General features: G+C 42.9%; 46 protein-coding genes, 1 other RNA gene and 3 pseudogenes (2 of these 50 cut by a window edge). 21 read left to right on the top strand and 29 right to left on the bottom strand.

From position 1 onward, the window contains the following. Positions 1-247: the 5' portion of an alpha/beta fold hydrolase gene (locus H4W00_RS08680; RefSeq protein WP_209957283.1), read on the bottom strand. 737 nt of this gene lie to the left of the window's left edge; 247 of the gene's 984 nt are visible here — the first part of the coding sequence; the start codon lies at positions 245-247; its stop codon lies off the left edge, out of view. Between the two features lie 176 nt (positions 248-423). Continuing rightward, positions 424-1,845, bottom strand: a complete 1,422-nt coding sequence (locus H4W00_RS08675) for an SLC13 family permease (RefSeq protein ID WP_209957281.1) — start codon at positions 1,843-1,845, stop codon at positions 424-426. A 399-nt stretch (positions 1,846-2,244) separates the two neighbouring features. On the opposite strand from H4W00_RS08675, the gene H4W00_RS08670 reads away from it, so the two are divergent. Further along, positions 2,245-2,406: a hypothetical protein gene (locus H4W00_RS08670; protein WP_209957278.1), complete on the top strand. Its 162-nt coding sequence runs from the start codon at positions 2,245-2,247 to the stop codon at positions 2,404-2,406. 45 nt (positions 2,407-2,451) lie between these two features. On the opposite strand, the pseudogene H4W00_RS08665 reads toward H4W00_RS08670, so the two are convergent. Together H4W00_RS08665 and H4W00_RS08660 are read right to left on the bottom strand one after the other, a co-directional pair. Further along, positions 2,452-2,848: pseudogene (locus tag H4W00_RS08665) on the bottom strand (DUF1275 family protein); the annotation flags it as partial. Between the two features lie 827 nt (positions 2,849-3,675). Beyond that, positions 3,676-4,077, bottom strand: a complete 402-nt coding sequence (locus H4W00_RS08660; RefSeq protein WP_209957276.1) for a hypothetical protein — start codon at positions 4,075-4,077, stop codon at positions 3,676-3,678. A 506-nt stretch (positions 4,078-4,583) separates the two neighbouring features. On the opposite strand from H4W00_RS08660, the gene H4W00_RS08655 reads away from it, so the two are divergent. Beyond that, the gene (locus H4W00_RS08655) at positions 4,584-5,396 is read left to right on the top strand and encodes a ZIP family metal transporter (RefSeq protein WP_209957274.1); all 813 of its coding nucleotides are present in this window, start codon (positions 4,584-4,586) and stop codon (positions 5,394-5,396) included. A gap of 632 nt (positions 5,397-6,028) precedes the next feature. Continuing rightward, positions 6,029-7,726 (top strand): C4-dicarboxylic acid transporter DauA, encoded by a 1,698-nt coding sequence (gene dauA / locus H4W00_RS08650; protein ID WP_327193363.1) that lies wholly within the window; start codon positions 6,029-6,031, stop codon positions 7,724-7,726. Positions 7,727-8,123: 397 nt separating this feature from the next. Here the strand turns inward: dauA and H4W00_RS08645 are convergent. Next, positions 8,124-8,405, bottom strand: a pseudogene (locus H4W00_RS08645) (DUF1275 family protein); the annotation flags it as partial. A 150-nt stretch (positions 8,406-8,555) separates the two neighbouring features. After that, positions 8,556-9,365, bottom strand: a complete 810-nt coding sequence (locus tag H4W00_RS08640) for an enoyl-ACP reductase FabI (RefSeq protein ID WP_209957271.1) — start codon at positions 9,363-9,365, stop codon at positions 8,556-8,558. Positions 9,366-9,679: 314 nt separating this feature from the next. Here H4W00_RS08640 and folE point away from each other — a divergent pair, with 314 nt between their 5' ends. Both folE and H4W00_RS08630 read left to right on the top strand, forming a co-directional pair. Next, entirely contained in the window at positions 9,680-10,276 is a 597-nt protein-coding gene (folE, locus tag H4W00_RS08635) for a GTP cyclohydrolase I FolE (RefSeq protein WP_327193364.1), read from the top strand. A gap of 1,037 nt (positions 10,277-11,313) precedes the next feature. Further along, positions 11,314-12,225 (top strand): haloalkane dehalogenase, encoded by a 912-nt coding sequence (locus H4W00_RS08630; protein ID WP_209957266.1) that lies wholly within the window; start codon positions 11,314-11,316, stop codon positions 12,223-12,225. A 308-nt stretch (positions 12,226-12,533) separates the two neighbouring features. Here the strand turns inward: H4W00_RS08630 and tatA are convergent, their stop codons facing one another. The 11 genes from tatA to H4W00_RS08575 form a co-directional block, all read right to left on the bottom strand. Further along, positions 12,534-12,812 (bottom strand): Sec-independent protein translocase subunit TatA, encoded by a 279-nt coding sequence (gene tatA, locus H4W00_RS08625; RefSeq protein ID WP_209957264.1) that lies wholly within the window; start codon positions 12,810-12,812, stop codon positions 12,534-12,536. Positions 12,813-12,844: 32 nt separating this feature from the next. Continuing rightward, the gene (locus tag H4W00_RS08620; RefSeq protein ID WP_442966465.1) at positions 12,845-15,181 is read right to left on the bottom strand and encodes a copper-transporting P-type ATPase; all 2,337 of its coding nucleotides are present in this window, start codon (positions 15,179-15,181) and stop codon (positions 12,845-12,847) included. A gap of 242 nt (positions 15,182-15,423) precedes the next feature. After that, positions 15,424-15,573: a hypothetical protein gene (locus tag H4W00_RS08615; protein ID WP_209957262.1), complete on the bottom strand. Its 150-nt coding sequence runs from the start codon at positions 15,571-15,573 to the stop codon at positions 15,424-15,426. Between the two features lie 259 nt (positions 15,574-15,832). After that, positions 15,833-16,582: an MBL fold metallo-hydrolase gene (locus H4W00_RS08610; protein WP_209957260.1), complete on the bottom strand. Its 750-nt coding sequence runs from the start codon at positions 16,580-16,582 to the stop codon at positions 15,833-15,835. A 164-nt stretch (positions 16,583-16,746) separates the two neighbouring features. Next, positions 16,747-16,890, bottom strand: a complete 144-nt coding sequence (locus H4W00_RS08605; protein ID WP_209957258.1) for a hypothetical protein — start codon at positions 16,888-16,890, stop codon at positions 16,747-16,749. 238 nt (positions 16,891-17,128) lie between these two features. Next, complete coding sequence (locus H4W00_RS08600) at positions 17,129-18,295, bottom strand: copper resistance protein B (RefSeq protein WP_442966444.1); 1,167 nt, start codon at positions 18,293-18,295, stop codon at positions 17,129-17,131. Positions 18,296-18,322: 27 nt separating this feature from the next. Continuing rightward, positions 18,323-20,017 (bottom strand): copper resistance system multicopper oxidase, encoded by a 1,695-nt coding sequence (locus tag H4W00_RS08595; RefSeq protein WP_209957256.1) that lies wholly within the window; start codon positions 20,015-20,017, stop codon positions 18,323-18,325. Positions 20,018-20,065: 48 nt separating this feature from the next. Then, the gene (locus tag H4W00_RS08590; protein ID WP_209957253.1) at positions 20,066-20,707 is read right to left on the bottom strand and encodes a DUF411 domain-containing protein; all 642 of its coding nucleotides are present in this window, start codon (positions 20,705-20,707) and stop codon (positions 20,066-20,068) included. Between the two features lie 162 nt (positions 20,708-20,869). Beyond that, positions 20,870-21,490, bottom strand: coding sequence for a c-type cytochrome (locus H4W00_RS08585; RefSeq protein ID WP_209957251.1), 621 nt, complete (start codon positions 21,488-21,490; stop codon positions 20,870-20,872). Positions 21,491-21,597: 107 nt separating this feature from the next. After that, positions 21,598-21,861 (bottom strand): hypothetical protein, encoded by a 264-nt coding sequence (locus tag H4W00_RS08580; RefSeq protein WP_209957249.1) that lies wholly within the window; start codon positions 21,859-21,861, stop codon positions 21,598-21,600. A gap of 165 nt (positions 21,862-22,026) precedes the next feature. Then, positions 22,027-22,353 carry a hypothetical protein gene (locus H4W00_RS08575; RefSeq protein WP_209957247.1) on the bottom strand — a complete coding sequence of 109 codons (327 nt, stop codon included), beginning with the start codon at positions 22,351-22,353 and terminating at the stop codon, positions 22,027-22,029. Between the two features lie 348 nt (positions 22,354-22,701). On the opposite strand from H4W00_RS08575, the gene H4W00_RS08570 reads away from it, so the two are divergent. Then, entirely contained in the window at positions 22,702-23,436 is a 735-nt protein-coding gene (locus tag H4W00_RS08570; protein ID WP_209957245.1) for a heavy metal response regulator transcription factor, read from the top strand. Beyond that, positions 23,426-24,913 carry an ATP-binding protein gene (locus tag H4W00_RS08565; RefSeq protein WP_209957243.1) on the top strand — a complete coding sequence of 496 codons (1,488 nt, stop codon included), beginning with the start codon at positions 23,426-23,428 and terminating at the stop codon, positions 24,911-24,913. Before H4W00_RS08570 ends, H4W00_RS08565 begins: the two co-directional genes overlap by 11 nt. Before the next feature lie 466 nt (positions 24,914-25,379). On the opposite strand, the gene msrB is transcribed toward H4W00_RS08565, so the two are convergent. From msrB to ffs, 9 genes are all read right to left on the bottom strand, one after another. Then, positions 25,380-26,606: a peptide-methionine (R)-S-oxide reductase MsrB gene (gene msrB, locus H4W00_RS08560; protein WP_209957241.1), complete on the bottom strand. Its 1,227-nt coding sequence runs from the start codon at positions 26,604-26,606 to the stop codon at positions 25,380-25,382. Between the two features lie 490 nt (positions 26,607-27,096). Then, a complete protein-coding gene (locus H4W00_RS08555) occupies positions 27,097-28,839 on the bottom strand; it encodes an ABC transporter ATP-binding protein (protein ID WP_209957239.1) in 1,743 nt (580 codons plus the stop codon). Position 28,840: 1 nt separating this feature from the next. Beyond that, positions 28,841-29,992 (bottom strand): ABC transporter permease, encoded by a 1,152-nt coding sequence (locus H4W00_RS08550; RefSeq protein WP_334684929.1) that lies wholly within the window; start codon positions 29,990-29,992, stop codon positions 28,841-28,843. After that, positions 29,992-31,062 (bottom strand): microcin C ABC transporter permease YejB, encoded by a 1,071-nt coding sequence (locus tag H4W00_RS08545; protein WP_209957237.1) that lies wholly within the window; start codon positions 31,060-31,062, stop codon positions 29,992-29,994. The genes H4W00_RS08550 and H4W00_RS08545 overlap by 1 nt, the downstream gene beginning before the upstream one ends. A 97-nt stretch (positions 31,063-31,159) precedes the next feature. After that, on the bottom strand, positions 31,160-31,939 hold the full coding sequence (gene gloB / locus H4W00_RS08540) for a hydroxyacylglutathione hydrolase (protein ID WP_209957235.1): 780 nt from the start codon (positions 31,937-31,939) through the stop codon (positions 31,160-31,162). 273 nt (positions 31,940-32,212) lie between these two features. Continuing rightward, positions 32,213-34,006 (bottom strand): extracellular solute-binding protein, encoded by a 1,794-nt coding sequence (locus tag H4W00_RS08535; RefSeq protein ID WP_209959097.1) that lies wholly within the window; start codon positions 34,004-34,006, stop codon positions 32,213-32,215. A 599-nt stretch (positions 34,007-34,605) separates the two neighbouring features. Then, the gene (gene serC, locus H4W00_RS08530) at positions 34,606-35,739 is read right to left on the bottom strand and encodes a 3-phosphoserine/phosphohydroxythreonine transaminase (protein ID WP_209957233.1); all 1,134 of its coding nucleotides are present in this window, start codon (positions 35,737-35,739) and stop codon (positions 34,606-34,608) included. A gap of 142 nt (positions 35,740-35,881) precedes the next feature. Continuing rightward, positions 35,882-36,811 carry a hypothetical protein gene (locus tag H4W00_RS08525; RefSeq protein WP_209957230.1) on the bottom strand — a complete coding sequence of 310 codons (930 nt, stop codon included), beginning with the start codon at positions 36,809-36,811 and terminating at the stop codon, positions 35,882-35,884. Between the two features lie 599 nt (positions 36,812-37,410). Continuing rightward, an RNA gene (gene ffs / locus H4W00_RS08520) (signal recognition particle sRNA small type) lies at positions 37,411-37,507 on the bottom strand. Positions 37,508-37,871: 364 nt separating this feature from the next. Between ffs and H4W00_RS08515 the strand changes: the two genes are divergently transcribed. Continuing rightward, positions 37,872-38,585: an SIMPL domain-containing protein gene (locus H4W00_RS08515; protein ID WP_209957229.1), complete on the top strand. Its 714-nt coding sequence runs from the start codon at positions 37,872-37,874 to the stop codon at positions 38,583-38,585. A 167-nt stretch (positions 38,586-38,752) separates the two neighbouring features. Here H4W00_RS08515 and H4W00_RS08510 read toward each other — a convergent pair whose 3' ends face one another. Together H4W00_RS08510 and glnA are read right to left on the bottom strand one after the other, a co-directional pair. Beyond that, the gene (locus tag H4W00_RS08510) at positions 38,753-39,511 is read right to left on the bottom strand and encodes a DUF4124 domain-containing protein (protein ID WP_209957227.1); all 759 of its coding nucleotides are present in this window, start codon (positions 39,509-39,511) and stop codon (positions 38,753-38,755) included. A 258-nt stretch (positions 39,512-39,769) separates the two neighbouring features. Next, positions 39,770-41,179, bottom strand: coding sequence for a type I glutamate--ammonia ligase (gene glnA, locus H4W00_RS08505; protein WP_209957225.1), 1,410 nt, complete (start codon positions 41,177-41,179; stop codon positions 39,770-39,772). A gap of 785 nt (positions 41,180-41,964) precedes the next feature. On the opposite strand from glnA, the gene H4W00_RS08500 reads away from it, so the two are divergent. From H4W00_RS08500 to H4W00_RS08480, 5 genes are all read left to right on the top strand, one after another. Next, a complete protein-coding gene (locus tag H4W00_RS08500) occupies positions 41,965-42,588 on the top strand; it encodes an anthranilate synthase component II (RefSeq protein WP_209957223.1) in 624 nt (207 codons plus the stop codon). 89 nt (positions 42,589-42,677) lie between these two features. Beyond that, entirely contained in the window at positions 42,678-43,808 is a 1,131-nt protein-coding gene (gene trpD, locus H4W00_RS08495) for an anthranilate phosphoribosyltransferase (RefSeq protein WP_209957221.1), read from the top strand. A gap of 87 nt (positions 43,809-43,895) precedes the next feature. Continuing rightward, positions 43,896-44,780, top strand: a complete 885-nt coding sequence (gene trpC / locus H4W00_RS08490; RefSeq protein ID WP_209957218.1) for an indole-3-glycerol phosphate synthase TrpC — start codon at positions 43,896-43,898, stop codon at positions 44,778-44,780. Positions 44,781-44,932: 152 nt separating this feature from the next. Continuing rightward, on the top strand, positions 44,933-45,664 hold the full coding sequence (locus tag H4W00_RS08485) for a Smr/MutS family protein (protein WP_209957216.1): 732 nt from the start codon (positions 44,933-44,935) through the stop codon (positions 45,662-45,664). A gap of 245 nt (positions 45,665-45,909) precedes the next feature. After that, a complete protein-coding gene (locus tag H4W00_RS08480) occupies positions 45,910-46,542 on the top strand; it encodes a DNA-3-methyladenine glycosylase family protein (RefSeq protein WP_209957214.1) in 633 nt (210 codons plus the stop codon). A 150-nt stretch (positions 46,543-46,692) separates the two neighbouring features. On the opposite strand, the gene H4W00_RS08475 is transcribed toward H4W00_RS08480, so the two are convergent. Beyond that, entirely contained in the window at positions 46,693-48,663 is a 1,971-nt protein-coding gene (locus H4W00_RS08475; protein ID WP_209957212.1) for a mechanosensitive ion channel family protein, read from the bottom strand. 380 nt (positions 48,664-49,043) lie between these two features. Here H4W00_RS08475 and H4W00_RS08470 point away from each other — a divergent pair, with 380 nt between their 5' ends. From H4W00_RS08470 to H4W00_RS08445, 8 genes and pseudogenes are all read left to right on the top strand, one after another. Continuing rightward, a complete protein-coding gene (locus H4W00_RS08470) occupies positions 49,044-50,975 on the top strand; it encodes a TonB-dependent receptor plug domain-containing protein (RefSeq protein WP_209957210.1) in 1,932 nt (643 codons plus the stop codon). A gap of 381 nt (positions 50,976-51,356) precedes the next feature. Continuing rightward, a complete protein-coding gene (gene ahcY, locus H4W00_RS08465; protein ID WP_209957208.1) occupies positions 51,357-52,781 on the top strand; it encodes an adenosylhomocysteinase in 1,425 nt (474 codons plus the stop codon). A 47-nt stretch (positions 52,782-52,828) separates the two neighbouring features. Next, positions 52,829-53,677, top strand: a complete 849-nt coding sequence (locus H4W00_RS08460; protein ID WP_209957206.1) for a methylenetetrahydrofolate reductase — start codon at positions 52,829-52,831, stop codon at positions 53,675-53,677. A 331-nt stretch (positions 53,678-54,008) separates the two neighbouring features. Continuing rightward, the gene (locus tag H4W00_RS08455; RefSeq protein WP_209957204.1) at positions 54,009-55,016 is read left to right on the top strand and encodes a 16S rRNA (uracil(1498)-N(3))-methyltransferase; all 1,008 of its coding nucleotides are present in this window, start codon (positions 54,009-54,011) and stop codon (positions 55,014-55,016) included. Between the two features lie 188 nt (positions 55,017-55,204). Continuing rightward, complete coding sequence (locus tag H4W00_RS12635) at positions 55,205-55,357, top strand: hypothetical protein (protein WP_334684928.1); 153 nt, start codon at positions 55,205-55,207, stop codon at positions 55,355-55,357. A 6-nt stretch (positions 55,358-55,363) separates the two neighbouring features. Continuing rightward, positions 55,364-55,732 (top strand): hypothetical protein, encoded by a 369-nt coding sequence (locus H4W00_RS12630; RefSeq protein WP_334684927.1) that lies wholly within the window; start codon positions 55,364-55,366, stop codon positions 55,730-55,732. A 12-nt stretch (positions 55,733-55,744) separates the two neighbouring features. Next, positions 55,745-56,380: pseudogene (locus tag H4W00_RS12625) on the top strand (EAL domain-containing protein); the annotation flags it as partial. 444 nt (positions 56,381-56,824) lie between these two features. Beyond that, on the top strand, positions 56,825-57,671 hold the 5' portion of the coding sequence (locus H4W00_RS08445) for an acyl-CoA dehydrogenase C-terminal domain-containing protein (RefSeq protein WP_209959094.1). 950 nt of this gene lie beyond the right edge of the window; the window shows 847 of its 1,797 coding nt (coding positions 1-847); the start codon lies at positions 56,825-56,827; its stop codon lies beyond the right edge, outside the window.

Genomic DNA, 57,671 nt, shown 5'->3' with positions numbered 1-57,671 from the left:
CTGACGTGCCGTGGAGTAAAACAACAGGCTCTGACAACGTTTTGCTATTCAGATCTTGACATAGGTTTGACTGCACTACATGTACCTGCATACCTTCGACTTCCACAAACTCACTATCTGGCAACTGCCACTGTTCTAGTTCAGCAACGCTTTTATCAGGTGCCCAAAAAAACACTAATAAGGCGACTAATATGACAAGAACGCTGATACTGGTATATATAATAAATTTAACTAGGCGTGACATCATTTTTAGTGAATCCGTTTCATGGTATGAGATTACTTGTCCTTTTATGATAATGTGATAAGCCATATATCACTATTCGAGACAACCACCATCAAAAGCCATAAAAAAACCCGATGTCTAGCTGTTGCATAGACATCAGGTTCTAAAATTAGCTGTTACAATACTCAATTAGTTAGCAATTAGAGCAGGAAGAAATACGCCCATAATCCGACTACAAAGGTGGCAATGATATTAAGTATCACACCAGTACGTACCATCTCTGACTGTTTAATAAGCCCAGTACCAAAGACAATCGCATTTGGTGGGGTGGCAACGGGTAACATAAAGGCACACGAGGCACCAATACCAATAATCATTACCAATACGGCAGGCGGCAGACCCATTTGCTCGGCAATAGCCGCAAATACGGGTACTAAAAGCGCAGCAGAAGCGGTATTAGAGGCAAACTCTGTTAAGAAGATAATGAATGCTGCTACTGAAATTACCACTAAGATAAGCGGTGCAGATGACAACCCATTGGCGACCGCTTGACCAAGAATCAAAGAGGCCCCTGAGACTTTTAGCACCGTTGATAGCGCGATACCACCACCGAACAACATGAGTACGCCCCAGTCGGTGTTGTCAGAGACTTGTTTCCATGACACCAAACCTAAGCTAACCACTGCTGATGCTGCTAACAATGCGACAATAGAATCCACATCATCAATATTAAGCGCGGCACCGATTTTTTTAGAGAGTATCCAGCTCGATGCGGTTGCGATAAACACAATAATTGTCAGTACACGGGGTTTATTCCATGCAATAGGATCATCTTCGTTGAGTGCTACCTGACGATTAAGATTGGGTTTAAGAAAAAGATACATGGCCCCTAATAATAGTGGCAACAATACCAACATCATGGGAATACCAAACTTCATCCAATCAACAAAAGCGATATCAAGCGCTTTGGCAGCGATGGCATTAGGCGGTGAGCCCACGATAGTACCCAAACCCCCAAGGCTGGCAGAATAAGCAATACCTAATAGCACAAATACGAAAGTGCCGCGGTCGTTTTCACGGTCGACCTGGGTTAAAATACCCAGCGCCAATGGCAACATCATTGCCGCAGTGGCTGTATTCGATATCCACATCGATAAAAATGCAGTCACTCCAAATATCAAAAATACCGCAGTTCTAAGATTGCCACCGGCCATCGACAGAATCTTAAGCGCAATTTTTCTATCCAATTTCTGCACATGTAGCGCCGCTGCTAATGCAAAACCCCCAAAGAACAAATAAATAATCGGGTTGGCAAAACTTTGTAGGCCAATTTCGGCATCAAAGTCTGGTATGCCAATAAGTGCGCCTATTACGACGACCAATATCGCGGTAATAGTCACATGCACCGCTTCAGTCAACCACAACACGCCAATAAAGAACAGTAAAGTGAGACCTTTATTGGCACTGATATCGTACGGCAGGACGTTGTAAATAATCATACTGACAATCGCAGCTATCACTACTACTATCAGCCCTTTACCAGTGCCCTTTGGAAAAGTATCAGTAAATAAATATTCGTTGCCATCATCAGGAAGATGGCTGTCTAATTTCTGCTCTGACATAAAATGTCCTTATTGTGTCCAAAGACAGTGATAAAAATTATAGGAGGTAAAGATAAATTTTAACCATTAGCAATAGCTCTATAACGGCCCTACCAAAATACGCTGTCATCATAACAGGAATATTCTCCACCCGAATACTTTTTATAGTGTTCTAAAAAAACCTTATTAGCAATATGGCTTTATCATTCCCTGACTGTGATAACTCACCTTAGGCGGTCAAATCAGGTTGATATGTCGTTACATACCGTCACTAAATAATCGCACATCATCCCTGTACAACTAGTGACCAATATCACATACTCAATGGGTTAATCTAAAAGTGTCAGTTGACTGACACTTTTAGAATTTAATTAATGGTAAGATCATTGAAGAATTAATAAAAAAAATTGGGAGTACCTCATGGACAATCGTGATAAGCCTGACTCAACCACCAAAATGGCACCAAAAGATATCAATCAAGATAGCCTTGCTAAAGAAGACCAACAGCGTACCGATGACTCGGCGCTCGATATGATGCAAGGTCTCCATGAACATGAAGACCATAAAGAAGACGAAGAGTAGTCTATCTAATTAAGTTAACCTGCGTGACAAGGCTATAACACTAAGCTATAAATTATAAGAAAAGCGCTTATTACTCTGATGAGCGCCTTTTTTTCTACGTTGGCATTTTTCGGGTAGCCGCTCAGATGCATGGTTATAAAAAAATGCTACCGCAAGTACAATCGTAATGGGCACAAATAACGCGCCATAACCCACTCTGGCATATAAAAATGCACCCACTACCCCGCCCCCTCCCCGCAAAAAAATACCAAATAATAGCTTGAAAGCCTAATGTAGATTTGCTGATGCGGCGACCTGTTAGCCAGTTACCAATCGCTGCGCCCATGTCGGATGTCAAACCTGTCAAATGGGTCGTACGTATGACCTCGCTGCTATACGTAGCGACCATAGCATTTTGTAATCCGCAGGCCATTGCCGCCGCTAATTGTCCTAAATAATCATGCTACTGATATAAAAAATAGGGACCGATCAAATCAGGATTATTTAGGGTAACAATCCACACTCTATCGCCAGTTCAACAAATACGGAACCGGTAAGATAATCTAGGTGAAAGTGGGTGTTTTAGTGAGCGGTTTTTGAGGGCGGGAAGCCCAGAAGTGTCAGCCAATCCTTAACACATTTCCTGGTTAATGATTCATACGCAGAGACCCCTTTACGCTGCTCATTACGACGTTCGCGCAGGTCATACCAAGCTTTAAATAATGCTAAGAAATCTTGATTAACTCATTTCCTTGCATAAAGATAATTTCGCAAGGTTACATTAAATCCTTCAATGGCACTTGATGCCATATGCCGAGTGTGGAGGAGTTGCTCTATTTTACGCATGATTTCAGTAACCTCTGTATCAATGAGTTCGCGGCCGAGTAAATAATACGTGCCCGCTATTTTGATTGTCACATCACGGCGCTTTCATAGATTCATTTTTTTTAGTTTCCTTTTACGTTCAATTATACGGCAGGTCAGTGAGATAACCGCATCAGGGTATTGGCATCGGAGCGCTGATAAACGTTGATATAATGCTGATGTTGCAGAAGTTAAGCCAATGAGTCGATTCTCTAGGTAGCGTGCTACAAATTTGCAATCTCTGTGCTCGGTTTTGCGTAAGAGCGTTATTGCTTGAGTAAGCAATCGCTGTGCGGCATCAGGTGTCATTAACTCTCCGCTCCTAAAATTAATACAGCAAATTAATACAGCAAAAAGCCTGGCGAATTTTTTGAACCGCTTGGCCTGCAAAAGTATACCGTTCAATAGCAATACTTTCAATATTGGCTAATGGTACGGTTTTGTTAAATAATGCCGCGTTTTTTGTGCTTCAATGATCACCCCTTGAATATAACCAAAACTAACGGAGCAGCCAGGGTAGATAATGGGAATTTGATCTTGAATGGCGCGAATAGAGTTGGCGGATGTAATGGATAAAGCCACGATAGCCCGACGTAACTGAAATTTATCGACAGCAACACTGATAATGCAGTCTGATTTTTCCTTATCAGAAATTAACGCATTCAATGCTACCTGCAGAGCATCGCGTGCTGCGTAGACTGCTTTTCTGGAGATAGAAAAATAATTGGCTAAAGAAGTAATGTTGCCATGAGCTTGGCAAAAGAGTGTTTTTGCGAGAAGATGCAATTTGTCTGAGGGTTCAAGTTGTGTTCGGTCAAGTATCGGCATATTTTTTACTGTTATATAAACTGCTTTTGGCAGAGCAATTGGTTTAAATAACGTCGCTTGATCCCTCAGACTCTCCTTGTCAAGGAGTTACCCATGTTTGATTGGTTCCAAAGAAATTATTAAGTGATCAGGTTTATTTTTTCTTTTAACTTTTTAATACAGTTAGTTGCTTATTTTTAGAAAACACCTAATCTGATCATCAATTTAATTCATTTGGTATTAATATGACCCGATTGTTTCCATCAGAATGAGCGAGCTGAGATTGTCGCTTGAACGCACAAATTCTTGACCATTTTGGAGATAAATTGCGTGTTTTATTAACATATAATTGTGCTTAAAAGGTTTGGCTGTCCCGCTTTTTCTGTTAGGAGGGTTAAGTCCATCTGGCAGACTCGGACAAAGCGTTATCGTAACCAAGGCGCAAGTTGCACACTTGGAAACGCGGCATCAACAGCGCGCGAATGAGTCTTTGAGTCTGTTTAAATACATTTTAAGGAACAGGTAAAATGGTCGATTGGTTTTTGCAACTTTCTCCCGTGATGCAGGCTTTTCTCGCGACTTGTTTCACTTGGTTTGTAACAGCACTTGGCGCAAGTGTGGTCTTTTTTTTCAAAACCATCAACCGAAAGGTGATGGATGGCATGCTCGGCAGTGCGTCAGGGGTTATGATTGCAGCCAGTTTCTGGTCGCTGCTAGCCCCTGCCATTGAAATGGTGGAAGAAACAGGCGGGACCCCTTGGGTGCCTGCTCTCATAGGTTTCCTCACTGGTGGTGGTTTTCTCTGGTTGATCGATAAGATTCTGCCTCACCTGCACCCTGGTTTTCCGACAAAAGAAGCTGAAGGCATAAAAACCAGTTGGCAACGTTCTGTGCTCTTGGTGCTAGCGATTACCCTCCATAATATTCCTGAAGGTTTGGCGGTGGGTGTTGCCTTTGGTGCCGCTGCAGTAGGACATCCCGCAGCCTCAATCGGCGGGGCCATTGCGCTTGCTATCGGTATTGGTATTCAGAATTTTCCAGAGGGGGCTGCGGTATCCGTGCCTCTCCGGCGAGAAGGGATGTCTAGGAAAAAGAGCTTTATGTATGGTCAGTTTTCCGGCATGGTCGAACCTGTTGCCGGTGTGGTTGGCGCTTTGGCAGTTGTCTATATGCAGCCTCTATTGCCTTATGCTCTGTCTTTTGCAGCAGGGGCGATGATCTATGTTGTGGCAGAGGAGTTAATCCCGGAATCCCAGGCCGAAAAACATTCAGATATTGCCACCGTCGGGGTCATGGTAGGTTTTGCTCTCATGATGACTTTGGATGTCGCCCTCGGGTAACTATACCAAAAAAACTAAAAAGATGATCAGTCTTAGTGGTTAAAATTAACCTGCCTGCGTGGTGAGTCTTATGCAAAACGTCGTATTCTTTACCACTTCGTGGCCCGCTAAGACTGTTCAACATCGTGGCAGAGGATTTTGTGCAAAGAGAATAACGATCACCTGCAACTAAGACCTTGCTAGTGCGCGTTTTTCCTGCCTAAACCTTGTTTTCTTTATTAATTCTTTTGCTATAACGTTAATATAGCTTTCAAAATCAATTTCTAAGGCGTATAAAGTGTACAAATCGTTTTAATAATTCAATGATTCTTAGCAAAGCTGACATGCTACCTCTACAAATAGCATCAGTGATTTACTACCCAAGTCTGATTAACTGATTGTTTATAATATTAGTATTATAGACAGCTTTATTAATGATACCAAGATTGCATATTATTAACTATGCCGCCTCATAGCGAACCAGGTCAATAAGCGCTCCTAGATTGTGTAGAAAAAATCAGTGATGGCAGAACGTTTGATTAAGTTATTGTTAACTATTGACGTTGGCAACAAAGACTTATTCTTGATTTTAACCCACCAAATTGATTAGATTTCCCAGATTAGGGCGTTAGCGCTCAATAAGCGAGTACACATTGTTTTCAGCATTAAGAAAATCCTTAGCAAGCAAAATAACACTTTCAGATATTCAAGAGAATATTCTGTCAGGGTTAGCTGTCGGCGTGATTGCGCTTCCGCTATCTATGGCGTTAGCCATTGCAAGTGGTGTCCCACCTCAGCATGGACTGTACACGGCTATTGTCGCCGGCATTGTTATTGCCCTGAGTGGCGGTTCTAAAGTGAATATATCAGGCCCCACTGCGGCGTTTGTCGTTGTGTTATTGCCAATTGTTCAGCAGTTTGGCATAGGGGGACTGCTCGTTAGTGGTTTTATGGCGGGTATCATTATGATATTGATGGGGGTTGGCAAGCTCGGCAAGCTTATTGAGATTGTTCCCTACCCGGTCATTATCGGATTCACAGCTGGTATTGGTGTTGTTATCGGTACGTTGCAGATAAAAGATTTTCTAGGGCTCAACATAGAAGCGCTAAATGGGGACTATCTGGATAAGCTTTTATTGATAGTGTCTTCATTACCCACTATCAACTGGCAAGAATTGTTAATTGGCGCACTGACTATTATCACATTGTTACTCTGGCCTTACATGCGATCCAAAATACCGGGACATCTGATCGCACTCCTTGTGGGCTCCATCTCTGCATGGTTATTTAGCCTGCTAAGTCAAGATTTTTCTGTTGCAACCATTGCCAGTCGATTTCACTATGAAATCAATGGTCTAATTGGTGATGGCATCCCGGCAATTTTGCCGGCATTTGAGTGGCCATGGAATTTACCCGACGCCAACGGTAATCCCATTGGCTTGAGTTTTGCTCTTATCAAAATGCTATTACCCGCCGCGATTACCATTGCAATATTAGGCGCACTTGAATCATTGTTATGTGCAGTCGTCGCTGATGGTATGTCAGGCAAAAAACATAATCCCAATGATGAGCTTATCGGGCAAGGGATTGGTAATATGATTGCCCCGTTATTTGGTGGCATACCTGCAACCGCAGCCATTGCCCGCACCGCTGCTAACATTAAAGCTGGGGGGAGTTTTCCGCTCGCATCCGTAGTACACAGTTTGTTTATTCTTGGTTCAATACTGGCGCTTACGCCTTTACTCGCTTATATCCCGATGGCGTCAATGGCGGCTTTATTATTGGTAGTAGCATGGAATATGAGTGAAGCGAAACACTTTATTCACACTATTAAAGTCGCGCCAAGGGATGATGTTATTGTCTTGATTTTATGTTTTTCACTAACGGTACTCTTTGATATGACGGTTGCTGTCGCAGTGGGAATGGGGTTATCTGCTCTGCTGTTTATCCGCAGAAGTATTACGCTGACCCAGACAACCGAAATGGAAAAAAACCATGAACTCCACGGTGAGCTCGCTGACAATATTGTCATCTATGATATTAACGGACCATTATTTTTCGGATCTGCGCAAAAAGCGCTGCAAAGTATTTCCATTGTTACGCCGGATCTTCGCGTTGTTATACTGGATATGTCTGAGGTTAATATGCTTGATATGAGTGCAATTGTCACCATTGAATCGATTAAGGATAGTCTTGCCAGACAACATATAGGATTAGTTATTAATAACTTAGAACCAAGAATGGTGGTGAAATTACGCCGTGCTGGAGTCCGCTATAAACCGGGGGAAATTCAATTCTCGCGGACAATCAAAGATGCTGTTGCCATCGCTAATAAAATGATCTTGCAATAATACTTATTCTTGAACATTATCAGGGCGCATTCTCGTTTGCTTTAGCGGCGAGTTAAACCTTATGTCAAATGATTAAAATATAATACAACCCATTTCCATTACCATTACCATTACCAAAAATCAATAACAACATGATATAAAATGGTTTTCTGATTTATCTATCCACGTTAGAATAAAAAATAGGCTTATAAAGGGACCGATCAAATCAGGATTATTTAGGGTAACAATCCATACTCTATTGCCAGTTCAACAAGTGTGGAACCGGTAAGATAATCTAGGTGAAAATGGGTGTTTTAGTGAGCAGTTTTTGAGGGAGGAAAGCCCAGAAGTGTCAGCCAATCATTAACACATTTCCTGGTTAATGATTCATACGCAGAGACCCCTTTACGCTGCCTATTACGACGTTCGCGCAGGTTGTACCAAGCTTTAGAGAGGTTTGCCCAATCACAAAACCACTTAATATAGCCCCGGCCAAAAATGCCAATAGTAAGACACCAATATATAAAATACTGGGACCATCAAAATGCGCTACGGCTGCTGAAAACAGACTAACGTTGCCCGTGACATGCGATACCGATAGACTGGTAAAACCCATCAACGCTGCCGTACTGACGCAGCCGGCACTAAACGCTAGTACCGCCCCGCCCCACAGTATCCACTTCGGTAGTTTAGTGATCATTGCCCTTGCCTAAAAGCTCATTACCGGAAAAAACGCTTAGTATAACTAAAAAAGACAGCTTTTGGCTGTCTTCCTTATATTCACAAGAGCCAGCGGTTAATTTTAAATGGTGAATTACCAGCTGCTAACCGACTGACTTACTAATTTCGATTACTTTTGAGGCTCATCAAGCATCATTAATTGCTCACTAATAGCCACAGTATTGAAGCCTGCATCAACAAACATAATCTCGCCCGTTATACCGGATGCCCATGGTGATAGCAAGAATAGCGCCGCATTACCCACTTCCATCTGACTGATATTACGCTGTAAGGGTGCGATTTTTTCACTAATATCGAGCATTTTTCGAAATGACTTAATGCCACTGGCTGCCAGAGTACGAATAGGTCCGGCTGAAATAGCATTGACACGAATACCTTCACCGCCCATTGAGGTTGCTAGGTAACGGACACTGGCTTCTAGACTGGCTTTTGCCATACCCATCACGTTGTAATTTGGCAATACAGAAATGCTACCTTCATAAGTTAAGGTCAGCATAGAACCGTGACGCATTGCTAGTAGCTCGCGAGCTTCTTTGGCCAAAGCGACAAAGCTATAACTTGAGATATCATGAGCAATTTGGCTGCCTTCACGAGTAGTGGCACTGGTAAAATCACCATTGAGCTGATCCATTGGTGCAAAACCAATCGCATGTACCACGCCATCAATACCATCACCCCAATGGGCCGTGACTTGCTCAAAACAGGCAGCAATAGAGTCATCAGACGCCACGTCGCACTCAAGTACTAAATCAGCCTCAAATTTTTCAGCTGCCATATCCACCCGTTTTTTTATTTTATCGTTTGGATAGGTCAAAATCAAAGATGCCCCCTCACGATGCAATGCTTCAGCAATAGCCCAAGCGATAGAGAGTTTGCTGGCGATGCCGGTGACGACAAAGCGTTGTCCTTGAAGTAGCATAATAATTCCTTGTTGACCGATCGAATGACTGCTAATTTCGATATGGTAGATAACCAATACTGAGTTGCAGCCCAATGAATATGAGAAGATGTTGCATTATACACGAATCAAATTAAGTAAACAGTCGTAAACTATTGGCACTTAGTCTTAACCTGCATTTATTAAACCACTGGGCATTGTCCATAGCAGTATGAAATTGAGCAGACTTCAAGTATAATCACAGTCCTTTCCAGCTTGCACAATTTTTAAAAAATCCTTTACAAAATAGGATTTAGCGTTAAGCTACACCCACATTTTGGATGGCTGCCAAACTTATGAGTAATACCTCAACAATAACATCAAACTATCAAGAAAGCATTGAGTCCTATCGTCAGCTGATTACTTCAACTGGCGAAGACCTAGAACGTCCAGGTCTTGGAGATACGCCCATGCGCGCAGCAAAAGCCTTTGCTCATTTGACTCGAGGTTATCATCAAAACCTAGATGAGGTAGTCAATAGTGCCTTGTTCCCATCGACCAATCGTGAGTTAGTATTGGTACAAAACATTGAGTTTTATTCCTTGTGTGAACACCATATGCTACCTTTTCATGGTATCGCGCATATTGGTTACTTACCCAATGGGCAAGTACTAGGCTTATCAAAATTTGCTCGTATCGTAGACATGTTTGCTCGTCGTTTACAAGTTCAAGAGAACTTGAGCGAACAAGTGGCACAAACTATTATGGATGTGACTGGCTGTCGCGGCGTGGCGGTAGTGATGGATGCATCCCACATGTGTATGATGATGCGCGGTGTCAATAAGCAACACTCAACTACCCGTACAACCGCTATGCTAGGTGAATTTGTCCATGACAACCAAGCACGTATGGAATTTTTGAGCGCAATACCTAGACGGCAGCCGGCTTTTTAAAGTATAGTCAATGAAAAGTAACATCAATACATAACCTACTGCTGGCATAAGTTTTTCTTGCTTGCTGTGCCTACGCAGACAGAGGCTAAAAAAAGCTTATACCAGCAGTACCCTAGCGTTTTTAAGGTATTTTACCTATATTGAAATAAGCAAAACAAAGCAATCAGTAAGGACGCCTAAGCGTCCTTTTTTGTGGTCTATTTTAAGCATTATCTAGAGGCTAACCTTTAAATATAGTCAATAAAAAGTAATATCGATACATAACATACCGCTGGCATAAATTTTTCTTGCTTGCTGTGCCTACGCAGACAGAGGCTGCAAAAAGCTTATACCAGCAGTACCGTAGCGTTTTTAAGGTATTTTAATTATAGCGCATGGTCAGAGTCCTACAAATTAAGAGTCCTAACAATTAAGAGTCCTCAAATACGAAGTTAATAAACCGATTGTAGACTAAATAGATTTTCTGACCTTGGCATGTTAACGCACCATCGACATACTCGGATTCAAAAGAATTTAGTATCGCAGTATCAATACCGCTGTTGAGGTGGCCGATAGACTCACTGGTACTCCAGAAACATGAACTGACTTTTGGGGTCATCAGCCACGATGGCTAGCCAGTTGGACATGGAAGCTTAGTGGTCTATCTCTTATAAGTACGCATATTACATAGTAAAAACTGTCCGTCATAGCTATAAAGACAGACGTCTACCTTCTCTATTGTTACACTACCACCAATCTTTAGTGATCGCCCTGTTGCATGAACAATTGTTTGTACGGTATAGTCCTGATTCAGTATACTTTTGAAGACGCATTGAGTGGGCTTACTGTTACGATAGATACCTTTGCTTTCACAGCCTAAAACTGGCTTGAAATAAAAATATTGTTTGGTACGCGAAAACTCTGATCCTGAACCGCATTTGATGGGTTTAAGCGCAAACTGGTTTGCCTTGGCCACCTGATTCGACCGCCTGTGATAGGCCAGATTTTCGGCAGCTACGTCATAATGCGCGGTCATTTACCTCATACAAGGACGATATATGAAAACGCTTAGAACTCCCGACTCGTGTTTTACGAACCTTCCCGATTATGATTTTGCTCCGCAATATTTAATGGTTGACGATAGCGAAGGAGGTGAACTACGGGTGCATTACCTCGATGAAGGCCCAAAAGATGCCGATTCAGTGTTACTGCTGCACGGGGAGCCTTCATGGTGTTATCTATATCGTAAAATAATCCCCATACTGACTGCAGCAGGATATCGCGTTATTGCTCCAGACCTTCCGGGTTTCGGTCGGTCAGACAAACCTACATCCCGTACTGATTATACCTACCAGCGCCATGTCGACTGGATGCAATCGGTACTCGACCAATTAGGCTTGAAGAACATTACTCTTTTCTGCCAAGACTGGGGTGGCCTGATCGGCCTGCGCTTAGTAGCGGCTAATCCAGAGCTGTTTTCTCGGGTAGCAGCTGGCAATACCATGCTGCCCACCGGCGATCACGATCCAGGAGAAGGTTTTCGCAAATGGCAGCAATTTTCACAAGAAACACCGCAATTTCATGTCGGAAAAACAATCAATAGCGGCACTACCACGGAGCTGCCGCAGGCGGTCATCGATGCTTACGATGCGCCATTTCCTGATGAGTCATATAAAGAAGGAGCCAGGCAGTTCCCGCTGCTCGTACCCACGACGCCAGATGACCCTGCTTCAGCCAATAACCGTGCTGCTTGGATTGAATTGAGCAAGTGGACCAAGCCTTTCATTACGCTGTTCAGCGATTCCGACCCAATCACTGCCGGTGGTGATCGGATAATGCAAAAACTCATTCCCGGAACCAAAGGCCAAGACCACACAACTATTGCCGACGGTGGACATTTTCTTCAGGAAGACCAAGGCGAGAAGCTGGCTGAACTTTTAGTTAAATTCATTAATGACAACCCTGAATAATTTACAACTCTTTAGTAAGGGCAGTATATCAATGCTTTAAGTTGCGTGGTCTCAGCGCACTATCAATAGTCGATCACATGTAAAGCTTATAGCAACTACTATTATCGTTGGACTGAGCAAAACTTGAGTAATCAGTAAAAGAGGTAATGAGTGCGCTTAAGATGGCACTGGTTACCTTTTTTATTTCCTGAAGTTAAAATATCAGTGCTAGGACGCCCAGTAAGAGTAACTCGGAAAATCCGATATCAAACGTGACAGTCACATATGTTAATGGGCTATTGAGTATCGCCATTTATACGCGGCGCACTTCATACTTTGTGCTTGTCATCAGTGGTAGCAGGGTTGATTTCCATATTATCAGGCCGAGTGCCAGACTGTATATTTGAATCGCTATCTGAAGTACTATTTTCATAGTCAAGTAAACGATTCTTTCGAGCGCGCCCAGTCTCTTCATCTTTGACCGCTTCTTTAAAACCTTTGACTGCACCGCCTAAATCTTTGCCAGCATTTTTAAGTTTAGCGGTGCCAAATACGACCACCACTACCACCAATAAAATCAGCCAATGTGTAATAGAAAAACTACCCATAACGATATCCTTATATTTTTATAGCATTAACATCACAGCTTCAAGCGACGCAATCGCAGCGCATTACCAATAACAGATACTGAAGAAAGACTCATGGCAGCGGCTGCTATCATTGGGCTAAGTAAAAGTCCAAAGAATGGGTACAGCACTCCCGCAGCGAGCGGTATGCCGAGCGCGTTGTAGAAGAATGCAAAAAACAGATTCTGTCTGATATTACGCATCGTAGAATGGCTCAGTTTATGTGCTCTGACAATCCCCATTAGATCGCCTTTCACTAGGGTGATGCTTGCACTCTCCATAGCCACATCTGTGCCAGTACCCATTGCAATACCGACATCCGCTTGCGCAAGGGCTGGAGCATCGTTAATACCATCACCCGCCATAGCTATGATTTTACCGCTACTTTGTAGCTCTTTGATAATGCGATTCTTATCTTCTGGTGAGACGTCAGCATGCACCTCATCAATATTAAGTTTGCTAGCAACTGCTCTAGCTGTTATCTCATTGTCACCTGTCAGCATGACCACTCGCAGTCCAGCTTTGTGTAGCAGTGATATCGCCTCACTGGTACTAGGCTTAATCGGATCGGCGACTGAAATCAAACCAGCGGCTCGTCCATCTACTGATACAAACATTACGGTTTCACCGTCCTTCCGGCGTTTGTCGGCACGTTCTGAAAGCGCACTGTCAAAACTATCAAGGCGCTCCATGAATTTTGAGTTGCCGACAGCGACCTGCTTGCCATTAACCAGCGCCTGCGCGCCTTCGCCGGTGGTCGAACTAAAATCACTGGCTTTAGCAGTATCAAGAGACTTTGCCTTCGCAGCATTGACAATAGCTTCTGCTAGAGGATGTTCGCTGGCGCTCTCAACAGCGGCTACTAACACAAGGAGTTCATCCTCATTTAAGTTGCCAAGCGCTTCGATAGCGGTGAGTTCTGGTTTGCCTGCGGTCAGTGTTCCGGTTTTGTCGACAACGATGGTGTCGACTTTTTCCATGCTCTCTAACGCTTCAGCGTTCTTGATGAGCACGCCATTCTGGGCACCTTTGCCGGTGCCAACCATGATCGACATTGGCGTGGCAAGTCCCAATGCACAAGGACAAGCTATAATTAATACCGCGATAGCATTGACCAATGCAAAAGCCATTGCAGGCGCAGGTCCAAATACTGCCCAAATAATAAAGGTTATAACAGAACAGATAAGAACAACTGGCACGAACCAACCCGCTACCTTATCCACCAGTTTCTGTATTGGCGCACGGCTGCGCTGAGCTTCGGCAACCATCTTGACTATTTTGGATAATACGGTGTCATCACCGACATCAACTGCTTCAATTAATAAGGTTCCAGTACCGTTCACCGTACCGCCGGTAACCGTGTCTCCTGCTGTTTTTGCAACAGGTAGTGGTTCACCCGTTACCATTGACTCATCGACGTTGCTGTTACCATCTAGCACAGTACCGTCTACAGGGAGCTTCTCTCCTGGCTTGACTCGCAGTCTGTCGCCACTGATCACTTGGTCAAGTGACACTTCTGTCTCGATATCGTTCTCATCAACACGTCTTGCGGTTGGTGGTGCCAGCTCAAGTAGAGCACGAATCGCGCCTGAGGTCTGACTTCTAGCTTTGAGCTCTAGAACCTGACCCAATAGTACTAGTGTGGTGATAACCGCTGCTGCTTCATAGTACACCCCGACCCGACCGGAGGCGTCCCTGAAACTGTCTGGAAAAATACCCGGAACAAAGGTGGCTACCAGACTAAAACCAAAGGCTGCGCCTACGCCCACTGCAATAAGAGTGAACATGTTCAGGTTTCGACTTTTCACGGATTGCCAGCCACGAACGAAGAATGGCGCCGCGCCCCATAGTACCACCGGTGTCGCAAGCGCCAGCTGAATCCACTGAGCGATCTGACCGGAGGTATCGCCCTGACCGCCCTGAATAAGGCTGTCTAGATTTATACCGACCATGTCGCTCATTGCATATAGAAATAGCGGTATAGTCAGCACCGTGCAGATCCAGAAACGGCGAGTCATGTCATCAAGCTCTGAGGTGTCCTCCTCGCCAATAGTAGCCGTTTCTGATTCAAGCGCCATACCGCATATTGGACAGCCACTATTTTCAACATCTCTGACTTCAGGATGCATCGGGCAAATATATACGGTTCCGCTGTAGTCAGCTGGTACCTTATCGTACTTGCCGCCTTTGATGGGTTTTGCGTCTGTATTCGAAGTGCTGTCATTATGACTGTGACAACTTGCGTGATCATCTTTTATGCCTGCCATCTCAGCAACCGTATCTTCAGGTTTGAGAGACATTTTACACAGTGGACAACCACTGTCTTCAACATCTCTCACTTCTGGATGCATCGGGCAGATATAGATTGTTCCGCTGTAGCCAGCGGGTACCTTATCGTACTTGCCGCCTTTGATGGGTTTTGCCTCTGTATTAGCCGTGCCGCTACCGCTTGCGTGATTATGGTCTTTTTCTTTGTGCATATCTTGTTTCATAAAATCACTCCTTGAGGACGGTGAGTAGAGGTTTAGACTCTGCACAATTAGTAATCAAACACTGCTTCTCTACTGCCAAATTCAGTTATTTATTATGATCTTTAGTCTGGTTTACGTAGGTATTTTAGAAGCGCCTTAACTATCAGTACGAGTAGGGCAAGAAATAGTAGTGCAAACAACAAGCAGACAATCATCATTCCCCAGCCCATGCCTTGCATCATTGTTCCGTTCATCATTGTTCCATTCATCATGCCGTTCATAATAGTATTTCTCCATAATTCATAGTATTAGTATTAGTATTAGTATTAATGGTAGTATTAATGGTAGTGTGCGAGCTCAGTACGGGAATGTTGAATGCCCGTTAATGACATCGCTCTAAGATAATCTTATAAATAATCGACTTTTGCCTGATTAAATTGACCATCATATTGATGTAATCTACTCCATTATTCCTGACCCGGTTGGGATCCGATGAACTGGCCATCGTCAATTTCCCTGAAACCAGTCATATTAGCCCTGTGGACTCTGTGTCATCTGCCGACAATAATGGGCTAGGTTGTCTGGCAAGTCATCTGGGCAAACGCCACATTGCTGATTGCCTGGAACAGCGTAGTCGATAAATTTTGGATATGGCAAGTTCAGGTTATCCATGATGACCTTGAACTCTTCGATTGTTATATCCCCACCAAGCCGTGGATTGCGCTTCTTTTCCTGATTGATTGAAGACACAAAGCGCCCCTGATAGTCGTGCGCGGGGAAGACTAGCGTGTCGTCTGGCAAAGAAAACAACTTGTGCCGCACAGATTTATAAAGTGCATCGACATCACCGTTCTGGAAGTCCGTACGGCCGCACCCGTCGATGAGCAAAGCATCCCCAGTGAACACGCGCTCGTTAAAAAGATAGGCAAAGTGCCCAGCGGTATGCCCCGGCGTATGTAGCGGGTGTAAGGTAATGCCAGCAACCTTCAAAGGTATGCCTTCTTCGAGTCCGACATCCGCACATGGCAGTCGGTCGTAGGCAGGCGCAGCGATCTTGCTGCCAACGGCACGCTTCAACTCTAGCGCCGCAGTAATATGATCCGCATGAATATGCGTATCAACGGTATAAACTAAATTCAACCCTAACTTATGCACTTCGGCCAAGTCGCGGTCCATTGTCGCGATGACAGGATCAATGAGGACAGCCTGACCTGTGTCTTCGTCCCCTAGCAAATAAGTATAAGTGCTCGAGAGAGGTTCGTATAATTGTCGAAATATCATGGTAACTCCTTATCTAATTTGGTTGACGGTATCCGTCATGTCTATCATTGTATCTATTATTACATATTATTTTATAATATAATGTATATGTAAATGGTTACATTATATGGACTTTTCATGATAGTACCGAAGTAAATTAATTGAGTAAAACTGCATGATACATGCTAATAATGCGAGCCTGTCATCTGAGCCATCTGCCCAGTCAACGCAAAAATACCAGCGCCAATCATGACACCGGTACCTAGCATAACCGTCCCTAATAATGTCAGGCTATCTTTTTGATACCGAGTATCCCTGTTTTGCTCCATACTTATTCAGTTTTTTATTACTTTTTTCAGTAGTGAGATTTTAAATCTGCGGTGAAAAACAGCTTTGAATAAACAGACTTATATGGTTAGACGTACCATTAAAATCGTAGACGTCAGAATCATCAATGAGAACTTCATATAAGGGTGCATATACCTTTGATGATTCATGTTGTTTTGATCAGAAGTATTCGTAATGTAACCCCTGATTCGTAATGTAACTGCTGTAAATTTACTAATGTTAAAACCAGAATTTGACACCTGTAGTCAAACTACTGTTGTCAACAGATTCACTTGCTTGACGTCGTTGGCTACGAGCACCTCCAAGAGCCGTTTCATAACTCAGGCCCACATAAGGAGCCAGTTGGCGGTTTAGGGTTTCGTAAGTGAGTCTAACCTCAGTCTCTAGTTCATTGAAGCCCTTAGTAATATGATTGTCAACATCATCTTTACTAAAGGCAGACAGACCTACCTCTGGTATTACTACCCAGTGCTGACTCAAACGCCACTCGTATTCTGCGCCAAGATCAAGCCGGACTTGGCCATCAGTATATAGATACGCTCTAGCATCCGTTTCGATAAAGTAAGGCATGGTACCTACAATACCAGCCATAATTGCTGGCTTATCGTTTTCGGTATCATAAGCGACACCAGCTTGACCATTCCAAAAAATACTCAGTGGCTTCCAATAAGACAGTGATGTTAAGCTGTCAATTTCTTTATCACCTTTAGTTTGGATATTACCTTCGCTACGTAAAAAGAGACGACTACTATCTGTACCATACCAAGCTTCAGCCTCATAATTAATCTGATCGTCATCAAATTGATAACCTAAATCATCTACTGAAACGCTCCATAACGGCATGCTACCCATCATCATAGGCTTACCGTGACGCCCATAAGGAACACCATTTGAGTAATCAGGACTTCGGGCATTGGATGGCGCCTCGCCACCTTGCATACCTGACATGTCCATCTCTGACATATTCATTTTACTGTGATCCATGCCCGCCATATCGCCAGACATATCCATACTACTGTGATCCATACCCGACATGTCCATTTCTGACATATCCATACTGCTATGATCCATGCCCGACATATCCATACTGCTGTGATCCATACCCGACATGTCCATACCTGACATATCACTATCTGGCATGTCCATACTGCTATGATCCATGCCCGACATGTCCATCTCTGACATATCCATACTGCTATGATCCATATCCGACATATCCATACTGCTGTGATCCATGCCCGACATATCACTGTCTGGCATTTTTGTCTTATTCATAGAGTCATAGGGGCCCGCTGCATTCGCCAAGGGTATGGCTAGCCACATAGATACTGATAATATAGATACTGGCAACACAGTAATATTAAAACCTACTTTATGCATTTTCATCTTATTTCTCACCTATCAAAGACTGACTTAAACAACGGCAACTTCTCTAAACATACCGGCTTCCATGTGATACAGCAAATGACAGTGCCATGCCCATCGACCAACCTCTCCTGTCACATCAAAGCTAATTTTCTGTGCCGGTTGCACTACAATGGTATGCTTTCTCACTTGGAACTCACCTGATGGCGTACGCAGGTCACTCCACATGCCATGTAAATGCATCGGATGATTCATCATGGTGTCATTGACTAAGGTGATCCGCACTCGCTCACCTGGCTTGATATTAACAGGAGTGGCATCCTTAAACATGACTCCGTCTAGCGCCCAGATATAACGCTCCATATTTCCCGTTAAATGTAGTTCAATCTCTCTAGTAGGTTTAAGTTGTTCAGCAAGTACTTGCTCTTCTACAGAACGTAATTGACTATAGGTTAGTACTTTCCTATCAATCTTCCGCAGGTTGATACCCGGGTCATCAATATTGATGCGCGGGCTATCCACACGCATATCACTCTTGAAATCGTATTCTGTTTTAGCATGACGGGCGTCATAACCATTTGCGCCCATGGCCCCCATCATATCGGCCATGGTGAGCCATTCAATCTCGTCCATGGCAGGCGTTGGAGAACGGGCATCCTTGGATGTAGCAAGCTTTGCAGCAACATAGCCTGAACGGTCTATATTCTGGGCGAAGATGGTATGTGCATCTTTAGTTGGGGTGACGATGACATCATAAGTCTCGGCAACGCCAATGCGAAAATCATCAACAGCCACTGGCTCGACATCATTACCATCCGTTGAAACCACGGTCATTTTGAGACCCGGTATACGCACATCAAAGATAGTTTGTGCTGAGCCATTAATAAAACGTAGCTTAACCGGCTGTCCAGCTTTTACGAGCTGTACCCAATTGGCTGCTGTAGTTTTACCATTCATAAGATAGGTAAAAGTATTTTCACCCGATAAGTCAGTAAAATCAGTGGGCATCATGCGCATCTGATTCCACATTTTACGCTTATCAAACGCGGCCTCTAGATCTGTTTTGGCAATATCTGAAAGTAGCTTTTTGAAGTCAGGCAGATGATAGTTATCAAAGTCTGCTCTTTGCTTGAGCAGTTTTAGTAAATTATGTGGATCACGATTTGTCCAATCACTAAGCAAGATAACGTGATCTTCTGCTATTGGATTGCGCTCTCGTCCTTTAGGCTCCACGACGATGGCGCCACGCATACCCGTTTGTTCTTGAAAGCCAGTATGCGAGTGATACCAGTAAGTACCCGACTGTAATAACTTAAATTGATAAGTGAAGGTGCTATTGGCAGGAATACCAGCAAAGCTGATGCCAGGTACGCCGTCCATCTCAAAGGGTACTAGCAAACCATGCCAGTGAATAGAAGTTGACTCATCCATCTGATTATGGACACGTATCACGACTGTATCGCCCTCACGCATCTTCAGCGTTGGCGCTGGCAATGAGTCGTTAATGAGTGTTCCTGTAGTTTTTTTACCGTTGACAATGACGGGCTGTTTGCTGACGTATAAGTCAAACTCATTACCAGTCAACACCGACACTTCATCCGAATTTTTATCGCTGTTAACGACAGCATTATTCTGACCCATACTTATTGCACTACTAGCAATTGTAGGTAGCATTGAGGCGCCAAGGACCAAAGAGGACCCGGTTAAAAAACGTCGGCGGTTCAGTATGTTCTGTTTATTCATAATGATGACCTAATTTAATTTACAAGATAGTGGTTAAGCTTATATTTTTTACATTTGCTGTTGCGAAGACTCAATAGCGGCATACACTTCTGTAGTGCCGTCATTATTAAGTTGCATTACTTTATAAGGCATAAATTTGCCCTGATATTCCATACCCGGACTACCAACTGGCATACCAGGGACAGCAAGCCCAATGGCTTGTACGGGTGGGTTTGCTAGAAACTGTGCCATGTGTTTTGCGGGAACATGACCTTCAAAAACATAACCATCGGTCGTAACTGTGGTATGACAAGCGCGCATCTCATTTGGTACGCCATAACGCTCTTTGAATAAAGACAAATCTTCAGGATGCTGCGTGGTTGCACTTAGACCATTGTCTTCTGCATGACTCACCCATTCTTTACAGCAGCCACAGTTAGCATCTTTATAGACAGTTGCCGAGACATTTTTGAGTAAAGCTGATTGATTTATTAAAGGCACATTTACAGGTGCGGGTTTACCGTCTTGTATCTGCAGAGTCTGAATAGTAGTAGAAGGCTCTTCTTGTAATGATTGTGAATCAGAGGTGCTGGTATTAGATTGGCTACAAGCTGCTAGTGTGAGCGATAATGAGGATGTCGCCACCAATAAAAGAACACGACCTGATAACCAGTTATATTTATTAGAAAACATATATGTGTAACGTCTCATAAAATCACCCCTAAACGTTTATTGCTATACCCAATATTCTAAAAATTTATGCTCTATATTTGAAATCTTATATCTTTAACTGTAAACGTTGAATACAGCACTGTTCAGCACTACATGGTTAATAGTGGCAACAATGACAATACTTTTTAAATCCTAGACGACTTAATGCTGCATTCCAGAGCCATCATCTGACATATCCATCATGCCACTGCCCATGCCACTGCCACTGCCACTGCCCATTGACAGGTCCATAATATCGCTATCAAACCTAGTAGTTAGCATCGTATATTGGCTTTCATCTAATTCAGGTAGCGATCTGATAAAGGCCACCATTGCCCACATTCTATCGTCATCATGAGTGGCGCCCCATGCAGGCATTCCTGATGCCATAATACCGTGTTTAATCGCCCAGAAATTTTGTTGTGCCCCAGCTTCCGTACTAAAACGAGCAACGACCTCGGTCTTAGTGAAATTAGGTGGCTTTGGGTATAGATACTCACTCAGATCCGTTTTTTCTATTCCAGGAGACAAATGACAGCCTGCGCACATGTCTTGATAATCTGCGCCACCAGAGCTGATCATATCTACTCGGGTTAAGTCTGGAACAATAATGTCCTGACTGGCATTTTCTATGGAACGATTGCGCGCAGTCTCTAAAAAGCTATACATCATTGGGTTGTGCGCCTGGTCTGCTCCTACATTCACCAGACCACTGCTAACAACCGCAAAGACCCCAACGATTGCCACAAGCACAGTAAAGAGCACACCCAATAAAAACCTCATATATCTTTCCTAAAATTTATTGCTATCAAAATCTGACTATCATCTAGTAAGGTCAGGTTGAACAAAAATTATAGTTGAACCTCACCCGTTACGTAGCGCGCCTAGAATTACTTGGAAGCACTGTCACTGGTAACGCAATGTTTTTGATGCATTTGTTTCATTTTACCCATATTAGCCATCATCGCTTTCATGGCAGGATCATTCATATCCATCTTGCTATGATCCATCTTTCCCATCATATCCATGTGCTTTTCCATCTTTTCGCAGTTCATCTGATCTTTCTGTGCATGCATTTCTGGAGAATGTGCCATAGCAGATGTTGAGAAGACTAATGCGACAGCTATTGCTGCAATTGATTTAGATAACCACATAATTAATTCCTGTTGATTGGGTTGAAAGTGATTGGGCTGAAAGCTATTAAGGCGCAAGTTTGTTTGGATTTAATACTATTAGACCGGTATTTAATAATACATTATTGATTCTGACTGCCAGATGACGCTAAGATGACAATGTTGTCATCTTCACATCTTTGGATTTTAATGCGCGACGTATTCATTTAATATAGCTTCAGCATTGCTATCACGATCGCTACCATACTTTTTCACAAAATACTTTTCAGACTGCAAATGTTGATCTTGATGCTGAACCTGACAGGCTACCCGGGCGTCAACATAGCTTTTCATCTGTTTATCAGAGATTTGTGCGTCATTATGGTCTACATTTCTTGCAAAACTAGTGACAGCATCACAATTATTGAGGACAGAGGCATCCAAGTTTGTAGTATGAGCATTTGCAGCTGAGATGCCGATCAGCACAAAAAAAGATAATAACGCGACATTTTTTAATGAACTATAACTTTTCATATAAGACCCTTTAAAAGATAAATAATTGGACGTTCAAGTGAAATAACCATTTATAGATGCTTATCAACTACTGACAGCAACACTACATAGAAGCGATCCATATCAAAGCAAAGCGACTATGTATCGTGGGTTTAGAATACCAAATGCAGACTGACAGCTGAATGACCGAGACATGACATGTTTGTTATAAATAACTCAATCTTGTCATCTTCTTGTCATTAAGATCAAACATCAGCATATGCTTTTAGCCAGAGGGCCCCGTTATAGCAAACAGTTTTTAATAGATTTTGTTGATGATAAGCTAATGATAGGCGGCCAATAACGACAACAGCGTTAAGTGGAGAGACTATGAAGGTACTATTGGTAGAGGATGAGTTAAAACTTGGAGAGTATATAAAAAAAGGCTTAACCGAGGCCGGCTTTATTGTGGATCATCATATGACAGGCCTAGATGGCTATCATGCATTAATGACAGAAGAATTTAGTGTGGTGTTGATGGATGTGATGTTGCCTGATATCAATGGCTTTGAGCTGATACAGAGCTACCGAGCCGCTGGAAAGCATACGCCAGTGTTATTCCTAACGGCAAAAGATGATTTGAGCGATCGGGTTAAAGGCATTGAAATCGGTGGTGATGACTATCTGACTAAGCCCTTTGCCTTTGCTGAACTTATCGTGAGAATAAAAAGCTTGCTGCGCCGTGCCAACCAATCTGATTATAAGAACTCTGTTATACAGATAGCTGACCTAAAAATGGACATCACTAAACGTTCCGTCCATAGAGGTGACACCGCTATTAAACTGACCGCAAAAGAGTTCTCTCTATTACAGTTTTTCTTAGAACGCCAAGGTGAGGTTCTGCCACGTTCCGTCATCGCCTCTCAAGTATGGGATATAAACTTTGATAGTGACACTAACGTCATTGATGTGGCTATAAGGCGCTTGCGATTAAAAATTGATGATGGGTTTGCTACAAAACTGATTCATACGGTGCGCGGGATGGGTTATAGATTAGATGCTTTAGGTACCAATATTAATAGAAACTGCACTGAAAAAGATGAATCAAAAAAAAATGAAATATAAATTCAATAATCGGCGCTGGCCACTATTATGGCGCACTATTTTTTTGTTGACGATATTCGTTATTATCTCTCAAATCATTATCTATGTATGGGTTCAGCGTTCTGTTAGTAGTCACTTTGAGCAAATGGACTCAGAAATCATTACCCATGCCGCTTTTAATTTACGTAAACGACTAACAGATGCTGACGAGCAAACTGCTTTATCAAATCTACCCTCTTCACCAGTGCCGGAGGATACAGATCACTTACATTCCTCATGGCTAGATTACGATTTAAAAACCCTCATATCTAATGAAAATGGAGAAATACTATTAAGCGAGCCTAGTCGTTTTGCCGCCAAGCTCCCCGTAGACTTTAATTTATTAATGTTATGGCAAGCCCACCATGAGCAATATTTCACGTTTCAAATAAACAATAGAAATTACCGAGCCATTATTATCCGCAACAATAAAACGTTAGCGCTTATCGCACTACCAATTGATGTTCACCATCAGTATCTATTACAATTTAATCGTCAGCTGAGTATGATTTTAATTGCGATCACGCTACTGCTGGTATCAGTCGCTGCACTGAGTGTCTACTGGGGATTTGCACCCCTAGCTACCATCGTCCAGAAGATGAAGGGCATTAATCCTGAACAGCTGGATGAAAGAGTGGTCATCAGTAATATGCCTAGAGAGCTGCGACCACTGGCTGAATCTTACAACTTAATGATGGCGAAGCTAGAAAGTAACTTTGAATCGTTATCACGCTTCTCAGATAATATTGCTCATGAACTCCGTACTCCACTTGCGACGCTTGGTACCCAGACCCAAGTAATGCTAAGTAAGCCCAGAAACAGCAATGAATACATCGAGCAGCTACATCATCAACATGACACACTTGAGCAGCTGTCTGTTCTGATCAATAACATGCTACTACTAGCAAAAACCCAAAAAGGGCTGTCTAATTCACAGCTCAGTTGGGTTGATACCGAGACTCTTATCACTAAACTCATTTCTTACTATGAGCTGATAGCAGAAGACCGGGGTATATTTTTTGAGAAAAAAGGCAACTTTCAAGCTGTGCTAGGAGATGACAGTTTATTACAAAGGCTGTTTGCCAACCTAATATCAAATGCCATTTATTATGCAGTGAGCGATAGTATTATTACTATAGAAGCCTCCCTTATTAAGGCATCCACGCCCACTCATAACGCTACGCGTGATCTAAAAGGGAGCAAGCCCTCCGCGTTACAGTCCTCATTTTTAAAAATAGTGCTCACAAATACCTTGGATGAGCCGTGGACTCAAATAGAGGCGGATAAGTTATTTGAACGCTTTTATCGTGATCATAGAACGACTAAAATGCACTCAGGATCAGGCTTAGGACTATCTATCGCTCAAGCTATAACGCAAGCTCATAACGGTAAAGTCAGCATCTCCATCAAAAATGAGCGCTGCTTTCAAGTGATTGTTGAACTCTCTACTGCGGGATAAAATCAGAATAATCAAAGGCTACAATAGTCGTCATGTCATTGTCTTAAACAGCGTTTCCTGCAGTGGGTCATAAATTAAAACACCTTAAAAACGCTATGGTACTGCTAGTATAAGCTTTTTGCCGCCTCTGTCTGCGTAGGTACAGCAAGCAAAAAAAACTTATGCCAGCAGTAGGTTATGTATCGATACCACTTTTCATTGACTATAGCCATCCGATTAGAAACCTATAATCACAAGGTAGACACATCGTCATTTAGATAAATTATCGAGTCCCAAGGACTGAAAGAATAGAAACGTAAAAGAGACCTCTCTTCACTGTTTTTATAACTCAGAGAAAAAGGTTGTTTCATCAGTGTACAGTGCTCTAGTTGACACCATGACTACAAAGCACTGACCAAAAAAATCGCTCACCATGTTGGTGATGAGACACCGGTGAGCGATCTTTAGTTTTGGTAGAGCAAAAAACTTAACTGGCTGACTGTACTTCGTCAATCCAGTTGCCATAACCTTCCTTTTCCATCTGCGCTAGCGGAATGAAGCGCATTGCTGCTGAGTTCATGCAATAGCGCTTACCTGTGGGTGCTGGGCCATCATCAAATACGTGACCTACGTGCGAGTCAGCGTAGCGGCTACGAATTTCAGTACGGGTCGAAAAGAAACCTCGGTCTTCTTTTTCAACGACCACGTCAGCACTCAACGGACGAATGAAGCTGGGCCAGCCGGTTCCAGACTTGAATTGATCACGTGAGGAGTAAAGCGGCTCACCCGATATCACGTCAACATATAGACCTGGCTCTTTATTATCCCAATAAGGATTTTTGAAAGCGCGCTCGGTACCGTCTTCTTGAGTGACTTTATATTGAATGTCACTGAGCGACTTTTTCAGTTCAGCTTGCGCCGGCTTCACAAACGTATCTGCATTAAAACCTGCGCTTGCTTCGACGTTTAAAGCCTTACTTGGGATCACCTGCGTTGTGCCGTTGGCGGTAGGTTTGAACTGACTGAAGTCCAGTTCATAGTTTTTACCATACACGCTTTCGATAAACTGGTAGCGACCAGAGTTAAAGGTATAATACTTATAGCGCAACGGATTCTTTTTGTAATAATCTTGATGATATTCTTCCGCCGGATAAAAAGTGCTAGCAGGGACAATCTCAATCACCACTGGCTTATCGTAAACCCCAGATTCTTGCAAGGATTGCTTGGCGGCTTCAGCGGTCTGCTTTTCTTGTTGATTATTATAAAAAATAGCCGGGCGATACTGGGTACCACGATCTACAAACTGACCTTTGTCATCGGTAGGATCTGCAATTCGCCACAGAGCTTGCACTATGCCATTATAAGTAATTTTCTGCGGATCATAATACACTTGTGCCGCTTCAGTATGGCCGGTGCCACCTGATGATACCGAGTTATAGGTCGGATTTTCGGTCTGGCCGCCAGCGTAACCAGAAACTACTTCTACTACGCCGGGAATTTTCTCATAACCGGCTTCCACACACCAAAAACAACCACCAGCCACTGTAGCCACGGCTAAATTCGGGTCTGTGGGCGCATAGGGGTTGTCAACGGTAGGGCCTTTCACAGTAGGATTGATTTCAGTAGTAGAGGCAGCACAGCCTACGAGAAAAACACTACTCGCCGCTATAACGGTAGCTTGTAATTTGCGATTCATAAGTAAATTGAGTTTCATAAAGAGCTCCTGACAGTAATCTTATGTAATTATAGTAAACCTTTGGCATCACCGAAACGTTCCTATCATGTTGTACCTTTACAACGAGTTAAATTGTTTTTTCAATCTGTCAAGGGAAATTAAAATATAAATTAATAATACCTTCAAGGTGAATGCCTGCAATGGCTTAGCCCTGTTAAAGCTCTACTATGCAGTCCAAGAAGTCTGCTATAACGAGCACAATTATCTGACAAGACGAATTATAAAAATGCACTATTGCTTGTTTCTTGATACTGAGACTAGTGTCTGCTACGTGAATGTACAGGCTATTGTTAACCGTTTTGATACTTATATTTATATCCGCACATAGCGATGTATGGGTAGAAGAAGATAAGCGCAAGTATTACAGTGAACGAAATCTATACTGTACTCATATTGGTTCAGTCCGCTTATTCCTCACAAGAGGTAGAACGATCTCTAATGAAAGAAAATATAGTTACACATTATTCACTTAGGCTATTATACCTGCTTGTAACAAGCGCTTAGCATAAGAATGTTGCGGATTACTGAAAATGTCTTCAGTACGCCCAGTCTCAATGCACATGCCATCTTTTAACACCGTAATATGCTGACACAGAGCGCGTACGACTTTTAGATCGTGGCTGATAAATACGTAGCTGATTTGCAATTTCTGTTGAATTTCGCGCAACAAATTAACCACTGTCACCTGAGTAGTACTATCAAGGGCGGAAGTCGGTTCATCTAAAATCAATAAACTCGGTTGCATAACCAATGCCCGCGCTAGCGCCACTCGCTGACGCTGTCCACCTGATAACTCATGTGGGTAACGGTGGGCAAACTCTAAAGGTAAATGCACGGTCTCCAAACTATCCATGACCGCTTGTTGGCGAGCGATCTTATCGAACCCTTGTACCAGCAGCCCTTCTTCAACAATTTGTAATACCGTCATGCGCGGATTAATACTGGCAAATGGGTCTTGAAATACCATCTGTATCTGCGAGCGAAACTTACGCAGCTCATTTTTAGACAATGACGTCATATCTTGTCCATTAACGACTATCTGCCCATTCACGCGCGCCTGATTACTGAGTAACTGACTTAACGCCAGTGCAATAGTGGTCTTACCTGATCCAGACTCGCCAACGATGCCTAATGCCTGTCCTGTCTGCAACGTTATGTTCAAGCCTTTTACCGCATCGAACCAACGCTTAGTACCGCCAAACAAGCTTTTTTCTAGCGAAAACTGTACATTCAAGTCTTTCACTTCTAACACCAGTGTCTGGTTGTCTTGCAGCCTAGTATCTACTAAATCAAGCGCTGTACCAAAATCTTGCCGCATCAGGGTGCCGGTATAATCATCCTTAGGCTGACTAAAAATCGCTGAGGTATTGCCTTGTTCGATGGTCTGACCTTGGCGCATAACAATGAGATCATCGCTATAACGTCGCACCAGATTCAGATCATGGCTGATTAAAATCATCGCCATATTATGCTCACGCTTGAGACTGTCCAACAATGCTAAAATCTCATGCTGTAAAGTCACATCGAGCGCAGTAGTAGGCTCATCAGCAATTAAAATATCTGGCTGCTGTGCTAACGCCATAGCTATCATCACCCGTTGGCGCTGACCGCCTGACAGTTCATGAGGATAGCGACTTAGCTTATCAGCAGGATCGGTGATATTGACATCGTTTAACAAGGCGATACTCTGCGCGTGCCATTGTTTTTTGGCTATGCCACCTAACCGTAGAGATTCGGCAATTTGTTTCGCAACCGTATGTAGGGGATTGAGCGCGGTCATTGGTTCTTGAAACACCATGCCGATACGCTGCCCACGAATGGCTTTCAATGACTTGTTTCGGGCGCTATGGCTGTTATTAACATTATCATTCGCTATTAATAGCTTACTACTTGGCAGACCTGTTGTACCTGCCAGCTGCACTTCTCCACTAACGGTTAGACTCTCCGGTAACAGGCCTAATAATGCCAAACTAGCAATCGACTTGCCGGAACCAGATTCACCAACGATGGCTAGCGTCTGACCTTGTTTAAGCTGATAGGACAGCTTATCAACCAGAGCTAGCCCTGATTGAGTAACAATGCTTAACTTATCGACGGTTAAAATAGCTGCATTTGACAGGTTAACCTGGTTTCGTTGGTTAACGCTACTTTGAGGTTGACCCTCAATTGCGGCGTTTGTGCTAGTAATTCTGGTGGTGGTTTTTATAGTCATATTAAGAGCGCCTCGGATCAAACGCATCGCGTAGCGCTTCGCCAATGAAGATAAGTAGCGATAAAATAAAGGTCAAGCTGAAGAATCCAGACAAGGCCAGCCACGGGGCATCAAGATTGTTTTTCCCTTGTACCATCAGCTCACCTAACGATGGTGAGCCTGGCGGCAGTCCATATCCTAAGAAATCTAGTGCGGTTAGCGCAATAATATTGGCAGTCAAAATAAAAGGCAGTTGCGATAAGCTCGATGCCAAAGCATTGGGCAAAATATGTCGGTACATAATTTGACTGTCTGAAACCCCTAGGTTGCGAGCCGCACGGACATAATCAAAGTTACGGGCACGCAAAAACTCTGCTCGCACTAAGCCGACCAAGCCCATCCAACCAAACAGCAGCATCAATGCAAATAGCACCGTGATACTAGGACTAAATAAGCTAACCAAAATAATAATCATGAACAGCTGCGGCATGCCGCCCCAAACTTCCATAAAACGCTGGCCTGCCAAATCAACCCAGCCGCCATAATAGCCTTGAATAGCACCAACGACAATTCCGATAATCGCTCCGGCTAGGGTTAGCGCCAAGCCAAACAGTAATGACACTCGCATACCGTAGAGTATCCGTGCCAGCACATCACGCCCCATATCATCCGTACCCAACCAGTTTTGGGCATTGGGCGCGGCTGGATAAGGAAGACCTAACTCAACGTTAGGTGTTTGATCAGCAAATGGAATCAGCGGCATCACATAATAACCCTGCGCATTGATTAATTCACGTACTACCGGGTCTTTATAATTGGTTTCGGTCTCAAATATACCGCCAAAAGTGGTCTCAGGATAAGCCTTGAATACCGGCACATAGTAATCACCTTGATACTGCACCAATAATGGTTTGTCATTAGCAATCACGTTAACTGCCATACAAATCACGAATACTACCGTGAAGACCACTAGGGATATCACCCCAAGACGATTACTTCGGAAACGATCCAGCCGTGCCTGCCAAACTGGATTTAATCGGCGTTTTTTTTGCTGGGATAAATTGGGTTTAGGTACATTAGGAGGCGTCTTATTTTTGGCAGAAGTGGGCGACGGAGAACCTACAGAGTTAGAATTTAGCACATCGTTATTTGAGGAGATATGAGAATTTGACATTAGCGACCCTCAAAATCGATACGGGGATCAATCAAGTGATAGCTTAGATCACTGATTAGCTGTAATAGCAGCCCTACCAAAGTAAAAATAAATAACGTGCCAAAAACCACCGGATAATCGCGTTGCTGAATGGCCTCGAAACCTAACAGCCCTAACCCATCAAGCTTGAATATAATTTCGATTAAGAAATTACCAGCAAAAAATATACCGACAATAGCAGCAGGAATTCCGGCGATAATAATCAGCATGGCATTACGAAATACATGGCCATACAGTACCTGCCGTTCACCTAGCCCTTTGGCTCTCGCCGTAAGCACATACTGCTTACCTAATTCTTCTAAAAAGCTAAACTTGGTCAGATAAGTCAAGCCTGCGAAACCACCAACAGTACTGGCAAGCAGCGGTAATGCCAAGTGCCAAAAATAATCTTTAATCTTACCAAGTGTTGATAATTGATCAAAATTCTCTGAGGTTAGTCCTTGCAAAGGAAAGAGGTTCCAATAACTGCCACCTGCAAAGAACACCAATAATATTACTGCAAATACAAACACTGGTATGGCGTGCCCAACCGCAAGTAGCATAGCCGTCGCTTTATCAATCGCTGACCCATGATGCATGGCTTTATAGACGCCCAGTGGAATGGCTATCATATAAATCAGTAGCGTACTCCATAGCCCAAGCGATATAGAGACTGGCAGCTTTTCTACAATGAGCTCCGTCACTGACTGCCCTTTAAAAAACGACTCGCCAAAGTCTAGGCGCGCATAATTTTTTAACATCAGCCAAAAACGTTCAGGGGCCGATTTATCAAAGCCATATTGCACATTAATTGCGGCAACCATCTCCGCCGACAAACCACGCGTACCTTGATAAGTACTGTCATTACCACCCGCACTACCTGCGCCTACATTGCCATTCAGTGCGTTGTCTTTGGCACCCTGTTCAATTAATGCCAGTTGCTGTTCAACCGGACCACCAGGAGCCGCTTGTACAATAACGAAGTTGGCCAGTAATATCAAAAACAGGGTCGGCAATATCAAGAGCAACCTTTTTAGGATATAACGACCCATAATGACCACTTCCTAGATGAGGGTAAATAGCAATAATTAATGATAAAGAATGACACTTATAAATAAACGCTCTAGCCCTACTTTTTATAAATAGCTTTTAGAAGTCGTTTTTGAGCTCACGTAAAGCGGTAAATATAGTTAACGGATTGTCATCTTCAAGGTTCTTTTTAGTCTCCACTCCTGCTATTACACTGACCTCATCAGCACGTAAGAACACATTCACTGCGCGTTCATGCTCTAAAGTTACTGGCAAGGTTGGGATACCTTGCGTGGTCTTTTCTTCGGCCTGTGTTAATGCTTGCTGCATGGCCATATTGTCAGGCTCGATAGAGAGACCAAAACGCATGTTACTTGCAGTATATTCATGTGCTGGATACAACAGGGTCTCAGTAGGCAAACCATTTAAGCGCTTGAAGCTAGCGTATAGTTGCTCAATAGTACCGGTAAAGACTCGGCCACAACCACCACTAAACAGGGTATCACCACAAAAGCAATGTTTGAGACCATCAATGTCTAGAATATAAGCCATATGACTAGCAGTATGCCCTGAGACATCCCAAACTTGTGCGGAGTAGCCCCAGGCACTGACTGTGCTGCTGTCCTTAATAGTCTGATCTTCATCTACTCCATGCTCACTATGTGCGACCAAGTGAGTCATCGGGAAGTGCTCTTGCAACTCAGCGACCCCGCCAGTATGGTCATAATGATGATGGGTGGTCCAAATCGCTATCAGATCTAGCTCTTGTGCTTCCAAATATTCGATGACTGGCGCAGATTGACCAGGATCAATAACGATAGCTTGTTTATTGCTATCATTGATTAAAGTCCAAATATAATTATCATTGAAGGCTTTAATGGGGTGGATATTAATACTCATGTTGCATCCTTATTAGAGTTTGTCTTTATTGGCACTTTTTACCAAGGGCTATATCTGTAGTCAATGAAAAGTAATATCGATACATAACGTACTACTAGTATAAGTTTTTCTTGCTTGCTGTGCCTGCGCAGACAGAGGCTGCAAAAATCTTATACCAGCAGTACCGTAGCGTTTTTAAGGTATTTTAACTGTATTAAAAAACCATCGTTATTTGTTAGAAGTTATGGTTAACTTTAAAATCTTAGCCACCTGCTCTAACTCATCGACCTAAATTTATCGACCTAAATATTTGTCAACGCGCGCTTCTGCCTGTTTATCCACCCACCAATAGTCAATTCCAACCGCATTGGTTGGTAATTCTTTGACATGGCGGTACTGATTCCAGTAGGCCACATTGGTCCCAGACTTACCATATAAAGGTACGAGGTAATAACCAGCTCGTAACAAACGGTCAAGAACCTGAGTATATAAAATAATGTCGTCACGACTTTTTGCATCGCCAAGCGCCTCTACTACATTGTCGATAGCAGCATTTTTAATGCCCGCAGTATTGCGGTTGCCCACTTCATCAGCAGCCACACTGCCCCAGTAGGCTACTTGCTCCGCGCCAGGAGATAAGCTCTGGGCAAATACATCAACCGTCATATCATAATCAAAGCTGCGCATACGCTCATAGTATTGTGGCCCATCAACTTGCCGTAAGTTCGCTTCAAACCCCAAGCGCGTTAAATTACGGACATAAGGCAGTAATACACGCCCCATAGTATCGCCAGTCATTAAGATTTCGATCTGAGCAAGCTTATCATCCGGTTGATATAGCTTCATATCATCATAATAAAAACCTGCATCTAGCAACAGTTGCCGCGCTTTTAATAGCCCTTGACGATTGAAACCACCGCCATCACTAGTCGGTAGTTGCCATTCGGCCAATACTACTTGGCGTTGCGTCGGCTCAAGCTTAGATAATAATGGCGTTAATACTTCCATTTCAGCTACTGATGGCATACCGGTTGCTGCCAGCTCTGAGCCATGGAAAAAGCTTTGCAGACGCTCATATTGATTATGAAATAAGGTTTTATTCATCCATTCAAAATCATAAGCAGCTGTTAACGCTTGGCGAACGCGAATGTCTTGAAATATTGGTCGCCGCATGTTCATAACCAGCCCTTGCATCGGTACCGGATTTTGGCTGGTTATGGCCTCTTTGTTAATTAGTCCCGCTTTTACTGCCGGGAAATTGTAACCGGTGGCCCAGTTCGAGGCTTTATTTTCGGGGCGAAAGCGATATTGACCTGATTTAAAACCTTCAAAAGCAATCTCATCACTTTGATAGTAGACAAACTTAATCATATCAAAATTATAACGGCCACGATTGACCATCAAATCTCGTCCCCAATAATTAGGGTCACGTAAATAACTGACCGAGCGTCCCGCCTCGACACGCCCTAGTTTGTAAGGGCCACTGCCCATAAGTGGTTTAAGGCTAATCTTATCAAAATTAGCATCAATGGAGGATTTAGCAAAGACTGGAAACTGACCAACCGTTAAGAGAATTTCTTTATTATTATCGGAAGCAAAAACAAACTTCACCTGCTGGTTATCGATAATTTGTATTTCTTTAATATCACCCAGATAGCTACGAATATACATAGGACCTTGAGTTAATAACGCGTCATAAGTCGCCTTAACATCAGCGCTTGTGACCGGGGTTCCATCCCAAAAGCGCGCGGCAGGATTAATATGATAAATAATCCAACTGCTATCGTCAGGATCATAAGTGACCTCACTTGCCAGCTGCGGATACATCGTAAAGGCTTCGTTCAATGAGCCAGTCATTAGTGTGTCATATAGATAATCAGTGCCAATCATCGCCACCCCAGTGGTCATCCACTTATTGGCACTATTAAAAGTCCCACGCGCGTCAAATGACAGCGTACCACCCGTTGGCGCATTGGGATTGGCATAAGGCATGTATGGCGCGTTGATGTACTCGGCGGTGCTGTTGTGTCCTAGCGCTTTGGTGGTAATTGGGGCAGCCATAGCCACTGGCATCCAGCTGATGACCATGCCTAGAAAAATACTCTTAAGCGTTGTCTTTTTCAAAAAATACCTAGAGCAAAATTGAGGCTGTGATCTGGTCCGAGTGTGTGAATATGCAGCATCAACAATGCACCCAGCCTCTGCTAAAGGTGAGCTCAATAACGCAGTTAAACAATCAGATGAAAGCTTTTTTATCATAATTATCGTTATAGTAACCCTATGAAATGAGCCATGTTGCCAAGCAGCGAATTTTTATCATAGCAAACTTCGCTTTTTTAACCTAGTTCTTTGCACCAAGACTTATAAAGCAATAGTCACAAAGACCATTAACTGAGTGTTAACTGTTGTGGTGACCCATTAAGCGCCAACAACAAAAACAACTATAGTTAAAATACCTTAAAAACGCGACGGTACTGCTGGTATAAGCTTTTTGCAGCCTCTGGCTGCTTAGGCACAGCAAGCAAGAAAAACTTATACCAGCAGTAGGTTATATATCGATATTACTTTTCATTGACTATAGAACACCATATGTTGATGGCTTATAAAAAAAAGAGACGCCTAGCATATTGCTTGGCGTCTCTTTTTTTATTACTAGCATCACACTCATGTCATGTTTGGACTTTGACTTAGCCATACTGCTTTTCAAAATCTTTCATAAAGTTGACTAAGAGCTGTACCCATTCTAGCGGGACCGCGTTGTAAATACTGGCACGCATACCACCAACATCGCGGTGACCTTTTAGATTGAACAGTCCAGCTTTTTCAGACTGTTCTAAAAACACTTTATCAAGGTTACTGTCTGCTAAAGTAAATGGGACGTTCATGATAGAGCGATGTTTAAGGGCAACTGGATTGTTATAAAAACTACTGTCATCAATGGTCTGATACAACAAGGCTGCTTTTTGCTGGTTGATTTTACCAATAGCGGCTACTCCACCCTGTTCCTCAAGCCAGTCAAATACCAAGCCAGCAAGATACCAAGAGTACGTGGCGGGTGTATTAGACATAGACTCTTTTTCCACTTGGTGCTCATAGTTAAGCAGCATTGGACACCACTCACTTGCCTGCCCTAACAAGTCTTCGCGAATAATAATAATTACCAAACCAGCAGGGCCAATGTTCTTTTGCGCGCCAGCATAAATCATCCCAAATTTAGACACGTCAATCGGCTGCGACAAAATACAAGATGACATATCAACGATAAGTGTGGCATCAACTTGTGGTGGCTCAAATATTTGTAGGCCATGAATGGTCTCATTGGCGCAGTAATGAAAATAAGCAGCATCGTCGCTGATATTCCAGTCACTTTGTGTAGGAACGTCCGTAAATTTATTGTCTTTACCCGTTGCAACTAAATTAATATCGCCTAGACCTAGCTTCTCATAACGCTGAGCTTCTTTGATGGCTTTGACCGACCAAGTACCAGTAGTCAAATAGTCGGCGCGACCACCATTTAATAGGTTCAATGGGATGGCTGAAAACTGTAGGCTTGCGCCCCCTTGCAGGAACAGCACTTTATAATTATCCGGAATGTCCATTAACGAGCGTAGCTTAGTTTCAGCCTTTTGGGCGACGGCTATATAATCTTTACTACGATGGCTAATCTCCATTACCGACATGCCGCTTCCTTGCCAATCAAGCAGCTCCTCTTGAGCGCGTTCCAGTACAGCAGTTGGCATGGTAGCAGGGCCAGCACAAAAATTCGGTACGCGGTGGGGAGCCTTTTTTGTAGGGGTTTCTGCAGGCGCTTGTGTATTCATAGTCGCAATCCTAGATATGAGGGGATAGTAGGTTGAATCTTATTTTTTCTCAAAGACACTCAATATTATGCTTCGATTATAGTCTCTAAGGGGTATCTGTACAGTCTTACGGTACGACCGCTTTCTTTATTACATTTTACGCTTAGTTAGAACTGGATAATTGCTGCCACAAATCACGTTTAAGACTGGCATCTATTAGCATCTGATCAAGTGTCGGTACGTGCGCTAGATTAGGATGAGTCAAACCATCAGGCAAGTCAGTCAATGCTGCAACTAACACCTCTTCACTTCTACCAATCTTAAAGAGGTATCCGGCAAGACTGGCGTTAGCCAGCTCAGCGGTATCCATACCCTCGCAAATCGGAAAAGAAGCCGTCTCGCACGATAGCGTTAATGCTTGAGTGATATTTTGCCATAGCTTTTGACTGTCATTGTTCAAAGCCTGAATATCAACTATCAACACCCAATTACCATAGCGCCCACCTTGCAAGTCAAACGGTGCGACTTTCTTGAGACTATAATCAGCGGTGTTATGTTGAGCAGTAAATGCTATTTCGGCAACAGGTGCTGTTACTTTTTCTATCGATGACTCTACCAACGGCGCAATCAAGTGTTCTACTGTTGGCGTGACATCTGGCTGCATCACATCTATTTTTGCGGCAGTCTGAGTATGCGAAGCAATCGAAGGATTAATTGCATTACTTTCAAGCTCAGCCGTCGCTGGGCTTTGTGTCGCCGGGTCTTGCATCGGTAAACTTTGTAGATCAGGCAAATCATTACTAACAGTATTGGCAGTAGCATAATCAGTACCATCATAATCAGTACCATCATAATCAGTAACAATAGGCGCTGTATCTGGTACAGGCTGCTCTGAGTCGAAGCTTGGTCGCACAGCTTCCGATGCTGATCGCTCTAAAGATACAGGTTGATCTACGGTTGCCGATGGAATATGTGCGATATTAATAGTCAGCGAGTCTGGCCGTACCCACTGCTCAATCCCCATCATTGCCAAAATCTGACGCTGTTGCCTGCGGCGCTGCAATAAGCTCGGCTGGTCTTGGGTATCACTCATGGGTCGGTACTATCCTATTTGGTGGCCTACGTATTTACAAAAGGGTCAGTAATCTATGGAGACGTTAAATTAGAAGCGTTAAATACTTGAAATTTTTAATTGATGACACTCAAGCTCTCTAACTCAAGCTCACTACTTAGGTAATGACGATTAGGTAATGACGAAAACTGCCAATACTATCAGTCAAAGAGTCGCCGAGCACCAAGCCAGCGTTCAGCTAATATTGTTAAAAAGTCGTATTCATCTTAGCTGACTATCGTATCGTGTAACCTCACGGTATGCAATGTGCTTAACCATGACCGATAGGTATTATAAGCTATTTGATCCCTATCCTGCTGTGTCTTATATCAATTATCATCGACTGATACTATTATGGAAGGTGCTGTTATTATTGTTGGCTATTAACACCTTATATTTTAACTTATATTAGGGCAGTTCAAAAATCATAGTAAATACCTAATAGTAAATACCTAATAGTAAAAGATCAGTAGGCAGTAAGAGATCGGTAGGAGGCAGCGCTTATCCAAAAAACTGGCAAAAAAAAGCCCTTTTTAATCAAGGGTTTATGATATCAACGATTTGCAGGCAAAAAAAAGCGACTCCAAAAGCACATCCTCGGCACACATTGTAACTAATACCGTTGCTACCTTCCGGTCCTGGCGGGGTTCATAGAACAATGTTGCGAGGCTACCAATGGAGCCACCAGTTGCAGATTATACAAGGTTTTTGCATTATTACAACCCCTACTGCATAACTGCTGTTTTTACAGTACATAGAATCCAGTAACCTAGTGACAAAATCCTCACAGCAACTCAGGTATATTTTGCTATTTTAAAGCAATATGTTTGATATATCACCCGTTGCCCAACTAAAAAAATCTAACGAGCGTATTTTCAATCTTTATAACTATAGCCAGTTCAAAATAAAATAGGTACATTTATGTCAGCGTACTACTGTATCGTTTTTAAATTGGGTTAACTATATCAGCATACAGCACGCCTTTGATTATTAAGGCTATAAGACCACTATTATTAACACACATTTTACTCAGGAGATTATTATGAAGAGCACTTTACTTAATAAAGCAGCGGTCGCTACCAGCGCCGCATGTCTATTCACAGCGATGATGGGCAGTGCGCATGCGGAACCTACAGGCTACGATCAATTAAGCTTTCAGACAGAAGTAAAAGAAGAGGTGGCAAATGATGAGGTACGTGCCAGTCTATATAAAAAACTACAAGCCTCTAATGCCAAAACACTAGCAACCAATCTTAATACTTCAGTCAATAAAGCCTTGGCCATCGCCAAGCGTTACCCTAGCGTGACGGTCAGCACCGGACAGCAGCGTACCTATCCACGCTATGATAAAGACGACAAAATCATTGGCTGGACGGGACAGGCTAATATAGATATTAAGAGCACCGACTTTGCCGCGACTAGTCAGCTGATTGCAGACTTGCAAGAAACCTTAGTCATGGACAATTTGAACTTTGGAGTCTCGAATGCTAAAAAGGACGCCTTGGAGCAAAAGCTGATGACTGATGCTTCACGCGCCTTTCAGCAGCAAGCCAAAAACCTAACTCGAGCATGGGATGCCCGTGGCTATCGCTTGGTTACGGTTAATCTAAATACCGGCAGCAACTATCCACGCCCTATGTATAGCGCGATGAATATGAGAGCAGATTCGGCTGAATCAGTACCAACTCAGAATTTTGAGTCTGGTAACAGTACAATTTCAGTGACTGCTAACGGTACTATTGAACTGACTAAATAAGTACCGCGCCAGCGGGATTGACTATTCATCTACTATAAACAATTCAATAGGGCTGAGCGCTTAATATAGCGATTGGCCCTATTTTTTTAGTGATTACTATCTAAATGTTAAGTTGAAAAATCTTTTAAATAAAAAGCTATTAAAGGATATTTAGTGATTGTTTATGCTTACTGGTTACTAGACTGCTGTTTATTAGTGTCGTCTTGACCTAGTTTTAACAGTACTTTTTGATGCCATGGTAGGTTTTGATAAGCCAGTAATTGTTGTCCAATTTTTTTATTGTTCTGCAAAGTTGCGGTATTTTGAATCACATAAATAGTACGCTCAACCTGTTTAAGTCTTCGACCGGCCTCATTCTCAACTATCGCCTTTACTGTATGAGCACCCGGCAGGATATCTACTGTTGCAATGGAGGTACTTAGCCCTTGAGCAACTTCCTTGCCATCAAGATAAATAATCACCCTATCACCCACTTGCAACGCCGGTCTTAGCTGTAGGTTTACTACGATACTTTGGGCAGGACGATGATAAGCGCGCTTTTCGCTTGGTTCAGTCATAATCAGTTGATAATTGGCTTGTGACTTTTTAGCCGTATTAGAAATGGTAGCATTAGAAGTAGCAGCCATTGACTGTAGCGGTGCTGACACTATGTTGTTGCCTTGGTTTGATGCTGTCGATGTATTGCCAAAACTACTGGTGTTATTCGTATCGATATATGTCTCAGTAATCTGCTTACCAGCTTGTTGCTCGTAGCTTTTCGGTCGGTCAGTAAAGGTCACCTGCCCCGTTTTTTCATCGACAACTTTATAAATAGGGGCAGCATTGGCCATAGGCGCATAAATACTTGCGGCGCTAACAACCAAACTTATTAGTAATATGGTGGCCGTATTACTTTTGGATGACATACGTTTAGAGGATAAAGTCATAATCAGTCAACTTGATAATTGTATTTTATTAGTAGTATATGATGATAAAAGAAGATTACCAACCAGACTATCACTCCCACAACCAGACTATTACTCCTACAGCCAGACTATCACTGCTATAAGAGACTTTAGATTGGTGTGTAAACACCTTCAAATACTATTTTGGCATCGCTTTGTAACATTCAAACACTAAAAAACCAGCCAAGATCTACTTAGCTGGTTTTTTTACTCAAAATAATTGAGTGCATTAACTATAAATTAGCAGCTATAGTACATATCAAATTCAATCGGATGTACCGTAACATTGAGGCGCTGTACTTCCTCTTCTTTTAATACGATGTACGCGTCTAACATGTCTTTAGTGAACACGTCGCCTTTTAACAAGAACTCGTGGTCATCTCTTAATGCTTGTAACGCCACTTCTAAATTTTCAGCAACGGTTGGGATTTGTGCTTCTTCTTCAGGTGGCAAGTCATACAAGTTTTTGTCAGCAGCATCGCCTGGGTGTATCTTATTTTGGATACCGTCAAGGCCAGCCATCAACAGTGCCGCAAAGGCTAAATATGGGTTCGCCGCTGGATCAGGGAATCTTGCTTCGACACGAACCGCTTTTGGGCTGCTAACGTGTGGAATACGAATAGATGCTGAGCGGTTAGAAGCCGAATATGCTAGCTTAATAGGCGCTTCATAATGTGGAACCAAACGTTTATAGCTGTTAGTTGAAGGGTTGGTAATCGCGTTTAGAGCGCGTGCATGCTTGATAATACCGCCGATGAAATATAGTGCAGATTCAGACATACCGGCATATTCGTCACCAGAAAAAGTATTCTGGCCGTCTTTTGAGATAGACATATGCACATGCATACCTGAGCCATTGTCACCAACGATAGGTTTTGGCATAAAGGTCGCAGTCTTGCCAAACTGATGCGCGACGTTATGGACGGCATACTTTAGTTTTTGCACTTCATCCGCTTTTTGAACTAGGGTATTGAATGCAACACCAATTTCCAACTGGCAAGGGGCAACTTCATGGTGATGGACTTCGATGCAACCTTCACCGATCATATCCTCTATACGCTCACACATTACCGTACGCATATCTTGCGAGCTATCGACTGGTGGCACTGGCACATAACCACCTTTAACCCGTGGGCGATGCCCCATATTACCCCATTCGTAGTCTTTGTTAGTCGACCATGCCGCTTCTTCAGCGACGATTTCATGGCTGATGCCTGACATGTTAATCGACCATTTTACTTCGTCGAATACAAAAAACTCAGGCTCAGGACCAAAATAGGCCGTGTCGCCGATACCCGTAGATTTTAAGTACTCTTCTGCGCGGCGAGCAATAGAGCGTGGATCACGCTCATACCCCTGTAGAGTTGATGGCTCAATGATGTCGCAAGTCACGACCACAGTAACGGCATCAAAAAACGGGTCGATAAATGCAGTGTCTGGATCAGGACGCAAAATCATATCGGACGCTTCGATGCCTTTCCAGCCAGCAATAGAGGAACCATCAAACATTTTGCCATCTTCTATTGATTCTTCGTCAACAGTATGAGATGGAAAGCTCATGTGATGCTCTTTACCACGGGTATCAGTAAAGCGAAAATCAACCCATTTGGCATTGGATGATTTGATGAGGTCTAGTAATTTATTTGACATGAATCATTTCCTTGGTGGTTATCAGTTAATTGTGATCTAAGTGTTATTGGTTCATGGCTGTATTTGAATTTCTGTATTTGAGCAGCACGTCAAGTATTGTAGTCATTATCAGCATCATTTAAAGTTATTGATTAATGCAAAGTACGCGACTGACGTCATTCTTCAACTTATTCACCTATCATTAACTGCAGATTCTCATGAGCCCAGTCAACGCTAGCGATATCTTAACAATATTTGATTAACAATGCTGAACTGTTATAAGCGTTTTGTTCGCTTAATATAAGCCAGCTTGATGACACTGGTATCAATACACGAATTCATATTAAGTGTTATAAACAAATAGCTACCATTAAGGTGATGCAACTGCTATGCCAACTCGTCAGGATACCTACAATGCAAACCATAATAAGGTACGCAACCATAATACCTATATACCTCCTATTGCACTGATAAAATATTAATAATAAATATTAATGATGAATATTACTGCCTATCATCATAAATCATGCACAGTAGTAGCAAACTATAAAACAAAAAAGCACTAAATTAGTGCGGTCAATAATATCTCTACAAGGTAAAAGAGCTAATTTGGTGCGTTTTAAGTGTTTATTGCTCCCACTACATTAAAGTCATACTCACAAAGCCCATACTTTTGAGTAATAAACTCGCTGTTAACCGTTAGATAGCCTATCCTCTGCACTTGATAGATAGCAAAATAATGGTAAGATACTAAAGTTGAAGTAAATTTAGTTAAAGTAAAACCACATGAATAAGGTGATCACACAATGATTCTGATGCTCGATAACTACGACAGCTTTACGTACAATATTGTACAGTACTTCGGTGAGTTGCAGCAGGACATCACCGTCTGGCGTAACGATCAGGTCAGCATCGATGATATCAAAACCCTGGCCCCTGACGTAATTGTCATCGGCCCTGGTCCTTGTGACCCTGATCGGGCTGGTATTTCTTTGGCAGTAATTGAAACCTTTAAAGGCGTAATACCTATATTAGGTATTTGCTTGGGTCATCAGGCGATTGGACAGGCATTTGGCGGAAAAGTGGTCAAAGCTGGCGAGGTCATGCATGGACGCTTATCTGCCGTGTATCACAATGGGCAGGGGGTCTTCACCGACTTACCTAATCCCTCTCAAGTCACACGCTATCATTCGCTAGTGGTTGATAAGGCGACTTTACCCGAGTGTTTAGAGGTAACCGCATGGACAAAAAATGCTGATGGTAGTATTGAGGAAATCATGGGTGTACGTCACAAAAGTCTTGCCATTGAAGGCGTGCAGTTTCATCCAGAGTCTATCTTAAGTGAAGCGGGCTATCAGTTGCTCAATAATTTCTTACAGACCCATAATTTGGCGGTATTAGGCGCTGGTAATTTGCCACAAGTAGGATAGCCATCTAATGAATGTGGGCTGATGCATGCAGTATGAGAATTTAAAACCAATAATTTCGAACTAAAAATATAATAATAAGCGAGACCATAATGACCACTGTTAAGACACAGGGTGCGCAAAGCGTAAAAACAGCTGAAGATATCGCTAAGCTTTCTGATGAACATATTCATAAACGGTTGACTAGCGCTTTAGATAGAATATTCCAGCATATTGATTTGACCTTTGATGAGATGCATCAAGTGATGTTAATCATTATGCAGGGCAAGTGTAGTAACGCGATGATGGGTGCTATTTTGACTGGTTTGCGCATGAAGGGTGAGTCAATCGATGAGATTACCGCCGCAGCCAGTGCGATGCGTGCTTTGGCTGAAAACGTCACTCCCACTGCTTGTGATTATTTAGTTGATATTGTCGGTACCGGCGGTGACGATGCCAACTTATTTAACGTGTCCACCGCTTCTGCTCTGGTGGCAGCTGCTGCTGGCGCGCAAGTGGCCAAACACGGCAACCGCGGCGTGTCTACTAAATCAGGTAGCTCAGACTTATTAGAGCAAGCAGGTATCAGTTTGGCTCTGACACCACTACAAGCGCTTGATTGTATCGAAAACCAGGGTATTGGCTTTTTATTTGCCCCCAATCATCACAGCGCCATGCGTTATGCCAATCCGGTACGCCGCGAGCTCAAAGCACGGACCATTTTTAATATTTTAGGCCCACTGACCAATCCTGCTGGTGTCCCAAACCTAGTCATCGGCGTCTTTACTTCACGCCTATGCGAGCCAATAGCCAAGGTTATGAAAAATCTAGGCGCACGTCATGTGATGGTGGTCGGTGCCAAGGATGGTTTGGATGAAATCAGTCTTGCCACCTCTACCACCGTGGCTGAACTTAAAGACGGTGAAATCACGGTATATGAGCTGATGCCAGAAGACGCCGGTATCGAATCGCAAACCCTCATCGGGCTTGAGGTGGACTCACCAGAGCAGAGTCTCCAACTGATTCGAGCGGCCTTATCAGGTGCGAAGACTAATGACCGTACCGTACTTAAGGCGCGCGATATGATTGCCTTAAATGCGGGTGCGGCCATTTATACCGCCGGACTTGCCAGCAACTATCCGAATGGTGTTAGCCAAGCGCAAACCGTCATTCAGAATGGTTCTGCACTGACCAAGCTTGAATCATTAGCCGAATACACACAAAAACTAATTGCTAACGCGTAACTAATGCGGTTGTTAAAAAACACCATAGTCATAATGACCCATTTAAACATGCTCCCTTATCCAACCTACCGACAGCCGGATGTAACCATGACGACGAGCACGACCCAAAAATCAAATGCCGATATCCCCTCAGTATTACAGCGTATCGTCGCTACCAAACGCGATGAAGTGGCCGCTGCCCGTACTTTGCTACCGCTTGCAGACTTACAGTTACAAGTTAGCGCCGATGACCGTCCACGTCGTGGATTTGCCGATGCTTTACGTGCCGCTGACATTGGTGTAATCGCTGAAATCAAAAAAGCCTCACCATCAAAAGGTATTATCAGTCATAACTTTGAGCCTGCCACTTTTGCTCAGCAATACGAGCAGGCCGGTGCCAGTTGTTTGTCGATACTAACCGATCGTGATTATTTCCAAGGGGATGACAGCTATCTCATCCAAGCGCAGCAAGCTTGCAAACTGCCGTTATTACGCAAAGATTTTATGATTGATAGCTATCAAATTTATCAATCCTACTTGCTGGGTGCTGACTGCATATTATTAATTATGGCCTGTCTTGATGACCTACAGGCAAAAGAGATGCATACCTTAAGTATTGAACTGGGCATGGATGTACTTATTGAAATACATACAGCTGATGAGCTAGAGCGCGCTTTGCAGCTGCCTCGTTCAGCACATAATATTTATGGCATTAATAATCGTAACTTGAATACTTTTGAGGTGGATTTAAAGACCACCCTTGATTTAAAGAGCACTTTATTATCCGCCCTAGCAGCCGATGACCAAGCCAATACGAACAACCCAGATAAAGCACTTATCGTTACCGAAAGTGGTATTCATAGCGCTGATGATATTCGATTGATGATGAGCCATGGTATTCAGCACTTCTTAATCGGTGAGCAGTTTATGAAGACTGATCACCCAGGGCAAGCGTTACAATCCTTGCTTGCGAGCATCCCAGCTAGCGCGTAAGGTATGACAGACAACGCTAATACGCTACTGGCTATAGTACTTATCATTGAAAATACTTATCATTAGAAATACTTATGATTATATAATTGATAGCTTTGATGATTAAACGACGCTTCCATTAACCCATTAATTAAACAGACACGTTAACTTTTATGACAAATTCTATCTTCTCAAAAGACATGCAAGACCAGCTCAAAGAGCTTAAAGGACAACTCAGCAAAAGTCGCGGCACCACGTCACCTGACGGTGAGAATCAAAAGCCGACTGAACCTGTTTCCTTACTCACGCAAAAGCAGGTTAAAAAAACAGTGAAGCAGCTAGACAGCGAACATATCGATGACGATAAAGTACTGTTCATGCAAGCGATGCATGGCGTCAATCAACTCGATGATAAAAACGTCCGCTCGCCTGCCAATGCTAAAAAAGGCGGCAAGCCTGATGCAGCAACCTTGTCAAAACGTGCCGCCGCTCAAGGCAAAGAAGCGGCGGACATAGGGGCCGGCTTGTCGGATATGCAAGCACTACTTAATCCAGTCGCTGGCGAGGCTTATTTATCTTATAAGCAACCTACCCTACAGACCAAAGTGTTTACTCAGCTCAAACAAGGCAAATTGCGTTGGTATGACGCGGTAGATATTCATGGTTGCACCATTGAAGAAGCCCGAGTAGCCATGACTCAACTGCTGAGCCAAGCGAAACAAAACAATGAGACCATGGTAAAAATTATCCATGGTAAAGGCAGCGAAGCTATTCTCAAAACTTGCGTCAATGGTTGGTTGCGTCAATTACCAGAGGTATTGGCTTTTTGTTCAGCACCGCCAAAAGATGGCGGTAATGGCGCGGTTTTGGTATTACTAAAAAAGCCTAAAACTGATGGTGAATAAGTTATAAACGGTTTTTTTTGAAAAAAAGGACTGCAATGGCGCAGTCCTTTTTTTATCGCTAGACTTAAATAAAATATTCAAAGCAACTTTGTGCGGTTGCTTGTAATCGTTTTTTACACTGGTTTTTTCAGCCTCTATCTGCGTAGGCACAGCAAGCAAGAAAAACTTTTGCCAGCAGTATGTTGTGTATCGATATTACTTTTCATTGACTATATTCACATTCAGCTACTGCGGATAAATCATTTATGAGCATACAGACGATTGATACTCAAGAAGCACTAAAGGACCACATTACGGCACTTATCGCTATTGAACCAAGGTTCGCGCCAATTTACGAGCAAGTGGGCGTGCCCAGTCTACGGCGCAATGCAGGTGGTTTTGAGCAGTTGATGAGAGCAATAGTAGGACAACAGCTGTCTGTTGCTGTGGCCAGTAGTATTTGGCAACGACTGGCTGAGGCAGGCTTAACCTCACCGCAAGCAATTATTCAGGCAACGGATGATGCCTTACGCGCACAAGGTTTATCTAGGCAAAAAATCCGTTATACCCGCTCATTAGTTGAGCACGACATCAGCTTTGATATACTAGTAAAAATGTCAGACGAGGATGTAATGGAGATACTTACGGCGGTTATTGGCATCGGCCACTGGACTGCCGAGATGTATTTATTATTCTCTTTGGGCCGAGCTGATGTGCTCGCAGTCGATGATTTAGCGATTAAAGTCGCTGCGATGGATGTATTAAACTTGGCAGAGCGCCCCACACCAAAGCAACTAAAGGTCGCGAGTCAAGAATGGTCGCCGCAGCGCAGTGCTGCCAGCTTACTGTTATGGGCGCACTACGGTTGGATGCACAACAGAAAGTCAGTACCGGTCTAGTAAGCTACCCCACTACATGTCTGCTACCAACCGCTTGTACCAGATCAATCTGACAAGCTAATGATGAGATCTGGAATGTTCTGTTAATTAGCAGCTTTTAGGAAGGTCCCGTTTTTAAAAACGCATATTTTTGAAAATCTGATACATATCTTAAAGTTTTTTTGCTTTAGGTGACCTAAAACTGTTTCTAATTTGCCTAATTTTTCGTCTTACTAAAGCATGGCCGGCACTTCTATGAGTATTACTATCGCTATCTTTCTCAGCAACGTCTTGTCGATCCTGTTCTTGCTTCCTCTTTTGCCCGTCATTATCACTGTCGCTATCTTTTAAGTCCAGTTCTGGACCTTTATTTAAATCAATAGATCTGTGTTTGTCATCAGCATCATGTGACGGGTCTTCGGTATTATCGACCACCTTATTCTCCATCTCCCCATCTAACTCATGCTTAAGCTCTGTTTGCTTAACAACTAGCTGCTGAGTTGGCAAGGCATGCTCGACGTCATACTTTCTAACTTGCAATAACACATCAACGAATACCACGTTTTGTTTGTCGTAGAATTCCATAACATCATTAGAATTAATATAGGCTTGTAGCTGGACAACGTAGCAGTCTTGACGCAGCTCTAAGATATTAACTTGGTTCCATTCTTGGTTGGTCAAGTAGTGTTCATTTAAAAATTCGTCTAAATGTTTTACCATCTGGAACACAACTTCAATGTCAGCCGTGCGCTTGATATATAACTTATGGAAAAATTGAAACATATCGCGGGAGGTAAAGTTCTCAATTTGCATAGATGAAAAGTCCCCATTGGGAACCGTCACAATAGTGCGTGTTAAAGTGCGCACGCGCGATGAACGAATACCAATATCGACCACCGTACCTTCATAAGTACCAAATTTACAATAGTCGCCGATTCGGACTGGCGAATCTGCCACCACTACCACACTGCCCACGAGATTCTCGATAGTCTTTTGCGCACCCAGTGCTAAGGCTAAACCACCTACCCCTAATGCTGCAATACCAGTGGTTAAATCAAAACCCAGATTACCAAAGATGACAATGATAGCAAATATCAAAAGCAACGCTTTGACGACTTTGCGTAATAGTCCTAAGATAGAGACTCGCTCTGTGTAATTCTTTTTATAACTTATATTTACAGCGCGGGTAAAAATAGCATCTATTACCCGTAGTAACAGCCAGGTCAACGCTAACCATGAAGCGATCTCGGTGAACCTATTAGCAGGCTCACGCAGCGTTACTGACACGCCAGCGTAGACCATCACTTCTGATAGAATTAGGGCCATAATAACTACGGCAAGCGGCAGTATCACCTTATCCGGTAGCGGTAGCGGCACACCACGTAACCGTGGATAGACGATGTTTAAAAGGTGATACCACAACCACACCAGCACATAAGTCAGCAACAAACTGCCAATAGTGATTGCCACCGCAGCGACCAAATCGGCCAGCTGATAACCAAACAGCTTTTTATCCTCAAGCCCTTCAAAAGTGTAGCGTGCTATTAAAGTCGGTTCCGTATTTTCTATTACTTCTGGGATAGAACTGAGGGTATCGCTAGAGAACTGCCAATACTGTTGTCCTTTTTTAGAAACCACTCGTTCTAATATGAGCGGGACACTCTTATCATCGATGCTGATTTTGCCTACATTTTCTTGGCTTGGCGGTAGCTGATCGGTTAAATTACCCTCAAGCGTATTGTTGAGTTGCAAATCAGGCTGAAAACGCCCGCCTGTATCAAGCGCTTGCTTGAACTGACGGACGATGGTAGCTGGGTTATCAGACTTTGATAAGTTGAGGTAATTGCTGGCCAGTAGATTATCATTTTCGCTTAAAGCACTAATAAACCCTTGTACGGTATGGCGCGGCGTGTCTCGCCCGAATGCGTCCGGCACAGGTTCACTCGCACTACTATCCTGGCCGCCAGCAATACCCAACACACCACCTTCTACAGCAGCGAACGCAGTATTTGGCAACGTTAGACTAAATAGTGATGCCAACAGTAGCATGATCACTACTAACGCTCTTGTCAGCGTTTTTGATAGCGGCGCTTTTATTACTGGCGGCATGGCAGTAGGACTTAAATAGTGCTCAATAGACAAAACAAACCTCTTAACTTAATGTGTAGAGCAATTTAAATACTTATGGCGGTGTCGCTATGATAGCAATTATTTATCACACTAGTGCTTTTGATTGCGCGTTTTTATAGACGATGATCATTCTATATATTACTCACGACTTGCGGGTTATAACCGAAAGTGAACACCGTAACGATTGATAAAACGTAGAAAGCAAATAAAACACGGCAGAACGAGTAAATAACAGGTAATAATGAATGGCCCTCAGCTTACAATGAAGAAACATTAGGTTAAAAGTGTTTATAAATGAGTAAGTTTTATAGATAATAAGCGCATGTAAATTATTTATTGTTTTTTGTAATTTTAGCCTCTTAATTTTTGCTTTTGTCACTTTGGAAATAATTATGCTGTTATCACGTTCTTCTTCATCTATCTATTTACGCTACTGTATGTTGAGCGCGCTTGGTGTTTTTGCCGTTAATGGCGCTATGGCAGCGACACCTGCCAACACTGATTCGAATGTTGCCAGTGATGATGAGCTACCTCAAGTCGAACTTGATAAAATTATCGTGACTGCTACCCGTACACCGACTAAAACTAGTAATACTATTGCTCAAACTCGGGTGGTTGATAGTGAAGAATTACAACGCTTTCAAGGTCAAACCGTACTTGATGTTTTAAAAGGTCAGACAGGGATTAATGTCACTCAAAGTGGTGGCCTAGGAACAACAAGTAACTTTTATATGCGCGGTTTTGACAGTAAGCAAGTATTGATACTTATTGACGGTGTCCGCTATGGCTCGATTTCTCTAGGCACACCTGCATTAAACTTGTTATCTGCTGATCAAATTGACCGTATCGAAATTTTATATGGCGCATCAGGCGCAAGTCTTTATGGTGCTGATGCAATGGGTGGTGTTATTCAAATCTTTACAAAAGGCACAAACGTACAGAAAAGTAGTTTGTCTGTCACTACTGGAATCGGCTCTAACAGCCTTTATAATGTAGGTGCTAACGGTCAATATACATATCAAGATACAACCCTAAGCTTAGGTGTTAATCATACCGATACGGATGGTTTCAATGCTGTAAATACTGGTAAGAATTTTAATGCTGACGATGACGGTTTTAAAATAACATCAGTAAGCGCTGCTATGACACAAAAAATTGCGCCAAGTGTAAAAGCAGGGTTGAGTGCTTTCTACAATGAGTCTACCTCTGAATTTGATGCCTTTCCTGACCGGACTGGTGCGGTAAACTCCAACCCTTATAGTGATCAAAAAAACGGCTCAGCAACTGCTTTTATTGAACACGCAAACGAACTTGCTATCACAAAATTTAGCTACGGTCATAGCATCGATGAACTCAGAACTTATGACAATGCTCAAGACTCGAAGAAGAGTACAGTTTTCGATACCACTCAAAACCATGCCCGTTTAGAAAGTCAAATCACAGCAGGTGGTGGTCAAGCTATCTTAGGAATTGAACATTTGGATCAGAAAATAGATTCAACTACTAAATATGAGGTTGATAGTCGCACTGTAAAAAGTGCATTTATTGGCTATCAGCTAGCTGATACACACTATGATGTACAAACCAATTATCGTGTAGATGACAATTCACAATATGGCAAAAAGAGTACTTATAACGTAGGAGCAGCATTTCACCCATTAGCTGGTATGCGCATTGGTGCGAACTATGCCACTGGCTTTCGTGTACCAACTTTTAATGATTTATATTTCCCTGGTTACGCGAACTTAAGCTTGAAACCTGAAACTACTAAAAACACCGAAGTATTTGTAGAATATGCTAATGGTAATCAGCTTTCGCGACTCACTGGCTATCATACCGATGCAGAAAATCTAATTACAGGTGGTACAAATATTGGTGAGGCAAAAATTAAAGGTCTAAGCTTAACCTCTGACTGGAAATTAAATTCATTCTTATTTGGCTTAGGTTACGATTACTTAGATGTAAAAGACAAAACACCTAATGGCTCTAACAACAACAATGATCTTGTCTATCGTCCCAAAAACACTGGCTTAATTTATATAGGCTATCAGCAACCTACTTTTGATGTACGCATTGAAACAAAACACACTAGTGATAGATTCTCTGATGGTGCTAACAAAATTAAGTTGGATGACTATACGCTAGTCAACTTAAGTACAAATATATATGTTACTCCTAACCTTCGTGCTAACCTTCGTGTAGACAATATCACTAACGAAGAATATACGCTTGCAGACAACTATACGCTCACAAATAATTTTAGTTCAAGATATGCTGCGGAGGGTACTAGCTACTTCACCTCTCTAACCTATAACTGGTTCTAACCTTATTCAACACCGCTTATAAGTTATATTACTAATACTAAAGGCCATCAATCGGTGGCCTTTTTTATCACTATTTTTTGTGACTATAAATGGGCTGTCAAGTATAAAAGTTAGGAAAGCGCAACATCAACGCCTAGATTTTCCTGCAGCCAATAGGTGACAAATTAACCGCCATGAATTACAATAATGACCTCCGAGAGGTGTTGCGCCATAACCATAAATACTAGTGTTTAGTTTTAAACCTAAGCCACACTGATTTATACGTTATATTAGGCTCGGTAAACTGTTTAATACTAAAAGTTTAAGTATTAAATAGCGTGAACAACGGCACCTGCGTTTTTATTCTTTTTATCATACGTTAACCACTGATAGGAGCATATTATGGACGCAGTGTCTACTTCCCCATCTGCCCATACGATCAATCCCGCTTTCACAGACTATAAAGTCGCTGACATTAGCCTTGCTGATTACGGCCGCCGTGAAATTACTCTTGCTGAAGCCGAAATGCCTGCCCTTATGGGTTTGCGTCGTCGCTACGAAGCGGATCAACCGCTTAAAGGCGCGAAGATTGTCGGCTGTATCCACATGACCATCCAAACTGCCGTGCTTATCGAGACCTTAATTGCACTCGGTGCTGAAGTACGCTGGACCTCATGTAACATCTTCTCAACCCAAGACCACGCTGCTGCTGCAATTGCTGCTGCCGGTATTCCAGTATTTGCTTGGAAAGGCGAAACTGACGCAGAGTACGAATGGTGCTTACGCCAGCAAGTACACGTTGGTGGCGAAGAAACAGGCCAACTTTGGGATGCTAACTTAATTCTAGATGATGGCGGTGATTTGACCGCACTTATCCATGATGATTATGCTGAGCTTCTAGATAACATGCATGGTATCTCAGAAGAGACGACCACTGGTGTACATCGCTTACTCGAAATGTTGGATAAAGGCACGCTAAAAATTCCTGCTATCAACGTCAATGATGCCGTCACTAAGTCTAAAAACGATAATAAGTATGGTTGCCGTCATAGCTTAAATGACGCGATTAAACGCGGTACGGATATGTTCCTTGCTGGTCGTCGCGCTTTGGTTATCGGTTATGGTGATGTGGGCAAGGGCTCAGCACAAAGCTTACGTCAAGAAGGTATGATTGTTCGGATTTCAGAAGTTGATCCTATCTGTGCCATGCAGGCCTGTATGGACGGTTATGAAGTATTATCACCGTATATTGACGGCGACAACACTGGCGGCGCAGAAAACATAAACACCCGCCTGCTAGAAGATACGGACATGATTGTCACCACTACTGGTAACTATCACGTTTGTGACAAACACATGCTAGCGGCGTTAAAGCCTGGTGCAGTAGTTTGTAACATCGGTCACTTTGATACCGAAATCGATACGCAATTTATGCGTGAAAACTGGCGCTGGTCTGAAGTTAAACCACAGGTCCATCAAATCTTCCGCTCAGACGACGTGAACGATTACCTGATTCTGTTGGCTGAAGGTCGTTTGGTGAACCTAGGTAATGCAACTGGTCACCCATCACGCGTGATGGACGGCTCATTTGCTAACCAAGTATTGGCGCAAATGTATCTGTTTGAAGAGAAGTTTGCTGAACTGCCCGTTGATCAGCGTACTGACAATTTGTACGTCAGAGTGTTACCGAAAAAGCTCGACGAAGAAGTCGCAGCCGCTATGGTCGCGGGTTTCAATGGTACGTTAACCAAGCTGACCTCAAAACAAGCAGAGTACTTAGGCGTTCCTATCGAAGGTCCGTTCAAACCTGATGCTTATAAATATTAATATGAGTATTTATATTAGTACTTATATTAAAGATAAGGAGCGCGACTGTGAGTAAGCCTGCTTTCTCTTTTGAGTTTTTCCCTGCCAAGTCTGAGCAGGGACATGAGAAGCTGCTCAGTACTTTTGATGAGCTGAACAAACTGTCGCCTACTTACTTTTCGGTAACTTATGGTGCAGGCGGCTCAACGCGTACCCGCACTTTAGATATCGTCAACGCCTTATGTGAGCGTAGCGACACTCCAGTCGCTCCGCATATCTCCTGTATTGGTGACGATAAAGACGAAATTTCTGAGCTGTTGACGCTATATAAGAGTTTAGGCATCAATCGCTTAGTGGCACTGCGTGGCGACTTGCCGTCAGGACAAGTTGGTATGGGTCAGTTGCCATTTGCGCTGGATTTAGTCAAATTTATCCGTGAGCATTCAGGCGATCATTTCCATATCGAAGTTGCGGCTTACCCTGAGATGCACCCCCAAGCACGCAGCTTTTTATTCGATATTGATAACTTGGTGAACAAATACCAAGCGGGCGCGAATGCAGCGATTACCCAATTCTTCTATAATGCTGACAGCTATTTGTATTTGCGTGATGCGTTAGAAGGCCGTGGGATCGATACCAACGCACAGCCATTAGTGGCCGGTATTATGCCGATTACTAATTCTAGTAACTTGGTACGCTTTGCTGATAGCTGCGGTGCTGATATTCCACGTTATGTGCGTAAACAGCTTGCTGACTTTGGCGATGATCGCAAAGCCATTCGTGAGTTTGGTTTTGAGGTGGTCTACCGTCTATGCGAACGCCTGATTGCTGAGGGTGTACCCGCAATGCATTTTTATAGCATGAATAAGGTTGAGCCCAACAAACGCCTAATTGAAGCTTTAGGGCTAGCAGGTTAAAGCTGTTAATCGTTTATTGCGCTACGCCTCTTTTATCATTATTGTTCAACCCACTGGTGCTCTTAGGAGCACCAGTTTTTTATTGCTAAGATTTTATTAGCCGACTAGCGGCTGCAAAAAGCTTATACCAGCAGTACCGTAGCGTTTTTAAGGTATTTTAACTATACAATGCCCTTTAATACCCGTTACCGCCTTTTATAAGGCGCTTACCAACATCAGCGACTTACTTTTTTATACGAATTTAGGATTAAAAACACCTTTAGTTTGGCCAAATGATATTCTATTAGGCTACTAATAAACGTTCTTAATTAAACCATAGGGATAAAATATCGTGCGACGTTTTTTTTATGCCATCAGTAGTAATGATAACGAACATAGTGATCGTAACGCTTTTAATAAAAGCAACGTTGAATCCTCTTACCACCCTCGACTAGACTCGTTAGCCCTAGGTAGTGAGGTCGACTTACCAGACACTATCGTTCATCATTGGTGTCGTGTGCTACGAGCGAATATCGGTGATCAAGGCCTGTTATTCGACGGCTTTGGTGGTGAATATCAAGTACAGTTACAAACCGTCAGTAAAAAGCATGCTACCGCCACCTTACTCGCACACGTAAGCGATGACCGTACTGCGCCTATCATTAGTAAAATAGGCTTAGTCATGAGTCGTGGTGAACGTATGGATTATGCTATCCAAAAAGCCACTGAGCTTGGCGTCACTGCCATTCAGTTGCTCAGTAGCCATCATGGTGAGGTCTCTTTAAAACCTGCACAGGTCGACAAAAAGCTACTTCACTGGCAGCAAATTGCTATTGCTGCTTGTGAACAATGTGGGTTAAACCGTCCACCAATTATTTTTGCGCCTCAGCCTATTCGTCAGTGGCTACAGAGCTTAAATAACGATAGTTTAGGTAACGGTGGTTTAGATAGTGATAGTTTAAGTAATGATAGTTTAGATAATGATTTTTCAAATATCGATAACTCACAGACGAGTGGCTCAGCGAACAAGGCTAGTCGTGACATTTTTGTAAGTCCTATCGTAGCAGCCCTTAGGCAGGATCCTTATTATCAGATCCTTAATACTCGAACAGATTTGCGTGTAATGATGAGCGTGCCAGCAGCAGATCAGCCTTTGAGGCCAGAGGCGTTACTGACCGTCTTGACTCAAAAGCTGCCTTATATCGAACTGTTAATTGGTCCTGAAGGTGGACTCAGTAATGAAGAGTGCGATCAGGCTGAGCATAGTGGTTTTGCGCCTTGGCAAATTGGCGCACGAGTGCTGCGTACTGAGACGGCTCCAATTGTCGCCTTGGCAACATTGCACGCCCTGAGTCGTTGATAATAAGATAGAAGTCTTGATAGTTATTGATGATTAAATTTTAAAATAATGATAAACTTTTGTTAGCTATTTATTGTATAACTTATAGTAGCCCTGTTCAATATCAGTAGCCCCGTTCAATATAAGTATACTGATGTCGAACAGTGAGGTTTATTTTTATGCGCCAGTATATTTTGTGAGCCAGTATTATGAATAATTTTGAACCCATCTCAACCTTAATTAAGCAGCAACTACTGACTCAATTATGCGAACGCCTGGAAGATTCCATATTCATATTAGATGCCAACCTTCGCTACTTATCAGTCAATGCCACCTACGAAATTATGGTTGGTTACAATTAAGAGTTTTTGATTGGGCGACCACTTGGTATCTATTCTGCTGAATCCTTATCAGAAGAAGAACAGGCCATATTAAAAGACATCTCTAATCGCTTAGACAGTGACGGCTTTTACGAAAATAATTTTTCGCTGGCTACCCGTTATGGGCAGATACTTGAATGTCATATCGCTTATCGCAGACTTTGTGTCAAGCAACAAGGTGGTGATGATGTCTGTTGGTATAGCGAGGCTATCAACAAAGCAACTGCTGATAGCTTACCATTAGAAGCTGAGCTCAGATCTGCTATGGATGACTGTCAGCTTGTGCCCTATTACCAGCCAAAAGTTGCCTTAGATACTGGCACTATTACTGGTTTTGAGGCGTTAGTTCGCTGGTAGCACCCTACTCGCGGTCTACTGAAGCCGATGGATTTTATTGAAGCGATCATTGAATACAAACTGTCATTTAGATTGTTTTATCAAATGGTAGTAAAAATTGCTCAACAGTTGTCTATTTGGCAGGCATTGGGGTTTACTCAGCATATTTGTATCAATGCTGAAGCAACCGAATTTAACTATCCTGAATTTTTTGATGTGGTCAGTAACTTGTTTAAAGAACATAATATCCGCCCGCAACAGTTACACGTTGAGGTGACCGAATCGTCATTGATGCGGCGCCATGCCAATGTGAAACACCAACTCACCATGCTCAAAGAAATGGGCATCCGCCTAGCCCTTGATGACTTTGGTACCGGTTATGCCTCACTCAGCTACTTACAAGAATACCCCTTTGATTTTATTAAGATTGATAGAAGTTTTATCTCCAAAATTGCCACTGATCGTACCCAATACGCGATTGTAAAAGCTATTTTGGATTTGGCAGATGCACTTGATATGGAAGTTGTTGCTGAAGGTATCGAAACTGAGCAGCAACGTGACTTATTGTTACAAATGGGCTGTGCATACGGTCAAGGTTATTGGTTTGGTAGACCCGTTAACGCAGAAGATGCCACCGAAATGTTGACTCGTCAGCATGCATCCAAATAAAACGGTATTAAACTGTACTTTATTCAGGCGTATTGACTGTTCATCCTATCGCTAATAGTCGTCATTTGTAGTGAATAAAAATACATATGAACAAATCTCTTACCCAGTTAGTGCTCATAGCGCTTTGTCTCCCACGTTGATTGTGTATAGGATGCAAGATAGGTTCATGACTTATCAGTTTCACCAGCAAACTTGTATAATCGCCTGCAAACGCCTATCTTTTACAGTGAAATTATCAGAAATGCTGAATATTGAATAGACTTTAGCCGTCATCATTCTTTTAACTCTTTTAAACATCATTTTATATGGTCTGCGTCATTGTCTATTGTTAATTAAAAACTATTAATTCAGACAAGTTAGACATCAGCAAACATGAACCAAGCGCTAAATAATAGTGGCAGTCATTAACCCGCTGTTGGTCATATTCCAAAAAAAGGATAGGAAATTATGCAGTATAAAGCACCCCTACGTGATATGAAATTTGTCATGCATGAGCTTTTAAACAGTACCGCACATTACCAAACGCTTGATGCTTTTTCTCATATTGAAGCAGACATTGTAGACAGCTATCTAGAGGTTGCCGCCAACTTCGCTGAAAACGAGCTGTCGCCACTAAATCAGAGCGGGGATGCGGAAGGCTGTCATTTTGATAATGGTAAAGTAACCACACCTAAAGGTTTTAAAGAAGCTTATAAGCAATACTGTGAGCTTGGATTCACGTCTTTGACGGCCGAAGAAGAATTCGGTGGCCAAGCCATGCCAATGTCCTTGAACTCAGCTATCTCTGAATTTGTGGGTACCGCTAACTGGTCATTTGGTATGTATCCAGGGCTTTCAGAAGGCTGCGTTTCTACTATTGAGCATCATGGTACTGCCGAGCAAAAACAAAAGTATTTGCCTAAATTGGTCTCAGGTGAGTGGACAGGCGTAATGTGCTTGACTGAGCCACAGTGCGGCTCTGATCTCAATTTGGTACGTACCAAAGCTGAACCTAATGGTGACGGTAGCTACAAAATTACAGGCGGTAAAATCTGGATTTCTGCAGGCGAGCACGATATGTCTGACAATATTATCCATATTGTTCTGGCGCGCCTACCAGATGCACCAGCCGGTACTAGAGGCTTGTCTTTATTTGTTGTGCCGAAGTTCAGGGTTAATGATGACGGCAGTTTAGCCGAACACAATGCTGTCTCTTGCGGCTCTATTGAGCACAAAATGGGCATCAAGGCCTCAGCCACTTGCGTCATCAACTATGATGGGTCAGCTGGTTATTTAGTCGGCGAAGAGAACC

The sequence above is a fragment of the Psychrobacter sp. PL19 genome (genome assembly GCF_017875835.1).
Classification (GTDB): Bacteria; Pseudomonadota; Gammaproteobacteria; order Pseudomonadales; family Moraxellaceae; genus Psychrobacter.
The sequence above is the reverse complement of the archived record's forward strand: the minus strand, read 5'-3'. Positions and strand labels throughout refer to the sequence as shown.

Coding starts and splice junctions, on each gene's coding strand:
- H4W00_RS08555 (WP_209957239.1), bottom strand. CDS start 28,839: ATGACTATAAAAACCACCACCAGAATTACTAGCACAAACGCCGCAATT.
- H4W00_RS08565 (WP_209957243.1), top strand. CDS start 23,426: ATGAAATATAAATTCAATAATCGGCGCTGGCCACTATTATGGCGCACT.
- glnA (WP_209957225.1), bottom strand. CDS start 41,179: ATGTCAAATAAATTACTAGACCTCATCAAATCATCCAATGCCAAATGG.
- H4W00_RS08590 (WP_209957253.1), bottom strand. CDS start 20,707: ATGAGACGTTACACATATATGTTTTCTAATAAATATAACTGGTTATCA.
- H4W00_RS08675 (WP_209957281.1), bottom strand. CDS start 1,845: ATGTCAGAGCAGAAATTAGACAGCCATCTTCCTGATGATGGCAACGAA.
- H4W00_RS08485 (WP_209957216.1), top strand. CDS start 44,933: ATGACAAATTCTATCTTCTCAAAAGACATGCAAGACCAGCTCAAAGAG.
- H4W00_RS08580 (WP_209957249.1), bottom strand. CDS start 21,861: ATGTGGTTATCTAAATCAATTGCAGCAATAGCTGTCGCATTAGTCTTC.
- H4W00_RS08620 (WP_442966465.1), bottom strand. CDS start 15,181: ATGCATCCAGAAGTGAGAGATGTTGAAGACAGTGGTTGTCCACTGTGT.
- H4W00_RS08655 (WP_209957274.1), top strand. CDS start 4,584: ATGGTCGATTGGTTTTTGCAACTTTCTCCCGTGATGCAGGCTTTTCTC.
- ahcY (WP_209957208.1), top strand. CDS start 51,357: ATGGACGCAGTGTCTACTTCCCCATCTGCCCATACGATCAATCCCGCT.
- H4W00_RS08615 (WP_209957262.1), bottom strand. CDS start 15,573: ATGATGAATGGAACAATGATGAACGGAACAATGATGCAAGGCATGGGC.
- H4W00_RS08600 (WP_442966444.1), bottom strand. CDS start 18,295: ATGAAAATGCATAAAGTAGGTTTTAATATTACTGTGTTGCCAGTATCT.
- H4W00_RS08500 (WP_209957223.1), top strand. CDS start 41,965: ATGATTCTGATGCTCGATAACTACGACAGCTTTACGTACAATATTGTA.
- trpD (WP_209957221.1), top strand. CDS start 42,678: ATGACCACTGTTAAGACACAGGGTGCGCAAAGCGTAAAAACAGCTGAA.
- H4W00_RS08515 (WP_209957229.1), top strand. CDS start 37,872: ATGAAGAGCACTTTACTTAATAAAGCAGCGGTCGCTACCAGCGCCGCA.
- H4W00_RS08670 (WP_209957278.1), top strand. CDS start 2,245: ATGGACAATCGTGATAAGCCTGACTCAACCACCAAAATGGCACCAAAA.
- H4W00_RS08535 (WP_209959097.1), bottom strand. CDS start 34,006: ATGGTCATCAGCTGGATGCCAGTGGCTATGGCTGCCCCAATTACCACC.
- tatA (WP_209957264.1), bottom strand. CDS start 12,812: ATGGGTAGTTTTTCTATTACACATTGGCTGATTTTATTGGTGGTAGTG.
- H4W00_RS08595 (WP_209957256.1), bottom strand. CDS start 20,017: ATGAATAAACAGAACATACTGAACCGCCGACGTTTTTTAACCGGGTCC.
- H4W00_RS08575 (WP_209957247.1), bottom strand. CDS start 22,353: ATGAAAAGTTATAGTTCATTAAAAAATGTCGCGTTATTATCTTTTTTT.
- msrB (WP_209957241.1), bottom strand. CDS start 26,606: ATGAAACTCAATTTACTTATGAATCGCAAATTACAAGCTACCGTTATA.
- H4W00_RS08470 (WP_209957210.1), top strand. CDS start 49,044: ATGCTGTTATCACGTTCTTCTTCATCTATCTATTTACGCTACTGTATG.
- folE (WP_327193364.1), top strand. CDS start 9,680: ATGAGTAATACCTCAACAATAACATCAAACTATCAAGAAAGCATTGAG.
- H4W00_RS08510 (WP_209957227.1), bottom strand. CDS start 39,511: ATGACTTTATCCTCTAAACGTATGTCATCCAAAAGTAATACGGCCACC.
- H4W00_RS08480 (WP_209957214.1), top strand. CDS start 45,910: ATGAGCATACAGACGATTGATACTCAAGAAGCACTAAAGGACCACATT.
- H4W00_RS08610 (WP_209957260.1), bottom strand. CDS start 16,582: ATGATATTTCGACAATTATACGAACCTCTCTCGAGCACTTATACTTAT.
- trpC (WP_209957218.1), top strand. CDS start 43,896: ATGACGACGAGCACGACCCAAAAATCAAATGCCGATATCCCCTCAGTA.
- H4W00_RS08545 (WP_209957237.1), bottom strand. CDS start 31,062: ATGGGTCGTTATATCCTAAAAAGGTTGCTCTTGATATTGCCGACCCTG.
- H4W00_RS08605 (WP_209957258.1), bottom strand. CDS start 16,890: ATGGAGCAAAACAGGGATACTCGGTATCAAAAAGATAGCCTGACATTA.
- H4W00_RS08630 (WP_209957266.1), top strand. CDS start 11,314: ATGAAAACGCTTAGAACTCCCGACTCGTGTTTTACGAACCTTCCCGAT.
- H4W00_RS08660 (WP_209957276.1), bottom strand. CDS start 4,077: ATGCCGATACTTGACCGAACACAACTTGAACCCTCAGACAAATTGCAT.
- H4W00_RS08550 (WP_334684929.1), bottom strand. CDS start 29,992: ATGTCAAATTCTCATATCTCCTCAAATAACGATGTGCTAAATTCTAAC.
- H4W00_RS08585 (WP_209957251.1), bottom strand. CDS start 21,490: ATGAGGTTTTTATTGGGTGTGCTCTTTACTGTGCTTGTGGCAATCGTT.
- H4W00_RS08525 (WP_209957230.1), bottom strand. CDS start 36,811: ATGAGTGATACCCAAGACCAGCCGAGCTTATTGCAGCGCCGCAGGCAA.
- serC (WP_209957233.1), bottom strand. CDS start 35,739: ATGAATACACAAGCGCCTGCAGAAACCCCTACAAAAAAGGCTCCCCAC.
- H4W00_RS08640 (WP_209957271.1), bottom strand. CDS start 9,365: ATGCTACTTCAAGGACAACGCTTTGTCGTCACCGGCATCGCCAGCAAA.
- gloB (WP_209957235.1), bottom strand. CDS start 31,939: ATGAGTATTAATATCCACCCCATTAAAGCCTTCAATGATAATTATATT.
- H4W00_RS08570 (WP_209957245.1), top strand. CDS start 22,702: ATGAAGGTACTATTGGTAGAGGATGAGTTAAAACTTGGAGAGTATATA.
- H4W00_RS12635 (WP_334684928.1), top strand. CDS start 55,205: ATGAATAATTTTGAACCCATCTCAACCTTAATTAAGCAGCAACTACTG.